Origin of the sequence: Nostoc sp. DedQUE07, from assembly GCF_034530975.2 — a bacterium.
GTDB lineage: Bacteria > Cyanobacteriota > Cyanobacteriia > Cyanobacteriales > Nostocaceae > Nostoc.
The window spans coordinates 173,014-230,684 of sequence record NZ_JAVRCC020000006.1; the positions used below are offsets into that span (position 1 = coordinate 173,014).

The 57,671-nt window shown below is 42.0% G+C and carries 53 protein-coding genes and 1 pseudogene (1 of these 54 running past the window's edge); 27 read left to right on the top strand and 27 right to left on the bottom strand.

From position 1 onward, the window contains the following. Positions 1-229 precede the first annotated feature (229 nt). Both RMZ95_RS07260 and RMZ95_RS07265 read left to right on the top strand, forming a co-directional pair. A complete protein-coding gene (locus RMZ95_RS07260; RefSeq protein ID WP_322684415.1) occupies positions 230-1,576 on the top strand; it encodes a P-loop NTPase fold protein in 1,347 nt (448 codons plus the stop codon). After that, positions 1,533-3,110: a tetratricopeptide repeat protein gene (locus RMZ95_RS07265; protein WP_409882180.1), complete on the top strand. Its 1,578-nt coding sequence runs from the start codon at positions 1,533-1,535 to the stop codon at positions 3,108-3,110. The genes RMZ95_RS07260 and RMZ95_RS07265 overlap by 44 nt, the downstream gene beginning before the upstream one ends. Before the next feature lie 193 nt (positions 3,111-3,303). Here the strand turns inward: RMZ95_RS07265 and RMZ95_RS07270 are convergent, their stop codons facing one another. From RMZ95_RS07270 to RMZ95_RS07295, 6 genes are all read right to left on the bottom strand, one after another. Next, positions 3,304-5,184 (bottom strand): ABC transporter ATP-binding protein, encoded by a 1,881-nt coding sequence (locus RMZ95_RS07270; protein ID WP_322684417.1) that lies wholly within the window; start codon positions 5,182-5,184, stop codon positions 3,304-3,306. A gap of 150 nt (positions 5,185-5,334) precedes the next feature. Further along, on the bottom strand, positions 5,335-6,333 hold the full coding sequence (locus RMZ95_RS07275; protein ID WP_322684418.1) for an aldo/keto reductase: 999 nt from the start codon (positions 6,331-6,333) through the stop codon (positions 5,335-5,337). Between the two features lie 109 nt (positions 6,334-6,442). After that, a complete protein-coding gene (locus RMZ95_RS07280) occupies positions 6,443-7,063 on the bottom strand; it encodes a GDSL-type esterase/lipase family protein (protein WP_322684419.1) in 621 nt (206 codons plus the stop codon). A gap of 329 nt (positions 7,064-7,392) precedes the next feature. Continuing rightward, positions 7,393-8,061 carry a dienelactone hydrolase family protein gene (locus RMZ95_RS07285; protein ID WP_322684420.1) on the bottom strand — a complete coding sequence of 223 codons (669 nt, stop codon included), beginning with the start codon at positions 8,059-8,061 and terminating at the stop codon, positions 7,393-7,395. Positions 8,062-8,178: 117 nt separating this feature from the next. Continuing rightward, positions 8,179-9,717, bottom strand: coding sequence for an amidohydrolase family protein (locus RMZ95_RS07290; RefSeq protein ID WP_322684421.1), 1,539 nt, complete (start codon positions 9,715-9,717; stop codon positions 8,179-8,181). A gap of 248 nt (positions 9,718-9,965) precedes the next feature. Next, positions 9,966-11,330 (bottom strand): LLM class flavin-dependent oxidoreductase, encoded by a 1,365-nt coding sequence (locus RMZ95_RS07295; RefSeq protein WP_322684422.1) that lies wholly within the window; start codon positions 11,328-11,330, stop codon positions 9,966-9,968. Between the two features lie 145 nt (positions 11,331-11,475). Here RMZ95_RS07295 and RMZ95_RS07300 point away from each other — a divergent pair, with 145 nt between their 5' ends. Both RMZ95_RS07300 and RMZ95_RS07305 read left to right on the top strand, forming a co-directional pair. Continuing rightward, positions 11,476-11,652 (top strand): hypothetical protein, encoded by a 177-nt coding sequence (locus RMZ95_RS07300; protein ID WP_322684423.1) that lies wholly within the window; start codon positions 11,476-11,478, stop codon positions 11,650-11,652. Between the two features lie 323 nt (positions 11,653-11,975). Beyond that, positions 11,976-12,254, top strand: a pseudogene (locus tag RMZ95_RS07305) (heavy metal translocating P-type ATPase); the annotation flags it as partial. 191 nt (positions 12,255-12,445) lie between these two features. On the opposite strand, the gene RMZ95_RS07310 reads toward RMZ95_RS07305, so the two are convergent. Then, entirely contained in the window at positions 12,446-13,429 is a 984-nt protein-coding gene (locus RMZ95_RS07310) for a CHAD domain-containing protein (protein ID WP_322684424.1), read from the bottom strand. Between the two features lie 401 nt (positions 13,430-13,830). On the opposite strand from RMZ95_RS07310, the gene RMZ95_RS07315 reads away from it, so the two are divergent. Further along, on the top strand, positions 13,831-14,901 hold the full coding sequence (locus RMZ95_RS07315; RefSeq protein ID WP_322674456.1) for a DUF3616 domain-containing protein: 1,071 nt from the start codon (positions 13,831-13,833) through the stop codon (positions 14,899-14,901). Positions 14,902-14,931: 30 nt separating this feature from the next. Here RMZ95_RS07315 and RMZ95_RS07320 read toward each other — a convergent pair whose 3' ends face one another. Then, positions 14,932-15,336, bottom strand: a complete 405-nt coding sequence (locus RMZ95_RS07320) for an NIL domain-containing protein (protein ID WP_094347724.1) — start codon at positions 15,334-15,336, stop codon at positions 14,932-14,934. Between the two features lie 382 nt (positions 15,337-15,718). Between RMZ95_RS07320 and RMZ95_RS07325 the strand changes: the two genes are divergently transcribed. The 3 genes from RMZ95_RS07325 (at position 15,719) to RMZ95_RS07335 (ending at position 20,460) form a co-directional block, all read left to right on the top strand. Further along, on the top strand, positions 15,719-18,913 hold the full coding sequence (locus RMZ95_RS07325; RefSeq protein WP_322684425.1) for a response regulator: 3,195 nt from the start codon (positions 15,719-15,721) through the stop codon (positions 18,911-18,913). Continuing rightward, positions 18,885-19,271 carry a response regulator gene (locus RMZ95_RS07330; protein ID WP_322674459.1) on the top strand — a complete coding sequence of 129 codons (387 nt, stop codon included), beginning with the start codon at positions 18,885-18,887 and terminating at the stop codon, positions 19,269-19,271. Before RMZ95_RS07325 ends, RMZ95_RS07330 begins: the two co-directional genes overlap by 29 nt. A gap of 430 nt (positions 19,272-19,701) precedes the next feature. After that, the gene (locus RMZ95_RS07335) at positions 19,702-20,460 is read left to right on the top strand and encodes a sterol desaturase family protein (protein ID WP_322674460.1); all 759 of its coding nucleotides are present in this window, start codon (positions 19,702-19,704) and stop codon (positions 20,458-20,460) included. 98 nt (positions 20,461-20,558) lie between these two features. Here RMZ95_RS07335 and RMZ95_RS07340 read toward each other — a convergent pair whose 3' ends face one another. Further along, entirely contained in the window at positions 20,559-20,861 is a 303-nt protein-coding gene (locus tag RMZ95_RS07340) for a hypothetical protein (protein WP_322684426.1), read from the bottom strand. Between the two features lie 401 nt (positions 20,862-21,262). Continuing rightward, positions 21,263-22,132: a 3-deoxy-7-phosphoheptulonate synthase gene (gene aroF, locus RMZ95_RS07345; protein ID WP_322684427.1), complete on the bottom strand. Its 870-nt coding sequence runs from the start codon at positions 22,130-22,132 to the stop codon at positions 21,263-21,265. 1,082 nt (positions 22,133-23,214) lie between these two features. Between aroF and RMZ95_RS07350 the strand changes: the two genes are divergently transcribed. From RMZ95_RS07350 to RMZ95_RS07365, 4 genes are all read left to right on the top strand, one after another. Further along, a complete protein-coding gene (locus tag RMZ95_RS07350; RefSeq protein WP_322674463.1) occupies positions 23,215-23,709 on the top strand; it encodes a hypothetical protein in 495 nt (164 codons plus the stop codon). Between the two features lie 173 nt (positions 23,710-23,882). Beyond that, positions 23,883-24,554, top strand: a complete 672-nt coding sequence (locus RMZ95_RS07355) for a pentapeptide repeat-containing protein (RefSeq protein WP_322663773.1) — start codon at positions 23,883-23,885, stop codon at positions 24,552-24,554. Between the two features lie 180 nt (positions 24,555-24,734). After that, positions 24,735-25,589 carry a DUF72 domain-containing protein gene (locus RMZ95_RS07360; RefSeq protein ID WP_322684428.1) on the top strand — a complete coding sequence of 285 codons (855 nt, stop codon included), beginning with the start codon at positions 24,735-24,737 and terminating at the stop codon, positions 25,587-25,589. A gap of 83 nt (positions 25,590-25,672) precedes the next feature. Continuing rightward, positions 25,673-26,113 (top strand): hypothetical protein, encoded by a 441-nt coding sequence (locus RMZ95_RS07365; protein ID WP_322684429.1) that lies wholly within the window; start codon positions 25,673-25,675, stop codon positions 26,111-26,113. A 174-nt stretch (positions 26,114-26,287) separates the two neighbouring features. Here RMZ95_RS07365 and RMZ95_RS07370 read toward each other — a convergent pair whose 3' ends face one another. The 4 genes from RMZ95_RS07370 to RMZ95_RS07385 all read right to left on the bottom strand — a co-directional run bounded on the left by RMZ95_RS07370 (position 26,288) and on the right by RMZ95_RS07385 (position 28,207). After that, on the bottom strand, positions 26,288-26,695 hold the full coding sequence (locus RMZ95_RS07370) for a VOC family protein (protein WP_322684430.1): 408 nt from the start codon (positions 26,693-26,695) through the stop codon (positions 26,288-26,290). A 240-nt stretch (positions 26,696-26,935) separates the two neighbouring features. Further along, entirely contained in the window at positions 26,936-27,346 is a 411-nt protein-coding gene (locus RMZ95_RS07375) for a VOC family protein (RefSeq protein ID WP_322684431.1), read from the bottom strand. Between the two features lie 22 nt (positions 27,347-27,368). Beyond that, on the bottom strand, positions 27,369-27,812 hold the full coding sequence (locus RMZ95_RS07380) for a YybH family protein (protein WP_322674470.1): 444 nt from the start codon (positions 27,810-27,812) through the stop codon (positions 27,369-27,371). A 35-nt stretch (positions 27,813-27,847) separates the two neighbouring features. Next, the gene (locus tag RMZ95_RS07385; RefSeq protein ID WP_322674471.1) at positions 27,848-28,207 is read right to left on the bottom strand and encodes a YciI family protein; all 360 of its coding nucleotides are present in this window, start codon (positions 28,205-28,207) and stop codon (positions 27,848-27,850) included. 268 nt (positions 28,208-28,475) lie between these two features. Between RMZ95_RS07385 and RMZ95_RS07390 the strand changes: the two genes are divergently transcribed. From RMZ95_RS07390 to chrA, 3 genes are all read left to right on the top strand, one after another. Next, positions 28,476-29,729, top strand: coding sequence for an RNA polymerase sigma factor (locus tag RMZ95_RS07390; protein ID WP_322684475.1), 1,254 nt, complete (start codon positions 28,476-28,478; stop codon positions 29,727-29,729). Positions 29,730-30,245: 516 nt separating this feature from the next. After that, the gene (locus tag RMZ95_RS07395; RefSeq protein WP_322684432.1) at positions 30,246-30,686 is read left to right on the top strand and encodes a beta-lactamase hydrolase domain-containing protein; all 441 of its coding nucleotides are present in this window, start codon (positions 30,246-30,248) and stop codon (positions 30,684-30,686) included. Then, entirely contained in the window at positions 30,683-31,903 is a 1,221-nt protein-coding gene (chrA, locus tag RMZ95_RS07400) for a chromate efflux transporter (protein WP_322684433.1), read from the top strand. Before RMZ95_RS07395 ends, chrA begins: the two co-directional genes overlap by 4 nt. A gap of 243 nt (positions 31,904-32,146) precedes the next feature. On the opposite strand, the gene RMZ95_RS07405 is transcribed toward chrA, so the two are convergent. The 5 genes from RMZ95_RS07405 to RMZ95_RS07425 form a co-directional block, all read right to left on the bottom strand. Further along, positions 32,147-33,454, bottom strand: coding sequence for a CO2 hydration protein (locus RMZ95_RS07405; RefSeq protein ID WP_322684434.1), 1,308 nt, complete (start codon positions 33,452-33,454; stop codon positions 32,147-32,149). 98 nt (positions 33,455-33,552) lie between these two features. Continuing rightward, positions 33,553-35,049: an NADH-quinone oxidoreductase subunit M gene (locus RMZ95_RS07410; protein ID WP_322674476.1), complete on the bottom strand. Its 1,497-nt coding sequence runs from the start codon at positions 35,047-35,049 to the stop codon at positions 33,553-33,555. Positions 35,050-35,501: 452 nt separating this feature from the next. Next, positions 35,502-36,215 carry a carbonic anhydrase gene (locus tag RMZ95_RS07415; protein WP_322684435.1) on the bottom strand — a complete coding sequence of 238 codons (714 nt, stop codon included), beginning with the start codon at positions 36,213-36,215 and terminating at the stop codon, positions 35,502-35,504. Positions 36,216-36,266: 51 nt separating this feature from the next. Further along, positions 36,267-38,144, bottom strand: coding sequence for an NAD(P)H-quinone oxidoreductase subunit F (locus RMZ95_RS07420; RefSeq protein ID WP_322684436.1), 1,878 nt, complete (start codon positions 38,142-38,144; stop codon positions 36,267-36,269). A 369-nt stretch (positions 38,145-38,513) separates the two neighbouring features. Continuing rightward, positions 38,514-38,699 carry a hypothetical protein gene (locus RMZ95_RS07425; protein ID WP_322674485.1) on the bottom strand — a complete coding sequence of 62 codons (186 nt, stop codon included), beginning with the start codon at positions 38,697-38,699 and terminating at the stop codon, positions 38,514-38,516. A gap of 137 nt (positions 38,700-38,836) precedes the next feature. Between RMZ95_RS07425 and RMZ95_RS07430 the strand changes: the two genes are divergently transcribed. The 6 genes from RMZ95_RS07430 (at position 38,837) to RMZ95_RS07455 (ending at position 43,569) form a co-directional block, all read left to right on the top strand. Then, the gene (locus RMZ95_RS07430) at positions 38,837-39,052 is read left to right on the top strand and encodes a hypothetical protein (protein ID WP_322684437.1); all 216 of its coding nucleotides are present in this window, start codon (positions 38,837-38,839) and stop codon (positions 39,050-39,052) included. A gap of 247 nt (positions 39,053-39,299) precedes the next feature. After that, on the top strand, positions 39,300-39,539 hold the full coding sequence (locus RMZ95_RS07435) for a hypothetical protein (RefSeq protein ID WP_094347747.1): 240 nt from the start codon (positions 39,300-39,302) through the stop codon (positions 39,537-39,539). Beyond that, entirely contained in the window at positions 39,536-39,994 is a 459-nt protein-coding gene (locus RMZ95_RS07440; RefSeq protein ID WP_322684438.1) for an HNH endonuclease, read from the top strand. The genes RMZ95_RS07435 and RMZ95_RS07440 overlap by 4 nt, the downstream gene beginning before the upstream one ends. 409 nt (positions 39,995-40,403) lie before the next feature. After that, positions 40,404-42,530, top strand: coding sequence for a pentapeptide repeat-containing protein (locus tag RMZ95_RS07445; RefSeq protein ID WP_322684439.1), 2,127 nt, complete (start codon positions 40,404-40,406; stop codon positions 42,528-42,530). Positions 42,531-42,864: 334 nt separating this feature from the next. Then, entirely contained in the window at positions 42,865-42,996 is a 132-nt protein-coding gene (locus tag RMZ95_RS07450) for a hypothetical protein (RefSeq protein ID WP_322684440.1), read from the top strand. A gap of 138 nt (positions 42,997-43,134) precedes the next feature. Then, entirely contained in the window at positions 43,135-43,569 is a 435-nt protein-coding gene (locus RMZ95_RS07455) for a hypothetical protein (protein ID WP_322684441.1), read from the top strand. A gap of 601 nt (positions 43,570-44,170) precedes the next feature. On the opposite strand, the gene RMZ95_RS07460 is transcribed toward RMZ95_RS07455, so the two are convergent. Further along, a complete protein-coding gene (locus RMZ95_RS07460) occupies positions 44,171-44,578 on the bottom strand; it encodes a type II toxin-antitoxin system tRNA(fMet)-specific endonuclease VapC (RefSeq protein ID WP_322684442.1) in 408 nt (135 codons plus the stop codon). After that, positions 44,575-44,808 carry a hypothetical protein gene (locus tag RMZ95_RS07465; protein ID WP_322684443.1) on the bottom strand — a complete coding sequence of 78 codons (234 nt, stop codon included), beginning with the start codon at positions 44,806-44,808 and terminating at the stop codon, positions 44,575-44,577. The genes RMZ95_RS07460 and RMZ95_RS07465 overlap by 4 nt, the downstream gene beginning before the upstream one ends. Before the next feature lie 89 nt (positions 44,809-44,897). Here RMZ95_RS07465 and RMZ95_RS07470 point away from each other — a divergent pair, with 89 nt between their 5' ends. The 3 genes from RMZ95_RS07470 to RMZ95_RS07480 are packed head-to-tail and all read left to right on the top strand — an operon-like array spanning position 44,898 to position 47,923. After that, positions 44,898-46,445: an FAD-binding oxidoreductase gene (locus RMZ95_RS07470; protein WP_322684444.1), complete on the top strand. Its 1,548-nt coding sequence runs from the start codon at positions 44,898-44,900 to the stop codon at positions 46,443-46,445. Between the two features lie 23 nt (positions 46,446-46,468). Then, on the top strand, positions 46,469-47,173 hold the full coding sequence (locus RMZ95_RS07475; RefSeq protein WP_322684445.1) for an actin-binding WH2 domain-containing protein: 705 nt from the start codon (positions 46,469-46,471) through the stop codon (positions 47,171-47,173). Between the two features lie 42 nt (positions 47,174-47,215). Beyond that, on the top strand, positions 47,216-47,923 hold the full coding sequence (locus RMZ95_RS07480; RefSeq protein ID WP_322675336.1) for an actin-binding WH2 domain-containing protein: 708 nt from the start codon (positions 47,216-47,218) through the stop codon (positions 47,921-47,923). 184 nt (positions 47,924-48,107) lie between these two features. On the opposite strand, the gene RMZ95_RS07485 is transcribed toward RMZ95_RS07480, so the two are convergent. Then, complete coding sequence (locus RMZ95_RS07485) at positions 48,108-48,530, bottom strand: lysozyme inhibitor LprI family protein (RefSeq protein ID WP_322675337.1); 423 nt, start codon at positions 48,528-48,530, stop codon at positions 48,108-48,110. A 763-nt stretch (positions 48,531-49,293) separates the two neighbouring features. Here RMZ95_RS07485 and crtR point away from each other — a divergent pair. Continuing rightward, entirely contained in the window at positions 49,294-50,355 is a 1,062-nt protein-coding gene (gene crtR, locus RMZ95_RS07490) for a beta-carotene hydroxylase (RefSeq protein WP_322684446.1), read from the top strand. 304 nt (positions 50,356-50,659) lie between these two features. On the opposite strand, the gene RMZ95_RS07495 is transcribed toward crtR, so the two are convergent. Beyond that, positions 50,660-51,586 carry a phosphodiester glycosidase family protein gene (locus tag RMZ95_RS07495; RefSeq protein ID WP_322684447.1) on the bottom strand — a complete coding sequence of 309 codons (927 nt, stop codon included), beginning with the start codon at positions 51,584-51,586 and terminating at the stop codon, positions 50,660-50,662. Between the two features lie 85 nt (positions 51,587-51,671). Then, positions 51,672-52,925, bottom strand: coding sequence for a DUF4912 domain-containing protein (locus RMZ95_RS07500; RefSeq protein WP_322684448.1), 1,254 nt, complete (start codon positions 52,923-52,925; stop codon positions 51,672-51,674). A gap of 651 nt (positions 52,926-53,576) precedes the next feature. On the opposite strand from RMZ95_RS07500, the gene RMZ95_RS07505 reads away from it, so the two are divergent. Continuing rightward, positions 53,577-53,777, top strand: a complete 201-nt coding sequence (locus tag RMZ95_RS07505; protein ID WP_322675341.1) for a hypothetical protein — start codon at positions 53,577-53,579, stop codon at positions 53,775-53,777. 213 nt (positions 53,778-53,990) lie between these two features. On the opposite strand, the gene RMZ95_RS07510 is transcribed toward RMZ95_RS07505, so the two are convergent. Genes RMZ95_RS07510 through RMZ95_RS07520 form a run of 3 tightly spaced genes read right to left on the bottom strand, consistent with a single transcriptional unit; the run spans position 53,991 to position 56,293 of the window. After that, positions 53,991-54,752, bottom strand: coding sequence for a hypothetical protein (locus RMZ95_RS07510; RefSeq protein WP_322684449.1), 762 nt, complete (start codon positions 54,750-54,752; stop codon positions 53,991-53,993). A 7-nt stretch (positions 54,753-54,759) separates the two neighbouring features. Next, positions 54,760-55,125, bottom strand: a complete 366-nt coding sequence (locus RMZ95_RS07515; RefSeq protein WP_322684450.1) for a hypothetical protein — start codon at positions 55,123-55,125, stop codon at positions 54,760-54,762. Positions 55,126-55,135: 10 nt separating this feature from the next. Next, positions 55,136-56,293: a hypothetical protein gene (locus tag RMZ95_RS07520; RefSeq protein WP_322684451.1), complete on the bottom strand. Its 1,158-nt coding sequence runs from the start codon at positions 56,291-56,293 to the stop codon at positions 55,136-55,138. Positions 56,294-57,163: 870 nt separating this feature from the next. Between RMZ95_RS07520 and RMZ95_RS07525 the strand changes: the two genes are divergently transcribed. Continuing rightward, a protein-coding gene (locus tag RMZ95_RS07525; protein WP_322684452.1) for a translocation/assembly module TamB domain-containing protein crosses the window boundary here: on the top strand, positions 57,164-57,671 show its 5' portion. Its footprint extends 4,901 nt past the window's final position; only the first 508 of its 5,409 coding nucleotides appear in the window; it begins with the start codon at positions 57,164-57,166; its stop codon lies off the right edge, out of view.

Sequence of the window (57,671 nt, forward strand, 5' to 3'; positions counted from 1 at the left end):
CTTCAATTTTGGCAACTAGTGTTCAAGGTTAAGCGAGTTACGAGTGTTGATACCAAGGAAAGGAGAGACAAAGCATAGCTTTGGCTGTTTGGGGTGCAATGATTGTAGGAATCATAACTAATTTCCGAACTTCCGCGCGGAGTTTTATGAGTCCTATAGCTGTATTTGCTAAATTTGATGGGCGATCGCTTAAAATTTAAAAGTTGGTAATTGTTATCTGCTCAGAAGAATGCCTCACTCAAGTTTTCAGCGTGCAAATACTCTTAAAGCGGCTTTTTTGGCTTGTAACGTTGAGCCGCTTGAACCAGCAGAAATGGAACGGTATTATGTCGATCTGTCGCTGGTGCGGAAAACTTCGGCTATTGATAATGTCAGTACAATTTTGGATTTTCAAGAAGCAGGTGATTTTACAACAATTTTATTTACCGGGCATCGCGGTTGTGGAAAAAGTACGGAGTTAAAAAAAATTCAGAGTCTTTGGGAAAACAATTATCGAGTTATTTATTTGGAAGCAAACGAAGAGACAGATATTAATGATACCCGATATACAGATTTATATTTGATTGTAATTAAACAAGTTGAATTTGAATTACGAAAATTAGGTTTAACTTTTAATCAAGATATATTAAAAAGTTTTGAATTATGGTTTAAAGACATTACTCAAGAAAACGAGCAAAGTGTCGAAAAATCAGTCAACGTCGAGGCAGAAGCAACTCTCAGCCCTACAGCGCCATTTCTCGCTAAACTAATGGTTAAGTTGCTGGCACAAATTAAAGGCTCGGACAAGCAAAAGACAACTATTCGGCAAACTCTAGAAAAAGATTTATCTCGCCTCAAATCTGATACTAATCTGTTATTAATCGACGCTTACACAAAATTGCGACAAAAATTTCCTGAGTGTAAAGGTTTATTAATTATCTTCGATAATTTGGATCGGGTTCCTCCTGCTGTAGCAGAACATTTATTCTTTGATTATGCGGCTCAGATGCAAGAATTAAATTGTACAATCATATATACAGTACCAATTTCAATTCTTTGTTCGCCAAAAAATCCCCTAAATCAATTTGATGGTAATCCTCATATTGTGCCGATGATTAATATCTATGAGTTTGAGCGGCATAAATGCGATTTAGATTATAATCAGACGGGCTTAGATGCGATGGCAAGTGTAATTGAAAAGCGGGTTGATGTTGATGAAATTTTCGAGAGCCGTAATCAATTATTAGAACTAGCAAAAGCAAGTGGTGGCCACGTGCGTCAGTTAATGCAAATGATGCGCTCTGCATGTCAAACAGCGAGTACCCGAAAACATGCAAAAATTATCTCCGAAGATATAGAGTATGCAGTTAAACAGCAACAATTTAGTTTTGAGCGGTTTATTCCTGAAGAACATTACCCTCATTTAGCTCAGGTTTGTTTAACTAAAAATGTCAGTAAAGATGAAATTGGACAATTAATGTTATTTAATACTTCCGTGTTGGAATATAACGGTGATAAACGGTGGAATTATCCAAATCCGGTGGTGAAGCGAAATGAGTTCTTCCAACAAGCTCTCCAATCAGCACAACAACAGTGAATTGAAAGCTGAAATAGGTAAATTTTTTGCCTATAATCAAGATGAATTTGCTGAATTGGTGACATTTGTCGATTTTGCAGAAAAATTTACATTAGGTTTTATTGAAATTAACTTTTCGCCCGATATAGATTTATTAATTGCTGGATTGGAACAGAATACTCAATGTGAAGAAATTCAATTTGTAGTTTTAGATTTTCCTGAGAATAATTTGCGATTTTTGCGGGATGAATTGGTGCAGCAATTAGCCAAAATTACTAAAGAAACAAATAAAAAACTTGTTTTATTAATTCGTAATTTAGAAAAATCCATTGGTGTTTTTGGAGATTATCCACCAGTTTTACAGGATTTAAACTTCGTCCGCGATTCTTATCGTCAAACCGTACCCCATCCGCTTTTATTTATCTTGCCAGATTATGCGATTTCGCGGTTAGCAAAATTTGCACCTGATTTTTGGGCTTGGAAATCAGGTTTATTTCGCTTTAAAACCACAGAATCGACTAGAGATAGAGCAATTGCCAATACTCTGAATGCAGACACCAATATAGAACGCTTACCAACACCAGAACAACAAGAACGTATCGATTTATTACATAGCTTGTTGATGGAATATAACCCAACTGGAGAAATACCCAGCCCAGAACATCTCCGCAATTGCTGTAATATTTTAAATGAATTGGGCAAAGCATATCTAAGTCAGCGCAAACCAATCCAAGCCAGAGAATATTTAGAAAAAGCTTGCGAAATTACCAAGAAATTTCCTGATTATTCTTTACAAATCGAAGTCATCAATCAATTAGGTGAAAGCTATCAGCAGCAACGACAGTTTAAAAGTGCAAACAGCTATCATCAACAAGCTTTAGATATTGCCAAAAAGCAGAAAAATCGTCGTGGTATCACCAATTCCTTGCATTATTTAGGTAATGTCTCTCTGAATATGCGACAGTTCCACCAGGCACGGGATTATTATCAACAAGCCCTGGAAATATATATCGAATTTGGCGATCGCTATGCGAGTGCTAGCACTTACCACTACTTGGGAATGGTTGCCCAAGAGTTGCGCCAATACGACCAGGCACGGAATTATTATCAACAAGCCCTGGAAATATATATCGAATTTGGCGATCGCTATGCGAGTGCTAGGACTTACAACAATTTAGGAATGGTTGCCCAAGATTTGCACCAATACGACCAGGCACGGGATTATTATCAACAAGCCCTGGAAATAAAAATCGAATTTGGCGATCGCTATTCGAGTGCTAGCACTTACCACCAGTTGGGAAGGGTTGCCCAAGAGTTGCGCCAATACGACCAGGCACGGGATTATTATCAACAAGCCCTGGAAATATATATCGAATTTGGCGATCGCTATTCGAGTGCTAGAACTTACGCAGTATTAGGATTGCTTGCACAAGCGCAGGAGAATTACGTGGAAGCTAGGGCTAATTTGCAGACAGCGTTGGAGATATATGTTGAGTATCAGGATGAATATATGGCTACGGTGACGCGAGAGAATTTAGAGGGTTTACCGGAGTAGAGGGATCTAGGCGATGTGCGATGTCTAACGACAAGCCGCGTTATCTCTACGCATTTGGGTTTTGTGGGTAAGGGCGTTAGCGAAGCTGTCCGCAGGAATCGCGTTTGCTTGATTGGTTTGGGAGAGCGATCCTTCTCCAGTTATCCTTAAAAGTTACAATGAGTATGGTGTCAGCAAGTCCAGCTTCAACCTGTCAAGCAATCATTCCCTTTTCGACGTTATCCGCATCAGTGCGAACCTCGCGTATGCGTTCCTCGTCGAGATTTTCCGGTAGAAATCCACCCGCTTGCATTTTCCATAATTTATAGTAAGCGCCGCCGAGTGCCAGCAGTTTGTCGTGGGAACCATCTTCGATAATTCGACCTTTGTCGAACACCAGAATTCTATCTAGATGCACGATGGTAGATAATCGATGAGCTACTACGATGACCGTTTTCCCATTCATTGCTAAGTCGAGGGTATCTTGGATCGCTTTTTCGGTAATTGAATCGAGGCTAGAGGTGGCTTCATCTAAAATCAGAATCGGCGCATCTTTGAGGATTACCCGCGCAATCACAATGCGCTGTCTTTGCCCCCCAGACAACTTAACGCCACGTTCGCCCACCAGAGAATTGTAACCATCCTTACTTTGGACGATGAAATCGTGAGCATGAGCTTTTCGCGAAGCTTCCATCACTTCCTCATCGGTTGCATCCAAGCGTCCGTAACGAATATTTTCTAGCAAAGTGCGATGGAACAGAGACGGATCTTGGGGAATCAAACTGATCTGAGCGTGTAGTGCATCCTGAGTCATATCTCGAATATCGACCCCATCAATGATAATCTGTCCAGATTGTGGGTCGAATAAACGCAGAATCAGATTGACAAAGGTGGATTTTCCAGAGCCGGACAAGCCCACCAATCCGACACGCTGTCCCGCTTGAATGGTGACAGAAAGGTTGTTGAAAACTTTCTTCTCTTCTGTGTAGTTGAAATTCACCCGCCGAAACTCAATCTTACCTTGAGTGATTGAGTGGGCGATCGCTTTCTCGCGATCGACTAACTCGTGCGGTTGAACGATGGTGAAAACACCATTGGCGACATTTCCAACGTGTTCAAAAAATTCCAGAAAGCGGCGGCTCAAATTACGCGCTTCACTGATGATCAACAGTGATAAGCTAGTTGCTACAACAAAGTCAGCAGTAGCGATCTTTCCTTGACTCCAGAGAGAAAGCGAGTAATACAGGGTGCTGATTTTCAGAATGGCTGCTGAGATGAACTGAAACCAGCGAATGCGCTCCGAGTACCAGTTGGACTCTCTCACGTGTTTGAGTTCGTGCCTTAATTGCTCGTTCAAATAACGTCGTTCAAAACCGAAGCGAGCAAACAGTCGGCTACTAGTGAGATTTGTGACTGTATCTACAATGATGCCAGTTGTCTCACTTCTGGCGGCTGCGGCTTTCCGGGAGTAAAATCGGCAGCGAGTTGCCAGCCAAAACGAAATACTGATGAAAAGAACTGCCCATATTCCCACGAGTGCAGCCAGTGGAGGATAGGCGCGATACAGTATCGTCGTGGCGACGGAATACACAACAATTACTGGCATAAATTCAGTAATCATCATTTGCATCGTCTGGGTAACACCCAGAGAAGTTTCGCTAATTCGATGTGCCAATGCCCCAGAAAAACTACTGCTTAAGTAGCGATGCGAATGGTGCTGTAAATAGGCATATAGCGATCGCACAATGTGCTGTCGGTGGATGGGATGGAGAATCGTTTGCAAGAGTCCAGCCGAGCGCCCAAATACCACTTCACCTACACTCAAGCCGATGAATAACATTAACGGTTGCTTCATGGCATCAAAAATGGGCTTGCTGTCGCCGGTCGATCGCGTCACGCCCCGAATGATCTCGCCAATAGCATAAGGCAACATAATGCCACAAGTTGCGTGTATTACCTCCAGGATTACCATTAACACATACCACCAGCGAAACTGGTTAACAAAATAGCAAATGAACTTAAATGGAGTTGATGGCAAATCTGGTGCATCAGGGGCACGTTGAAAGGATTTGGATTGTCTAGCTTTTTTCGTCATGAAAGTCGATCTCTTAGCATCATTTTCACTTTTCTACCAGATAAAAATGGACGACTAGATAAGCCGCCCGATGGCATTAGAGACTTTTAGAAGTACTCCACTTTGAGTCATTTGTCATTTGTCATTTGTTATTCGCTGCGTCTCTAGTTTCTAACGAAGAGAATCTCCTCTTCGGTATTCGGCGGTTATGTCATCTAACTTTTGTTTTAAATTGTCGTCAAGTTTTAGTTCTAGTGCCTTGAGGTTGTCAGCAAGTTGTTCTGGACGGCTAGCGCCAATGATGGGGGCAGTGATAATCGGATTAGATAAAACCCAAGCCACTGCTAGGGTGGTGAGAGAAAATCCGGCGAGATCCGCTACCGTGCGTAAATCTTCAACAGTATTAAATTCGCGATCGCGCCAGTAGCGTTCTTGATAACGTTCTGCGGCAGCACCTAACGTAAAACGCGTACCTGACGTGGGGCCTTGAGTAAAATTGTGTTTGCCAGTAAGTAGACCACCCGCCAAAGGATTGTAAGAAATTACACCCAATCCTTCTTCTTTCGCTAGGGGCAATAGTTCTCGCTCAATTTCGCGGAATAACAGGTTGTAGCGGGGCTGAATTGAGACGAACTTGGTTAGATTGCGCGTTTCAGCACGACCCAAGGCGCGGGCGAGTCGGTAGGCTAAGAAGTTAGAAACCCCAATGTAGCGCACCTTGCCAGCACGAACCACTGCATCCAGCGCTTCCAGAGTTTCATCAAGGGGAGTTGAAGCATCATCGGAGTGCAACTGATACAGGTCGATATAATCAGTTCCCAAGCGTCGCAGAGAAGCATCGATCGCATCCAAAATATGTTTCCGCGAAGCCCCTTGATCCCAAGGTGCAGGACCAACTCGACCAACGCACTTGGTAGCTAAAATAAAATGTTCGCGTTTGCCTTTGAGCCAGCGCCCAACGATTTCTTCAGTGCGTCCCGCAGTCGCAAGTCCGCCGCCGAGGGGATAAACGTCGGCTGTATCTAAAAAATTGATTCCGCCATCGGCGGCGGTGTCGAGGATTTGCCTAGAAGTTTCTTCGTCGGTCTGCAAACCAAAGGTCATAGTGCCGAGACAAAGGCGCGAAACGGTCAATCCAGTTTTACCGAGATTGGTAGTTGGTAAGGTCATAAAGATGTTGTTAATTGAGAAAGTGTGGAAATTTTAAATAGAATGCGACGTGCGTTCCGCTTCGCTAACGCAAAACTAAAACCCTGACACATCGACCAAGCCATGATTTTTAAGGTGTGAACCAATTTAACCAACCTTCCCAGTTTTGGACGATCGCAGCAAATTCTGCATAACCATCAGCTTTTGGGTGAGCGCCGTCATTGGCTTTTGCTTCTGCTAGCCAGATTGGTGACTTCACCAAACTAGAAAACACATCAAGATACGGAACATCTAGTTGATCGCAAACCAACGCGAATTCCTTTGACAGATTTGCAAGAATTTGATTTCTTTTTTCTTGATCGACATCACCACAGGGTGGCGGACTAACCATCAAAATCGGATAGAGTTGCTTTGCTTGGCTTAAGATACTGCGAGCATTTGCGATCGACTCTGGAAGTTCGATTCCTTGCTGTTTACCCGCCCATCCTGAATCGTTTGCCCCAAAAGAAAACACTACTCGACCATCGGATTCTTTGGGGAGACGATAGGAGACTTCCGAGTACCAACGTTGTTTGAGATACCGACTTGTCTCTGCCCGCACCCCCAAGTTGTAATGGGTGATAGCGTATCCTCTTGACTCAGCACTGCGGCACACTCTACCTGTCCAACCCAAAAACTCTGGATCGCCTGTGCCATTGACAAAGGATTCACCAATAAAACAAATTCTGATTTCTTTGCGAGAATCTGACATAAGTCAACTAAATTTTGCCGAAAAAGTTCGGCTTTGACTTGAGAAGCATTATGTTCATGATTCTAGAAGAGATATTAATATAGCGGTTCTCGGTTGAGTAGGTACTGAACCCCACCCCCAACCCCCTCCCCGCAGGCGAGGAGGGGGCTATGATGTACCTCATATAATTAGGAAACGCTATATATTGTTATGTTAGGCAGGACTTCGGCGTGAGCGCTTGGACGCAAGCCACAAGTACAAGCAAGAGTCTGGTGTCTTTCTTCCCCCTTGCTCCCTGCTCCTTGGTCACTGAGCGTAGCCGAAGTGCTGCTCCCCTGCTTCTTTTCACCTCAAGCGACTACAGAAATTTCACGCCGATTCTGGGAAATTAGCCACTGTTGTAACTTCGGATCGCCGTATACCTCATCTGCAATAAAATGATCGCCTTCCGGTAGCACTGTCAAATCGACTTTCCCCCCGACTTTGCGTAAACGCTCAACAAAATTCTCTGTATCCTCAATCGGCAGATTTTTGTCCTGTCCACCTTGAAATATCTGAACGGGAATGTTTTTGAGTGCAGCTAGTTCGCTTTCTGCTAATGTTTTGGGTACGCGTCCAGACACAGGTACCAAACCTGCGAAGCGATCGCTCTGCAAAGCAGCGATATGCCAGATACCCGCCGAGCCTAAGCTGAACCCAGCCAATATCACCCGCGCTGGATCGACGGGTTGAGAAACGATTAATTCATCAAGCAAAGCAAGCACATCATCTGTTCGATCTGCCCAAGTTTGTTCAGCCAGAATTTGGGGTGCAGCGAAGACATAAGGCAATGAGTCGGATAAATCCACGAAACGAGGTAAACCCCATTTCAGTAGTACATTCAAATCCGTCCCGCGATCGCGTCCTCCATGCAGAAAAAGTACTAAGGGTGCAGGTTGCTTGGCATTGTCAGAAACAGGCGAGAAAAGATAAGGCAAGGAACCATTGTTAGTGTCATGAGAGCGTTGTTCAACAGGCATTGTTATGACTCCTAATTTGATTTGGGCATTGGGCATCCCTTCGGCTTCGCTCAGGGCAAGTGGGCATGGGGCATTGATTATTTTTCCTCATCTAGCCCCACGCCCTCATCTCGGCTTTTATGCCACTACTAGGCTCTTGTCTACTTGTTTAAATTCGCTGTTACCTACCTTAGATTCGATCGCTGTACCCTTGAAGAAATCGGGGTTAGCTTGGGTGTAAAACTTGTAGGGATTAGCGAATACATAGGATTTGAAGTCGGCTTCGGTCAGGACACCTTCTTGAACCAAATCCCAGCTTTCAGCCAAGGGAGAAGTTAAGTCTGGTACATCCCAGTGACCAACATCGGAGGAATAGATGGCGTTGATTTTAACTCCCAAGGGATTGGCTTTGTCGTTAAATGCCGTAGCGATGGTGCGATCGTCGGACTCGGAACCAAAGAAGAAACTGTTCACCCAGCGATCGCGGATGTCTTCAATTGTTTCAATACCTGCGGCTGCAAAATCGTCCAATTCGCTACCAATCGGCGCACGGCTATGACGGCTGAATGAAGCTCCTAGTACAGTCTTGGTCAATTCGTCCTTATCGAGGGAATGCCCTTGAGTAACTTCTGCACCGTAGCGCTCAAATATTTCAAACAACTCATCAGAATTCGTCAACGCTGGATTGTAGTTTTCCAGTGCCTTGATATTGCGCTTGGAAAAACGATCTACCAAATGAATGTAGACACGCGCACCCCAATCTGCCCCACCTTCCAGCATCGCTACGCGCAACTGCGGAAAACGCTTGGTAACACCGCCGAAGAACAGCGCCTTCGCAAATGCTTCCGAACCATCGGCGAAGTGACCGATATGGTTGTTCATGTAGTTACTGATGGAGGAGCGGCCAGTCCAACCCTGACTGCCGTAATGGGTGGTGACAGGTACGCCAAGTTCCACGACCTTTGCCCAGAAAGGATCGTAGTCGTATTCACTATCTAGTCCGTAAAAGTCGATATAAGAAGCATACTTGGCGATTTCGGGGAATTTATCAGCTGGATATTTATCAGCGATCGCTTTGATTGGCCGTTTCACACCGCCAGTGATATTAATCACTTTTAAGCCCAGTGTTTTCACTGCAAACTCTAGCTCCTCAATGCCTTCTTGGGGAGTAGTTAATGGGATACCAGCTACCGGTGTCAAGCGATCGCTATATTTCCGGTAAATATCAGCATGATAGTGATTGACCGCGCGTTGCAGCGCTTGACGGTTCTCTGCACTCGCTCCAGCCGGTGCTAAAACATTGTTGGGAAACAGCACCGAATAGTCCGATCCTTGCTCCGCCTGACGCTCATAGAGCAGTCCGGGAAGGGTGTAAGTAGCGAGATCCAATGTGTTTTTAGTAACTCTAGCCCACCAAGGCGATCGGATTGTGCGGTTGTATTGACGTTCTTCAGGAGTTTGTTGATACCAATCTTTACCGTTGCTCTTAGAGTTGAGGCGCGAGGCTTCCGTCTTACGTAACTCATCTACAAGTTTCACACCACCGTACTTAGCGATGTAATCCTCAAAAGCTGGCGTGAAATCATTGGTATGAACATCGGTGTCGATTACCGGATAATCAAGGGTTGCTCTGATTGCAGCAGAGCGTGAAGTCTTCAATCGGCTATATTCAGTCATATTTTTTCCTTGCCTACGGCACAAAAAATTACAGGTTTTTCCTAGCATCCAATGCTGCTATTGACAAATACATTTCCTGTAGAGACGGCGATTTATCGCGTCTCTCCTCTCCACAATCGCGTCTCCCTACGATTTTCTGTAAGGCGGCGATCTACAGAAGGTACGCTTTAAAAGGTATGGCATAAGCATCCGTGAAAAATTCATTTACACTACAGCACTATAAACACAGTGCAGATATGAAAAATCATTTACGCCAACACCAATCTTTCATCTAGTTGTTTAGCAGCAAAACGATTAGCCGGACGACGCAATCCCAGGTTTTCGCGCAAAGTACTGCCTTCGTATTCAGTACGGAACAGTCCGCGTTTTTGCAGGACGGGAACGACTAGGTTAACGAATTCATCCAATCCTGTGGGAAGGATTGGCGGCATGATATTAAAGCCATCTGCTGCACCATTGTTGAACCATTCTTCTAGTTGGTCAGCAATGGTTTCGGGAGTACCGAGTATGGTGCGATGACCTCGTGCGGTAGCAAGAGAGAGATACAACTGGCGCAGCGTGAGAGTCCCACGAGTAGCCAAATCTCTAACTAGTTTGAGACGACTTTTGTTAGTGTTGGTGTCGCTGGGTAGTTCGGGAGCCACATCATCTAAAGAATATTTCGACAAATCCACGCCCTTGTAATAGTTCTTTAAAATCCCCCAAGCGACATCGGGATGGATTAACGATTGCAAGAATTCGTATTTTTCTTGAGCTTCTGATTCAGTACGGCCAATGATTGGGAAAGCACCAGGCATAATTTTGAGATCGTCTGGCGATCGCCCATATTGTGCTAGCCTACCTTTGACATCAGCATAAAACTCTTGGGCATCGGCTAGGGTTTGATTGGCGGTGAAAATCACCTCAGCAGTACGTGCAGCTAAGTCCCGTCCCGATTCCGAGGCTCCAGCCTGAACAATCACCGGATAACCTTGGGGCGGACGACCAACGTTTAAAGGGCCTTTTACAGAGAAATATTTGCCCTTGTGGTTCAATGTATGCAGTTTATCAGGATCGAAATAGACACCAGACTCTTTGTCACGGATGAAAGCATCGTCTTCCCAACTATCCCATAGACCTTTCACCACTTCCACAAACTCTTCAGCTCGTTCATAACGCTGGCTGTGTTCTGGGTGATGCTCAAGTCCAAAATTACGTGCAGCATTCTCATTGCCTGTAGTGACTACATTCCATCCGGCCCGGCCTTTACTCAAGTAGTCTAGGGAAGCAAACTTACGTGCCAAGGTGTAGGGTTCTTCATAAGTGGTCGAAGCGGTGGAAATGAAGCCGATTTTTTGAGTTACAGAGGATAAGGCCGAGAAGAGGGTAACAGGCTCAAAATGGGCAATTTTACCATTGCGATGCTGAGTTTCTGGAGCGCCGCCCCAGACTCCTGGACTATCTGCCAAGAAAACTGCATCGAATAAGCCGCGTTCGGCGGTTTGGGTAATTTCTTTGTAATGCTCAAAATTCAGTCCCGCATCTGCTTGTGAATCGGGGTGTCGCCAAGCAGAGACATGGTGTCCGGTGGCTTGAATGAATGCACCTAAACGAATTTTGCGTGTTGTACTCATATATTTTTCTTTGCTTATAGTGCGTTAGCGGAGCGTCTCGTGGAGAAAGCTTAGGCTCGGTATGGCTGATTTGCGCTACGCCAGTTATGATTACTACTGCTACAAAAGGTAGGCATTCACCTCTTGCTAGACACTGAATGTCGTCATGCAAAGCTTTTCTAGTAACTTGCCGTTCAGTTACCTACTAATTGCTCAAAAATCAAATAACCGAACTGTAAGTCAGGTTAATACCACACCAGAATTAGGAATTCTGCTGCTTGGCGCTCTAATCACCATAAATTTATCTAGTAATTTTACTTACCAGATAGAGCCTACACAATAAATACAAAAAAAGATGTGCTGGAAATCACAATAACACGAAAAACTAATAATTAGTTTTTCAAACATTAAGTATTGCAAATTAATTATTTACTGAGTATATAGTTATTTATGGTATTGAAAGCTTATTGCACAATTCTCTAGGTTCCTTTGACCGAATGACACTAAGTTAAGATATAGCCCTAGCCCTGACTGGTTCCCAGGCTGGGAATCCATTCTGGGAGGCTCTGCTGAAAGTGGCTATGATTGGATAATGAATCAATGCATTCACGTGGCTAAGTGTCGGGGTAGCATGGCGATCGTCGGGGTTTGATAGTGGTGCTTCCCATCGCCATTGCTACACTACCCGTTATCCAACAAGCATGGGAGGGTATTAGTGTAGAACAAAAATTGAATATTGACTTTTTGGATTTGATGGCGATCGCGATTACTAACTTCTAAGAGCAATTTCTCACACCATCGCTGATGCTCGGTTCAATTGAAGTCGGTGAAAATATCCGCGATCGCACGGCTCGTTCTTCTGCTCAACAAACTCTAGATTTACTTAGTTCTCTAGGGCAATTCGTCTGCGTGGAACGCAATGGCGACAAGCAAAAATTCCCATTGCATTAATTTTCAGGTTTTGGCTACAAAGTTTAGTTACTATTAGAAAATAGAGGCTCAAAGGTTGACTCAATCAAAGTTTCAGAATCTTGCTTCAATTATTTTCCAAGAGTGACAAAACAGGGCTAAACCAGTAGTGATAACACATTAGGAGAACTTCTATATCCACTAGCTGTAACAACAAAGAGTAACTTTTAACTGATTACTCCTGAAAGTGGGTGCAGTATTGTTAAATGAAAACTATGTCTGGTTTCAGTTTTAAGATACCGTTCTTGCAAAGGTTGCCACTGCTGCCACGACTGATAACGATTTTCAGTTAATAAATTAGCAAGGGTGGGCAACTTAGTGTGAATTTCTGATTTATATACATCTCCAAGCCAGTCAGTTAAAACGGCACTATCTTGCATCGTACCCAAAATTTCTTGGATATTTTTCACTTCTGTAATATAAGCTTCGTAAGACTCGCCATATAAGTCAGTAAATAACTCCATTTGATAGCGTATACGTTTAGCTTCTTTTCGCAAACTATGAATATTTTCACCTTCTGTTGTCAATTGTTTTTCTATCTTTTTTGGTTTCCAGTTTTTCTGGATCTTCACTTCTGATTCTACAATTTCAGTACCAACTAGCCAACCTGGATGCAATAAGAAGTTACTCACTTCTGGTAAAAGTAAGTCTGGTAGTACTTGCTGAATGGCAATAGATGCCAAAGGTTGATAAGTAGGTTTTTCTAACCACTTATCCAATGCATCTTTTAAAGACTTGTAAGATTCATCGTTTAATGTTTTCTGTACGCTCGATTCTACATCTTCACGTTGTTTCGCCAAAGCTGTAAAAGCTGTTTGCAGAGATTCCTGTTCTTTGCGGGGTAAGTTTGGTTTATAATTGTTTTCCAAACTTTCTTTAAGTACGTCTAAATCTCGCAGATTACCAAGACGACGAGCTATTTTACCAATATTTTTATCGCTGACTGGTTTCGACAGATCCACTGCTAGCCCAAACCGAGTTACCGCTGTCCGTAGGCGGCGCATTCCCACTCGCATTTGGTGCAGCGCTTCTGGATCTTCATCTTTCTTTACTGATTTTTCCCACTTCAAGGTTTTCTTAAAGTGTTTTTCAATCGCTTGGTAGGCATAGTCACCGAGAGTTTTTACTGTAGTTTGTGTAGCTAATTTCATAATTTATCTCAATTATTACCTCACGAAGTTATTGCATAATAACAACATTATTTAAAAAAATGCATCTACTTTTGATATTTTTTTAGCTATGAGGATTGCCAGGTATGCTTATAACTATTGATAGTTGCATCTTATCTTATAAATATGCAATATCTATCAAAGGATTACAATCATCTCATCCCCCTTAAGTTGAGATGAGATATATAGGACTCATATTTGATTGCGTGAAAAAAACTCAGTACAGCTTTATTCCTTCTTCCCAGTCCCCAGTCCCTAGTCCCTACGATTAATTCAGAAATCAAATCAGATTGCTATAGTTTGGATAACAAAATTTTACGATAATCAAACCATATATTATAATAGCATGGCTAGTATTTTTGTAAATATCAATATAATTTAAAATGTCAAACTTACATCATTTGCTAAATCAAGTTTTATTGACTTTTGTAGATTCTTTTAAAGAGCATAGAGAAGATTTATCAGCACTGCTACTAACACATCAGAAGTATTTATGGTTAGGGTCAGATGAAACTTCAACTATTGAGCGTCTTTCTTTGATTGATACTGAGAAATTTACAGATCATCAACAATTTCGTGTAGCAGAATTTATCGATTTACCTGCACCAGAAGAGGAAGAAATTGATATAGAGGGACTAGCTTACACGGATAATTACTTATGGTTTGTTGGTTCTCACAGCTACAAACGTAAAAAATCCAAACCCGAAAATACAGATGCCAAGAACTTTAAAAGGCTAGCAAAAATTGAATCAGAACCTAACCGTTACATTTTAGGTCGAATTCCTCTGATAGACGGTAAGCTATTCTCATCTTGCCCACATCCCGAAAAGCCAGATGTGCAATTGACTGCCAGTAAATTAGAGGTGACGAATCAGGGTAATTTGCTGATGACAGCTTTGGCAGATGATGCCCATTTAGGCTTGTTTATTAAGGCAGGAATTCCCGGAAAGGATAATGGCTTTGATATTGAAGGAATAGGCATTTATCAAAACCGCGTCTTTCTGGGTTTGCGCGGGCCTGTATTGCGAGGTTGGGCTGTGGTGCTGGAAATAGAGTTAGAAGATTCTACCCCTGGACTGATGAAACTAAAGCAAATTGGAGAATTGCAGGAGTTATATAAAAAGCATTTTATCTGGTTGAATGGTTTGGGAATTCGAGATTTGTATGTAGATGATAAAGATTTGTTGATTTTAGCTGGGCCAACGATGGATTTAGATGGCCCCGTGCAAGTTTATCGCTGGGTAAATGGTGTGAATATGCGAGAAAATGTCTTCAGCAATCCCGATTTTGTGCAAGATATTCCTTATGGAAATCGGGAAGAACACGCTGAAGGAATGACGCTGTTTCAGGATGTAACTGGCATACCTTCGCTATTGGTAGTTTATGATTCTCCAGCAAAAAGTAGGCTGGTGGGTGATGATAGTGTAATGGCGGATGTGTTTAAGTTGGGCTAACTTTAATCTTGATTTTGGGATTTTAGATTGTTAAATGTTAGTAGAAATTGCTTGTACGGGACAGGTGGGGATACACTGTTCGCAGACGATACAGCGCGATCGCGTGAATGTCAACTTGTATGTCTCTGGCTGGAGGGTGAGGGCTTCGGTAGGACAAACCCCAGTACACAAGCCACAGTGAACACACACATCCTCGTCGATCGCAATTTCGCCTAACGTCGAAGAAACATTAACATTACGCGATCGCATCCACTCGATCGCCGCATCTAATTGATCGATGTCTCCCGATAATTCCACTACCAATTTGCCAATTTGATTTGGGGCAACTTGAGCGCGGATAATATTAGCGGCGACGTTGAACTCTTTAGCCAGTACGTAAGTGACTGGCATTTGCACGGCGCGTTTCGGGAAGGTGAGTGTTACTCGTTTTTTCACAGGTTTAGCAGAGGGTTTTTTCTGTTGTAACGTATTGAGAGTTTTATCGAAACAATCGGGTCTAAAACCTCGCCTTTTAAGGCAAAAGTTTGGCAAGCGGGGTATAAATCCCCGTTACAAAAACGGCCTCCTACCTCCTGCCTTCGTTAACAGTCCTTTCCTACAGTAAGTTGCACGAACGAGCAAGGCATCTGCTCCTGGGCAGGTAGCTAGAAAATCCAATTAAAATTAATCAATATTGATATTTGTTAATATTGGAAACCGCAAATATAGACCTTTTGGAAGATGCTTTAAAAATCAGTATTGATACTATATTAAACTTGCCATTTAAATTTATTACTTGTTATCTGTTATATCCATTTTAACTTGGAAAGCTTTTAACATGAAAATTTTAGTTGTCGAAGATGACGAGTTAAGTGCATATTCACTCACCTGCGTTTTAACTAACCAAAACTACGCGGTTGAAGTTGCCACTGATGGTGATACTGCTTGGAATTTTATTCAAACTTACGATTATGATTTAATCCTTCTAGATGTAATGTTGCCCAAACTGGATGGCATTAGTCTTTGTCGTCAAATTCGGTCTAGTGGTCTGCAAATGCCAATATTATTATTGACAGGGTGCGATAGTAGTCATGAGAAAGCGATCGGACTAGATGCAGGCGCAGATGACTACGTAGTTAAACCCTTTGACGCAGAAGAGTTAATTGCTCGTGTTCGGGCACTGTTGCGTCGCAGAGGTGTAACCTCACAACCTGTACTGGAGTATGGTGGATTGCGGCTAGACCCTAGTAGCTGTGAAGTGATGTATGCTGAAAAGCTGTTGGCACTTACTCCCAAAGAGTATGCTCTTTTAGAACTATTCTTGCGAAATACTCGTCGGGTGTTTAGCTGCGGCATGATTTTAGAACATCTGTGGTGTTATGAAGACACTCCACAAGAAGAAGCTGTTCGCACCCATATCAAAGGGTTACGACACAAACTCAAAGCTGTAGGAGCGCCCAGTGATTTGGTTGAAACAGTTTACGGTATTGGCTATCGGCTGAAATCACTGGCAGAGGAGAAGGGGGGCACTTCGGCTACGCTCAGTGACCGGGGGGCAGCACTTCGGCTACGCTCAGTGACCGAGGGGCAGAGGGGCAGCACTTCTCTACGAGAGGCTGCGCCAACGGCTACGCTCAGTGACCGAGGGGCAGAGGGGCAGGGGGGCAGAGGGGCAGAGGAGCAGAGGAGCAGAGGGGAATTAGATTGTGAAAAATCCTTGGTTCCTAATCTCAAATCACAACAGCAAACATTAATGGCAGTTGCGGAAATTTGGCAACGATTTCAAAAGCGGGTAGACGAGCAGGTGAGGGTGCTGGAGGAAGCGATCGCAACTTTAAACCAAAATAGTTTAAATCCCGATTTGCGATCACTTGCAGCCAAAGAGGCGCATACTTTGGCGGGATCTTTAGGCACTTTTGGCTTGCCTCTTGGCTCTAAATTAGCACGCAATATCGAACTGTTACTGAGTTCTGGTCAAACCCTGAGTCAATCTGAAATTAGCAACCTCAAAAGTTGGGTAAAGTTATTGCGTCGGGAAATTGACGGAAACGAAGTAGCAGCAATATCTGCATCACCAACGCCACAGGTTTTAGAAACAGTCACACAACCACTGGAAAATGACCTTCATGCAGAAACTAAAATATTGGTTGTGGATGACGATCCGCAAATTCAGGCATTTTTACAAACCTTACTTAGTCCTTGGGGACTAAAAGCGATCGCTCTTGAAGATCCGCGTCAGTTCTGGGAAATCTTAGAAATAATTACGCCAGATATGCTGATTCTGGATGTGGAATTACCTTATACAAATGGTATAGAACTTTGCCAATTAGTACGCAACGATTCGCGCTGGTGTGAGTTACCGATTCTATTCCTGACTGTGCATAGCGATGCCGAAATGGTAAATCAAGTGTTTAGCGTTGGTGCTGATGACTTTGTAAGTAAGCCCATTGTTGGGCCAGAACTAGTAACCCGGATCGTCAATCGCTTAGAACGGATGAAATTGCGGCAGCGCGTCGTGCAGGGAGGCAGGGAGGCAGGGAGGCAGGGGGGCAAGGGGGCAGGGGAAGCAGGGGGAGCAGGGGGAGCAGGGGAAGATAGAGTAGTGAATTCTTCTTTGCCTCGCTCATCTCTCAATTTACAAGCCATCAACGAACTGGAATTGCGAGTAGCAGAGCGCACTGCTGAGTTAATTCGGGTGAATCAACAGTTGCAGTCACAACTTGATGAACGTCAACGGACACAAGGAGAATTACGGTTCTCTCAAGCTCGATTTGCACGAATTTTAGATATTGCTGATGATGCAATTATTTCCATTAACGGGTTCCAAAGCATCACTTTGTTTAATCAAGGAGCAGAGAAGATTTTTGGCTACTCGGCTCAGGAAGTGATTGGACAAGGACTTGATTTACTCTTACCGCAGCGTTTTTTTCAAGCGCATCGTCAACATGTGGTTGACTTTGGTCAATCTCCCAATGTTGCCCGTCGGATGGGAGAACGGCGTGAAATCTACGGACGCCGCAAGGATGGTACTGAATTTCCAGCCGAGGCTTCTATCTCCAAAATAGAGATGGCTGAGGAAATATTTTATACGGTTATTTTACGAGATATCACAGAGCGCAAACTAATTGAACGCATGAAAGATGAATTTGTCTCTGTTGTTAGTCATGAACTCCGCACACCTTTAACTTCGATTCACGGCTCTCTAGGAATGCTAGCCAGTGGTTTGCTAGCAACAAACTCAGAGCAGGGAAAACGCCTATTGCAAATTGCCACTGATAGCAGCGAACGCCTAGTACGTTTAATCAACGACATCCTAGACATTGAGCGCATCGAGTCGGGTAAGGCGAAGATGGAACCAGAAATCTGCAATATTGTTGACTTGATCGTTCAAGCAGTAAATGTCATGCAGCCTCTGGCTGACAAAGCAGGAGTGAAAGTATCCGTTTCTGCCGAATCTGGGCAAGTATTGGCAGATTGCGATCGCATTGTCCAAACATTGACCAATCTATTGAGTAACGCCATTAAATTCTCGTCTGCTGGATCTACGGTTTGGTTGGGGGCGCAACCACAAGAGAATGAAGTTTTGTTGACAGTCAAAGATATCGGACGCGGTATCCCAACAGACAAACTTGAGAGTATCTTTGAGCGCTTTCAACAAGTTGACTCTTCAGATTCACGTAACCATGACGGAACTGGTTTAGGTTTGGCAATTTGCAAGAGCATTATGCAACAACACAGCGGACGCATCTGGGCTGAAAGTGTATTAGGTGAAGGTAGCACTTTTTACGTCACTCTGCCATTATTTCGGGCTTTCCAAAATCCTGATTTAGAAGACTCTTCCAACATTCTCTTAGTTCATAGTAGTTACGAGCCAACTACAAATAGCCAACAAAGTCCAGATGCAGAATTTTTGAGCAACGGGCGTGTGACTACTAAGGAATTTGAACAACGGGTGATGAAATTACTTCAGAGCATTACCCCGAAGCAACAAGAGGATAGCAGCGATGACAACAAAGCAAATTCTAGTGGTTGATAACGAGCAGTATATTCAAGAAGTTGCCAAGATTTGCTTGGAAACAGTCGCAGGCTGGAAAGTAGTGACTGCGAGTTCTGGTCAAGAAGGCATAATTAAAGCTGAGACTTACCAACCAGATGCAATTTTATTAGATGTGATGATGCCAGAGATGGATGGCATCACAACCTTTGAAAAGTTACAAGCCAATCCATTAACCAAAGCGATTCCAGTAATTTTGTTAACTGCTAAAATCCAGGCTTCCGATCGCCGTCGCTATAATCAGATGGGAATGATTACCGCGATCGCAAAACCATTCAATCCTCTAGAATTAGCTGCTGAAGTAGCCGTAGCCTTGGGCTGGAGCCTAGAAAAGTAGAACAAAATCTATAGCAAATTAATTTATAAAAAATAGACTAGGGAAAAGTAATTTAAACGTTTTTTAGGTGTTAAAAAACACAATGGGTAAAATAAATTTAATTGTTGTTGAAATACCTCATAGAAACGAACGACTTAAATAAATTGTAACTTAGTTACAAGATTAGCTATTTACTACAATTTCAGTCAAACAAGAACCTTTTTTTAGGAATAGTAATAACTTATGTTTATATATGCAATAAAATTAGTTCAATTTTTATTATAAAAATTAATATATATTATCTGAACTACTTGATGCTGTAAAATAAGCAGTGGATTTTGTCGATTAACAAATTAAATCTTAATTTGGTTATTTTTGGTAATGAAGACCAAAAAAATCAGACATAATCAGTATTTTCATTTCACCAAATTAATCTTACGGATGGGTCTAATTGACGAACCACTCATTTTGGTATTATTGCTTTTTCTTCTTCGGCATCACTCTTGCCCGATACTTTCTGATTGCCGGCGGAGCATACTTGCTCTTTTATTTAGTTTTAGGAACGTCTCTTACCAACAAGAGTTTGCGTTTGAAACCGTTGATGAATTGTGCCATTAAAAAGGATATTGAATTATCAGTAATCTCCACAGTAGTTTTTGCTATTTCTGGAGCATTTATGATCTCAGAGTATAATTTGGGAGCAACCCTGCTATACGCTGACATCTGGAAATACGGACTGTGGTATTTAATAGTTAGCTTTATTGCAGTACTAATTCTTCAAGATACCTACTTTTATTTTATCCATCGGATGTTTCACCATCCTCGAATTTTTAGATGGATGCATTTTGGACACCACCGTTCAGGAGAGCCAACACCCTGGAGTTCTTCTGCCTTCGACTTACCAGAAGCAATTGTACAAGCACTTTTTTTTGTAGGTGTAAGCTTCATAGTTCCCCTGCATTTCGTCACTTTAGTTGCCGCACTTATAACTATGACAGTATGGGCAGTGTTTACTCATCTCGGATTTGAGCTATTTCCTTCCTCATCTAAAAGTGACTGGATTGGAAAGTGGCTTATTGGTTCTATGCATCATTCCATACATCATCGTAAGTATAAAGTACACTACGGTTTGTATTTTACGTTTTGGGATAAACTGCTTGGGACTGAAGATCCTAATTATGAAAACGAAATCCACATAAGAGAGTTTTAACTACAGCAGTCCTAAATCATTTTTTTCTGTTGGCTGTTATTAGTCATTTGTCCTTTGTAATCACAAATGACAAAGGACAAAGGACAAATGACTACTGACTATTTAATTTTTGTCGAATTCTCAAGCTTGTTTGGATTCACCCAACGATTGACAAATTCGTTGTTAGGTTTGTACACCTTGATTTGCACTTGCTTGGAACTTAACTTGACTATTTCGGCAGGAATTCTTTGGACATCGCTAGAATCAGTGCGGGGCTTGTAAAGCCAAATGACTTTTTGCCCAACTTGAAAGTTGTTAAGATGATTAGTTAAAGAAGGCGTACTGTCTGCCCAAGATGGGAAAGCAATTACTAAGTTGATTAAAAGTACTAAGACCACTAAAGTGATTTGAAAAAGCTTCATAATCATTGCACTTGTCTTAGGCTTGATGGGGCAATCAATCTGGTGCTCTAGCATTTAGTTATTATCCTTGTTTAGATTCTCAGAGTTGAAAGATCGGTATACTAAAATTTCTTTGGGCAATTTAGTAAAAGTTAAAATATCTACTGATTTCAGGATAAAACGACTTAGAGAATAAAATCAAATAGTCTTATTTGTTAAAACGATAACTTATATTTATATATAGGAATCCGGTTTGATTCCTATAAGAGTTATATATAGAAGATTGTGTTGTAAAAATACGTTTGAGAACAAATGGAATAGCTGGAGTAACAAGTTTATTTTACGAAAGCGATCGCTGTTTGCCGTCAACCCAAAATAAATCTTTTGGCTGAGATATTGAAGCGATCGCTTGAAGCTGAAATTTAAGCCGCCCAAAAAATCGGGGCAGGTGACAAACCCGCCCCAACATCTGATATACTCCGTCCAACGGCTGTAGCTACAGGCTTTAAACTATTAACTAAATGCACCATATCTTCTAAAGAAAGTGCTTGACGGGCATCAGAAACAGATTTTTCTGGTTCTGGGTGACATTCAATAATTAATCCATCTGCACCGCAAGCGATCGCAGCCCTAGCTACAGGTGCGACCAACTCCCGTTTGCCGACAGCATGGGAAGGATCTACAATTACAGGCAAGTGAGTTATTTGCTTGAGTGCTGCCACTGCTCCTAAATCTAGGACGTTACGGGTGTAATCGTCGAAACTGCGGATACCTCTTTCGCACAACACCACATCAGGATTCCCGTGACTAAGGATATATTCAGCAGCCATGACGAATTCTTCAATAGTCGCTGCTAAACCACGTTTGAGCAGTATTGGTTTACCAGCTTGTCCCAAAGCTTTGAGCAAATCAAAGTTTTGCATATTGCGGCTACCAACTTGCAGCATATCAGCGTGGGCGGCGACTACTTCAATTTGGGAAATTGACATCACCTCCGTGACAACTGGCATATTGTAATGCGATCGCACCTTGGCTAAAATCTCTAATCCTGACTCTCCCATACCTTGGAAAGCGTAGGGAGATGTGCGGGGTTTGTAGACACCGCCACGCAACCCCTGTACTGATGCAGTAGATAGCCTTTGGGCGACTATCTCCATTTGTTCTAAGCTTTCAACAGTGCAGGGGCCGCCGATAATTACCAGTTCTTTACCGCCGAAAGCGACTTCTTTCGAGATTTTAACGATTGTCTGGTGGTTGAGATGGGCTTGTGCAGCAAGTTTGGCATTAATCATGATTACATTCTCCTGAAAAGTTAAGTATTGGGGATTGGGGATTGGGGATTGGGGATTGGGCATTGGGCATTGGGCATTGGGGATTGGGGATTGGGGATTGGGAATTGGTTATTAATTCTTCTCCCTCATTCCCTCATCTCTCCCTTGTCTCCGTTGTCCGTCTATTCCCAATGCCCCATTCCCATTCCCAAATAATAAAAAAGCCCGAAACCTTTAAAAGTTCCGGGCGCGTTCTGATTCATTGGCATGACGCTATTTACCCGGAATTTATTCTGGGCCAAAAGTAAAAGCCATAAAACCAACTAATGAAATAAGTCATGACAATGAAATTCTCCTTAAAAAAACAAAAACCGCAGAGTTTGCTCTGCGGTTCACCGGGCGGTTTCCATTAGGAAACTTAATTCACCCCCGGTGAACCACCCTAAACCAAAAATAAAAATAGGAATTTGTGTTAAGCATTTGCGGGCTTTTTACTAGAAAACTTAAGAAATATACCTATCTAATGTAAACGTAGCAGCAAGAGTGGGCTTTGTCAATACCTGCACAAACTATAAAAAAACGATAGACTCAGTACAACTCTGGGGATTAAGACTATAACGCTTTGCACAATTCAAAATCACATTCTGTTCTGATTGTACTAGTTGCTTATTTGCGTAGACGAAAAAAGCGGTGAGGGGGTCGCAGTCTTGGCGGTTCCGTCAATTGCGAACCTCCGAACCCGTTGGCGCAGCCTCTCGTAGAGAAGGGCTTGTCATTAAAGATCGCAATAGTTACAGCAGTTTGCAACTAAATAAGGTACATAACCAAGGATTCACAAATCAAATTATTCTTCTGCCTCCTGCCTTTTGCCTCCTGCCTCCTGCCTCCTGCCTCAAAACCAGTGGCTTTATACCTTATGCAAAAGAAAACTGCTGTATATAACCTCAGAAGAAAAATTCAGGATTGAGAAGTTAAAATATATAATTCTCCTGACTTCATCTTACGAAAGCTTATTGCAGGAAATTGACAACCGCCATACCGCCATACATTATTACCCAAGTTCTCATTGACCAGATCAATTTTTTAGGATCATCTGTCTCATTATGCCCAGTTCCAAAATCTTAACCCAATCTTTCGACTATTATGGAGCTTACCCCTGCCCAGTCTGTCGAATAGGTAAGATTTCTCACATGCCATTGATGGAAGCTATGGCTTGTGACTTTTGCCAAGAGATTTTTACAGTCAACTTAGAGCAACAGCAAATCAAGATGCCTTCTAGGCAACCACCTTTAACTTGGCGTTGGAATGGGTTTAATTGGACAGAAGGCCAGTTGGAAGGTATGGAATTAGGTTGGGGTTATGGATTAGCAGCAGCAGTTTTTATAATTCTTCCCACTACTCTAATTGGCATAGTAGCTTACTATTTTCCTGCTAATCTGAAAGAACCCATTACCTGGATGCCATATATTTGGACAATATTAACTTTCTTATCACATTTATCAATTATTGTTTGGATTTATATTGAAGTTTATCAGATTCCAATTGCAGCATATTTTCGAGCGATCGCTCGATGGAGAAATGGAGAGATGGGGAGATGAGAAATCAATTAAAAATTAAAAATTAAAAATTAAAAAACTTCTGCCCCCTGCCCCCTGCCCAATGCCCCATGCCCAATGCCCCATGCCCCATGCCCCATAATCCATAACAAATGATGCAGCGTATAAATGACTCCATCACTCATAATTAAGTTGATTGTCCACCAAAATATCGTATGAGCGATCTGGAGCGGTACTATAGAGTTTTGGAATTAGAGCCTGGAGCAACACTTGAAGAAGTGAACCAGGCTTACAAAGATTTAGTTTTTGTTTGGCATCCCGATCGCATTCCCAAAGACAATCTCCGTTTACAGCAGAAAGCACAAGACAAGCTGAAAGCTATAAATGAAGCTCGTGAAAAGTTGCGCTCTCTAAAAACCAAACATCAAACCACACATCAAACTACATATCAAACCACACATCACTCACCGTCACCTCAACAAGAAAAACCATCTCAACCAACTCAGAAACCACCAAAGCAAAACTCAGACTTGAGTGGCAAAGACTACAGTCGGGCAAATTTGAGCAATAAAGACTTATCTGGCAGAAATCTAAGTTATGCCAATTTGAGCGGTGCTAATCTCAGCGATACCTTTATGCACAAAGTCAACCTCAGAGGTGCAAATTTATCTGAAGCAAATTTATTTCGGGCAAATCTACTTTTAGCCGATCTCAGGGAGGCAAATTTACGCGCTGCTAATTTGATTGGAGCGGATCTTAGTGGAGCCGACTTGCGAGGAGCCGACTTGACGGGAGCGCGGATTCGCTCTGGTGAGCGCCTTCTGGTTAAATTAGTTGGTACTAACTTAGCAGGGGCAATTATGCCTGATGGCTCAATTTATCAATAACTGAGGTTGCGCCATAACACCAAAATCCTCATGTAGAGACGCGATTTATCGCGTCTTAAAAAACCAATTATCCAGACTAATAATACCAATTTGAAACAAGTCGGGAATCTGACCTAGCTTTATCCATCCCTACAACCTGCGTGTAAAATTGGATATGATACATCAAGGCTTTTAGGCATTGTGAACTTTTTTATCGGTTGTGCTGTTTGGGCATATAAAGGTTGGGTAGGCGAACTCTATCCCCAAGGTACTCGCACTGCTGATTTTCTCCATCTCTACAGTCGTCGCTTCACCACTGTAGAAGGTAACACTACCTTTTATGCCGTGCCTAACCAAGAAACTGTAACTCGTTGGGCTGCCGAAACACCAACAGGTTTTGAATTTTGTCTAAAATTACCGCGAGATATTACCCATCAAGGGTTGCTAAAACCTTATATTCCAGCTGCTTTAAATTTTTTGGAGGGGATGCGCCCTTTAGGTAAGCATCTTGGCCCAATTTTTGCCCAGTTACCACCCAGCTATGCACCTGCATTACTTGACGATTTGTCCAACTTTCTGGAAGCTTGGCCGCGTACACAAGCACCCCTAGCAGTGGAAGTTCGGCATCCCGACTGGTTCAAAGAACCCCATGCTAGTAATTTGACAGCGCTTTTAGAAAAGTTAGGTGTCGGACGAGTACTGTTAGACTCGCGTCCCATTTACACTGGAGATGATGACCCCCAATTACAATCGGAACGGCGCAAACCTAAATTACCGTTGCAATTGAGTGTGACAGCACCTTTTACTCTGATTCGGTTTATTTCTCATCCGAATTTATCAGTGAATCAGCCATTTATGGAAGAGTGGGTAAGGCAGATTCAGCAATGGTTACAGATGGGAGTGCGAATTTATTTCTTTGTCCATTGTCCAATAGAAGCGCGATCGCCCAATACAGCCCGTCACTTCCAACAGCTATTGGAACAGAATGGCACACCAGTTCCACCCCTACCTTGGAATAATCTTGAGCATCCCCCCAATCAACTCAGTTTATGGTAATCCTATTTAGTAGATAATTGGGGTTGTAATACTTTTCTGTTAAAGAAAAAACTTTCAGAGCAGTTCTACCAAAGGAGGTTGAGATGAGTCGTCTTCTTTATGAAAATTCAGTTTCATATAAAGGATATCTCATAATTCCATTTGTTTTTGGCAAAGCGGATAATTACGAGATTTATTCGTATAAATTGTTATATGAAATTGGACACAAAAGCCAATTTCATAAAGCAGAAAATCCAGCAGGAATCTATGGAAGTGGCGTTAGTAACATTATTGATATTGCTAAAGAGCATATCGATCAAAATTCCGAGTTTGTTCATCGGGGGGATAGTTTTAAGTCTCGCTATGTTTATCGGAACAATTTGATTATCATCTTCCAAGAAGGAGACAAATATTTTTATGACCATTATCCACCAGAGTTATTAAATAATATTGCAGCTCCAAAGTTATTCAAATCTGAATATGAATGTCTGAATTGGATTAAGCAAGGGTTTGATGGGCGACATCTATGGCAAAGAGCTATTTGAAGAAGGTAGGAGTATTTGCATTTGTGTATTACAGCAGTTTTCATGTATTTGAACCACACTTGTGTAGAGGCGCAAGGCCTTGCACCCCTACCGCGTGGTCTATTTACTTGAAAATAGCTGTAATATAGCTGTAATTTGTAATTTTGCCTTGCAGTATTATTTAAATGTCTGCAATCAACCTTGATTTATTGCGCTTGGCTCCATGTAGATAATTTCCCAAATGTGGCCATCTAAGTCAGCAAATCCATGTCCATACATAAAACCGTGATCTTGCGGTTCATTGTAGGTTGTTCCACCAGCAGCGACAGCCTTGCGAATCATTTCATCAACTTGTTCTCGGCTATCAGAAGATAAACACACAAGCACTTCTGTGCTTTTTGTGGCATCACAAATTTCTTTGGGAGTAAACGTCTTAAACTTTTCATGAGTCAAGAGCATGACGAAAATGTTTTCGGACACAATCATACAAGTGGAAGTTTCGTCAGTGAATTGAGAATTAAACTCAAAGCCGAGTTGAGTAAAAAACTCGATCGATTGATTGAGGTTTTGAACTGGCAGATTAACAAAAATTTGAGTACTCATGAATTCTTCTTTTGAATTATTGCACAGTGAAAGATCGGCGAAAAAGCGCTGAGGTTTTACAGGGAAGATGCCCATAAGCACCTCCCCACAAGTCATATCATGTTCGCTTGATTACTTACTAAACCCCAAGAACCCCACCCCGCCAAAGCTATGCTTTGTCTCCCCTCCCCGCCGGCGGGGAGGGGCTGGGGGTGGGGTGCAATGACTATGGGAATCACAACTAATTACCCGGACATGATATCAAGCAGTTTTCTGGCAGTTGACCATCCAGGGAATGCCGAATTGATCGACCAACATACCAAAGCGGACAGACCAAAAGGTTTGATCGATCGGCATCTTCACTTTTCCGTTTTCTGCTAAGGTATGAAAGATGCGTTCTGCCTCCGCTGGCTCGTCAACGCTGATTTGCACGGAAAAGCCTTGGGGTGTTTCAAAATATCCAGGCGGACTGTCAGACCCCATCAAGAGGCGATCGCCCAGATCGAGGCAGACGTGCATGATTTTGTCATGCCATTCGGCAGGTATATGCTCGGCTGAGGGTGCATCCCCGTGGGTCATCATCATGACAATTTTGCCACCAAGACAGTGTTCGTAGAACTTGAACGCGGCTTCACAGTTGCCGTTGAACATGAGATAAGGATTGAGTTTCATGGTGTTGGCTCAGTAGATTCGGCTATGGGTTGAGCGTGAATACAGCTTGAGAAGTCTCTGGATCGAATGGAACCGAGAGATGTTCGTGTAATATCTGCCATTCGCCTTGATTTTTCTGGCAGACAGAGGTGACGCGCATCCAGGTCTGCATTGCTGGATGGTCTTGGCTTCCTGTGAAGCGAAATAGCCAATGTGCAACTGCTAAGTCTTCACTGGCGGTAATCTTCAGGTCTCGTGTTTCAATCTCAAAGGTGTCGGGGAAGTAAGGCAAACATTCTTTCCACACTTGACGCCAAGCATCTTTTCCTTGGGTTTGGAAAGGAGGTTTAACATCGAAGACGATAATCTCGTTGGCATAGTGGGACATGATTTGCTCAACATCCTTGGCGCAGATAGCGCGTTGTTGCTCGGCAATTAGTTGGCGAATCTGAACTTCATTAGTGGCGATCGCGTTTTTGGTTGTCATCGTCATCTCTCCTTTTGGGTTGAGGTTGAGTGCAGTTACGAATTCTCTGGCAAACCTGCAACTTCAATTACAGGTCGAATTTCAACAGTGCCGACGTGCGCGCCTGGAATCCGCGCGGCGATCGCGATCGCTTCGTCGAGATCCTGAGCATTAATCAGAAAAAAACCGCCTAATTGTTCGCGAGTTTCTGCAAACGGCCCGTCAGTTATTAATGGTTTGCCCTCGCGCACCCGAATGCTGGTTGCAGTTGCCACAGGGTGGAGTGGGGCGGTTGCGAGATACTGCCCCTTCGAGTTGAGTTGTTGTGCCAGTTGTGCGGATTCAACATAACAATGTTCCCGTTCAGTTTGGCTCAGGGCATTTTCCTCCAGGTAAATCAGTAGCAAATATTTCATCAGGTTGCCTCCTTTATTTCCCGTTGTTACTTCCCTTTGTCAGTAAGTCGAACGGTGCTGACTCAAATCGACACTCCACCAAAAATTTTTATCGTTTAGTACGATCTGGGTATACCTCCGTTGTTTCCCTTTGTTAGTAAGTCGAACGGTGCTATCTCAAATCGACACCTCGCCAAAAATTTTTATCGAAGAAAAGAGAAAAACTGCCCCCTGCCCCACTTCGACTACGCTCAGTGACCTCCTGCCCCCTGCCTCCTTCAATTCAGGTATGATCCCAAACGCAAAAACAGACGTAAACCAAGCGATCGCCTCCCTTTACCAGGCTGAATGGGGGCGGATCGTCGCCATCCTCATCCGCTTGGTGGGAGATTTCGATGTGGCTGAAGAAGCAGTACAGGAAGCCTTTATCGCTGCCGTGAATCAATGGCAGTCTAGCGGCGTGCCCGATCTCCCCCGTGCGTGGATCGTCAAAACAGCCCGATACAAAGCCATCGATCGCCTCCGACGGCGGACACGGTTGACGGAAAAATTGGAATGGTACGCCGCCTCCGGGTTAATCCCAACCCGCGAGGAGCCAACTTACGATACAGACGAAATTCCAGACGATCGGCTGCGGCTGATCTTTACTTGCTGCCACCCAGCACTAGCGATCGAGGCGCAGGTTGCTTTGACGCTGCGGCTGCTGGGTGGACTTGAAACAGATGAAATTGCGCGGGCGTTTCTCGTGCCCACGGCAACGATGGCGCAACGGTTGGTGCGTGCCAAACGCAAGATTCGGGATGCAGGTATTCCCTATAAAGTGCCGGACACAAACGATCTGTCTGTGCGAGTAGACGCAGTGCTGACGGCGATCTATCTGATTTTCAATGAGGGCTACGCGACGACTAGGGGCGAGACGATGGTGAGGGCTGACCTCTGCACAGAAGCGATTCGGCTGGGTCGTCTCGTGAGGACGTTGATGGCACCCCAACCGCCCTCAGAAGTGACTGCACTGCTGGCGCTGATGTTGTTGCACGACTCCCGACGCGATGCCCGTTTGGATGAGGCAGGCGATCTGGTGTTGCTCGAAGATCAGGATCGTAGTCGCTGGAATCAACAGCAGATTGCTGAGGCGCTACCGCTCGTTGAAGAGGCATTGCGGGGCGAAATTGGTTCGTTTGCAGTGCAAGCAGCGATCGCGGCACTACATTGTCAGGCAGCACAAGCAGAAGAAACGGACTGGTTACAAATTGTCCGCCTCTACGATTTACTCGAACGTTTGCAGCCCTCGCCGATTGTTTCGCTGAATCGGGCGGTGGCGATCTCAATGATAGAAAGTCCTCAGACGGCTCTCAGACTGATTGATGAGCTTGCCCCTCAACTTAATGACTATCATCTATTTCACGCCACCCGTGCCGAGATGCTGCGCCGCATCGGAGCCTCAGCATCAGCCGCAGAGAGCTACGCGATCGCGCTCATGCTGGTTACTAATGACAGCGAACGTCGCTTTCTGGAACGTCGGCTGCGCGAAGTTCAGCCTTAAAGATAAGGGAATTTTACCAAGAAGCGATCGCACAGTAGAGATATATACAAATCTAAAGACTTTATTAAATAGCTACCCAGGTAAAAAATGGGTAGTTCTCCGCTATCTTTGAGCAAGCGATTCAGGGATAATTATTTCTATAGAAAAGCGCCAGCAAAAATTTTAGGCTGGTATTTAATAAACCGTATATAAAGCAAAGCCCTGAACTTTTATCAGGGCTTTTTAAATCTAAGTAGAGCAATCGCAGCCTTTTAAATCTGATTATTTCGTTGAAGCGATCGATTATTTATATAGTAGTGCTAGTACTAAAACGACTGATGGCAAGACTGGGGAAATTGATGCTGCGGGAAAACCGTGATTTTCATGTCTTCTCAAAATAGAAGCTGCTTTGCGTGAGTATTCTTTCCTTGGTCAAGGCATTTGCATTTTAGCCTCAACCACTCTACAAAAATTGCTCTATAAATAATCTACATAATAAACTACGATAAAGCTATCGGAATAGTGCTTTTAAAGATTATGAGCAACACTAAAAAAGTTAGTGACGACTTGAGCGCTGCTCCCCAACTAACTTCTGAGGAGTTAAAACAGGCAGCCCAAGAGGGATTTAAATCAGTGCTAAACCTGCGTTCTCCCGATGAAGCAGGTTTTCTCAGTGACGAACAGCAGCAAGCTGAAGCGGCTGGACTGCAATATGCTAATGTGCCATTAAAGCCTTCAGAAGCAAATCAAGAGCAAACAGAGTTAGCAATTCAGGAAATTGAGAACTTACCCAAACCAATTTTAATTCACTGTGCTGCTGGAGCCAGGGCTGGTGGTATCGCCTTGATTGCCAATGCTATTAGTGAAGGTCTGACTTATGAGGAAATTAGTCAGAAAGCTCAAGAGCTTGGTTTAAATTTAGAACAACCCCACCTCAAGCAATTCCTACTTGAAAAGTATATTGCCAAGCAAAAATGACTAACTCAGCACCAAGTCGTTTGGGTGAACTCGCCAACCTGTTTTTTAAATTGGGCGTTATCGGCTTTGGGGGCCCGGTTGCCCATATTGCCATGATTGAAGATGAAGTAGTTAAGCGGCGTCAGTGGTTGACAAGGGAGCATTTTCTAGATTTGTTGGGTGCAACTAACCTAATTCCTGGGCCAAATTCCACAGAAATGGCTATCCACATAGGATACATCTATGCAGGATGGCTGGGGCTGATTGTGTCAGGCGTTTGTTTTGTCTTGCCTGCGGTTCTAATTACTGGTGGGTTTGCTTGGGTTTATGTTGCTTACGGTACTCTACCCCAAATTACTCCTTTGCTTTATGGGATTAAACCGGCCGTTTTAGCAATTATCATCAATGCTCTGTGGGGGTTGGCCAAAAAGGCTGTGAAAACTCGCCAATTACTAGTAATCGCTTTCGCTGTAGCATTGCTGACATTGTTATTCAAATTAAATGAAGTAATTGCCCTATTAATTGGGGGATTGCTGGGTATGGTTTGGTTACATTCTGGCGAAAAAAACGATAAACCAGGAGATAAAGCCAACTTTCTGATTGCTAGTCTCAGTACAGGTGCAACTTTGAAAGCATCGGCTGTACTTGCTACATCGGTAGCGGCTGCATCTACTGTAGCCAATGTTTCTTTATGGCAATTGGGTTGGTTTTTTCTGAAAGTCGGTAGTGTTTTGTTTGGTGGTGGCTACCTGTTGGTGGCTTTTCTGCAAGGGGGATTAGTTCAAGAATACGGCTGGCTGACACAACAGCAATTATTAGATGCGATCGCAATTGGTCAATTTACCCCTGGGCCAGTACTTTCCACTGCTACCTTTATCGGTTATGTGATTGCTGGCATACCTGGCGCAATTGTTGCCACAATCGGAATTTTTCTACCTTCTTTTGTTTTTGTTGCTGCCCTGAATCCTCTAATTCCACGCTTACGAGCTTCTTCTTGGACTAGAGCATTTTTGGATGCTGTGAATGTTAGTGCTGTAGCCTTAATGGTTGTGACTACTCTACAACTGGGGACAGCAACTTTAACATTACCACAAGCCCCATTTGTAGATTTTCTCGGTTTGGCGATCGCGATCGTCTGTGCCATTTTAGCCATTCACTTTCGCATCAATGCTGCATGGTTAGTCTTTGGTAGCGCCTTCATTGGATGGGGTGCTTCACTCTTGGGCTACACTCGATGAAATTGCAAGTATAGCAAGGGACTGGGGACTGGGGACTGGGTGAAAAGCCTTTTTGTGTCTAAGTTTTATCGTCTGTTGATGTCCTAACCACCTTGCCTGTTGCTATATTTGAGATTACTCATAGCTTTTAGCTTGACTTTATATTATTAGCGATCGCATTTCCAATCCATTAGACATCTAATATAAAAGAATGTAGAGACGTAGCAGTGATACGTCTCTACAAAGGTTTTAGATGGAGATATTTTATCGATAATCTTGACTTTGAATGCTCCCTAAACGAGCAGCATCACGAATATTGTAGTCAGCACGGGTAAAGCGATTTAGCTGCATTTCAAAAAAGTCTCGATTAGCTTGTAAATGCTTGGGGTTTTGGTCATCTAATGGATATAAAAGTGCAGTTCGCAAGGCTTGAATTACCGCAGAAGTGACACAGTACATTGAACGTTGAAAACTCACTCCCAACTGAATCAACATATCTTCTTCACCCCGGCAATGTTGGCTGTAGTAATCCACAAGATATGGTGGTAAAAAATGCAACATATCTTGCATTAATAATGTTGGGGGAATGCCAGCAGTACCCACTGGGAATACATCAGCGTAAAGAATGCCATAGTGAAAGTCTTTTTGGTTTTCTGGCACTTGACGCGCTTGAGCATTATAAGATTTTGTTCCTCTAAAGGGTGAAGTGCGGTAGAAAACTGCTTCTACATAAGGTAGTGCAGCTTCGTATAACCACATGAAACCCTTAGATTTGGGGATAATTTCGTAGCATTCACCACGAATATAAACGTGATGGTAAATGGGACGACCTGCGATCGCAAATATACCATTAACTATGAAGCTCATCGCCTCTGGGACGCTGGTAATGGTACCTTCGTCATAGCGATCGGACATTTCAAAGAATACTGGGGCCATGATTTCCCAGAATAAGCCCAGGTTGGCGTAGTATGACATCTGGCGGCACTGTTCCAAAAACATATCGGGGAACAGCGTGTAAAGCCCCAGCATGACGGGGTTGCCTTGGAAGTAAGCTTTAATTGCTCGGTCAGCGTTGGCTTTGTATTCTTCAGAATCTAGGTAAGGGTCAAATTGTCCACCCATGCCTCTGTGCCACAACATCGCCCGCATACAAGCTTCCGCAAATTCCATGTTAATGCGATCGTGCAACAAGTGATGCAACAACTTCGGCATTTTGAAAGTTTCACCCTTTTCGATAAATGCCAAAAGTTCTGGATGTGCAGTAGCTTCGCCGCGCCAAATTCGTAAATCGGCATCATCACCAGCATAATGATTATGCAGTTCTAAATACTCTTTGGGTAAGAAGTATTTAAAGAAGGGAAGCGGGTTTAAAAATTCGCGTTCGGCAATATAAAGTAGGTCACGCCAGTAGAAATCCATCGGTACAGCATAAGCTTTATATAAACCGATGATTTGCATCAAATTTTCTGGAGTATCGGGTAACATTGCACCGCCTGCTTCTAAGCGGTGAATTACTTCGGCAAATTCGTGTGTGGAAGGAGGTAATTTAATTGCTGTTTTAATTGCTGTCATGGTAATCGTAAATTGGTAGAGACGCGATTTACCGCGTCTGTGGGATGGATTTTGAGACGCGATAAATCGCCGTCTCTACAAGTGTTTTTATCTATTTACTATTTCAGCGCAACTTCGGAGACTACGGTTTTTTCTAAGGGGGGAATTGCAGCTACCATTGTTGTAGTTGTGGATTCACTCCAACGCACTAACCAAGTGGGTTGTACTCCTAAAAAGATGATGAAAGCTGCCAAAATTAAAGCGGGGATTTTTTCAGACCACAGAACTTTAGGATAGTAGGCGAAGTTATCGAGTCTGCCAAAACAAGTGCGATTGAGGAGGATGAGAAAATAAACTGCGGTTAATCCACTAGCCACTATACACAAAATTGTTGGAATGGGGAAGGCAGAGAAACTACCTTGAAAGACGATAAATTCCGCGATAAATCCTGTTAAACCGGGAATACCTGCGCTAGCCATTCCGCTTAAAACTAGTAAGGCGCTAATTAGGGGTAAACCGCGTATGGGACTCATTAAACCATTGAGTTTATCTAACTCGCGAGTGCCAACTTTGGCTTCCACTACTCCCACCAAGTGGAAGAGAATTGCCAAGATGAGTCCGTGGCTGAACATTTGGGCGACTGCACCAACGAGTGCTAAGGGAGTACTAGCAGCACCAGCTAACAAAATATAGCCCATGTGACCAACGGAACTGTATGCTACCATGCGCTTGATATCTGTTTGAGCGATCGCAATTACTGCCCCATAAATAGCGCCGATTGCTCCCCAAATCGCTAGAGTCGGTGCAATAATACTCCAAGCATGAGGAAACATACCCAACCCAAATCGCAGCAATCCATAAGTTCCCAGCTTTGCTAACACGCCACCGAGAAGAATGGCAATTGGTGCTGAAGCCTCAACATAAGCATCGGGTAGCCAAGTATGGAAGGGAATTAAGGGAATTTTAATCCCAAAACCTAATACTATTCCTGCTAGTAAAAGGATTTGCTTTGTGGTTGAGAGGTTTTCTGTAGAGACTGCATCAAAAGCAAAATTGGTAGAACCACTAAGCCATACCATACCCAAGAATGTCGCTAGAATTAAAGCTCCCGAAACAGCAGTATAAATCAGGAATTTCATCCCAGCATAACCCCGTTTTGCCCCTCCCCAAATGGAAATTAGCAAATAGAAGGGGATTAATTCTAGTTCGTAAAATAGGAAGAATAGCAGCAAATTCTCTGCTAAAAAAGCACCTGCAACTCCTCCACTAACTAATAAAATCATGGAGTAGAATAGCCGGGGACGTTCAGTTTCTTGACTACTGCTGTAAATAGCAATCCAGGTGAGCAGGCTATTTAACACCAACATCAAGATAGAAAGCCCATCAACACCTATTTGATAGCTCAAACCAAGGGTTTCATTCCAAGGTAAATACTCTTTAAATTGCATTCCTGGATTGCTGATATCAAATTTTAGCAGGATAAACAGGTTCCAGAACAGAACTATTCCCGAAAATATTAATGATATTAAACGAATGCGATGCTTAGGTATACTTCCAGGTAATATTGCTATGATAATAGCAACAAAAATTGGGAGCCAAATCAAGACACTTAACATGGGAATTTTGTCCTTTGTTCTTTGTCATTTGTCATTTGTCATTTGTCCTTTGTCCTTTGTCCTTTATGACTCAATACGCTTCAGTTAAGAGAATAATAGATTGGATTGAGCGTATGCGTTACCCAACTAAAGTCTCGATAATGTTGGTTTACTTTTCTCCTTTGGAGACGCTACGCGAATAGGAAGCAAGCTAAGGTGATTTCCGACAAAGAAAATACCTGGGTTGGCGAGTCTCGACTTCTCTGCGAGACGCTACGCGAACGCTCAACTCTCGATCTATCAGTTGGTTGAGCGAAGTCGAAACCAACGCTATCGGTATATTTATTCTTGTAAATCACCTAAGTTGTTCAACCCAACATATATCAGTATAACTTTCAGGCTTAACTGAACTGTATTGCTTTATGACTTACTCTTAGCCAATGACTAATGACAAAGGACAAAGGACAAAAAAGCTAACTTACTAGACTGATTTTTCCACTATCTAAATCGTAATAACCTCCGACTATTTTCAGTTTTTCTGCCTTGATTAACTCAGATAAAACTGTCGATGATTTCAATGTTTCAATTTGCGCCAAAATATTTGCTTTACAAGCATTTTCTAACTTATCTCCTGATTGATCTTTTGAGCTTTCTACACTTGGTTTAATTGCTTCAAGCAAACTTCCAATTCGCCCTGGCACTGAAGCACCTTTAATTGCCGCCTCTACCGCACCACATCTTTCATGTCCCACAACCATGATAACTTTAGTACCTAACACTAAGCTACCAAATTCTAAGCTACCAATTTGCTGTGTTGTGGCAATATTACCAGCTATCCGGCAGACAAATAAATCTCCAAGTCCTTGGTCAAAAACAATCTCTGAAGGAACCCGTGAATCTGCACAACCTAGAATAGAAGCAAAGGGCTTTTGACCTTTGGCAATTTCGACTAAACGTGATTTAGTTTGGTTAGGATTGCGCCGTCTTGCTTTAACAAACCGATCGTTTCCATCTAATAATTCTTGCAATACCTTGTCAGGTGTAAGATCATCTGGTGCTGATTTTGTTTCGACTGCAAGTAAGTTGGAACTAAGTCCGGCTGTCAATACACCTGTACCGATCGCACCTGCACCAAACTTCAATAAACCTCTTCTGGAAACATTGATTTGGGGAAGTTGTCTGCTCATGAAATTCTCCTCACGATATTAAATTGTTAACTTTTAGTAGGATAGTTACTGCTATCCAATTGTCGAGATTTGAAAAACCAAATTTAAAAACTGCATTCCCCAAAATTGCCAAGTTACCCACATTCCTAAAAGACTCACTCCTAGAAGAACAGTGAATGCATAAAATTGGGTTTGCCCAGAGGTGCTGTATTTCAGACCTTCGCTACCTAATAGCGAAAATAAACCAACGAAGTTAACAATGCCATCGACTACAAACCGATCAATCATATCGGCAAGTTGGGAAATTTTGGCAACTCCAAAAATAATGGTCATTTTATAGAGTTTAGGGGTGTAAAAGTCGTATGCAAACAAATCTTGCAAGCCTTTCCAAGGGAGGCGAATTGGTTTGGGAATATTGCTTAAATAAATCACGCCAGTGATGCTACAACCGAAAATACTCGACCAAATTAACAGCAGTGCAACATCTTTATTTAGGCTTACCCAATCTGGTAAAAGTGATAAGCTTTGCAACACCAAAGGAAGATGTAGACTGACACCAAGTAAAATCATGGTTGGCAAAATCATCGGCCAGTGAGCTTCAGGCGATCGCTGACTCATTTGTGTAGGTTTACCGCCGAAAATTAAAGCGAATTCTCTGGTTAAACTCACGGCTGTTAAAGCATTTACTGCAATAACTACTCCCACTAACCAAGGTTGGGTTTCCCATAACCCATCTGCTAGTTCCATCAGCGCCCAAAAGCTACCCAAGGGTGGAAAACCAATTAATCCCAATGTCCCGACGATAAAAGCGATCGCAGAAATCGGGCGGCGCTTCCACAATCCGCCTAATTGAGTAACATCTTGGGTAATGCTATTCCAAATAATTCCCCCGGTACTCATTACCAACAAAGCTGCGGATATGGCATGGGTGAGTACTAATAATAGCGCTGCCTCGTATTGTTGCGCTCCCACAGCGATGAATACTAAACCCATGTATGCGCTGACAGAATAGGATTGACAGCGTTTAAGATCGATTTGAGCGATCGCAATTAAAGAAGCACCCACAGCCGTCACCGCACCAATGGCAATCATCGCCGAGGAAGCTATGGGCGAGATGGTTAACACCGGTTGCAATTTAATCAGCACCCATGCACCACTAGCTACTACTACCGAGTTCCGCAAAATCGTACTGGGAACCGGGCCTTCCATCGCTTCATCTAGCCATAAATGCAGGGGAAATTGGGCACATTTACCCATAGGCCCAGCAATTAAAGCTAAACTTACCAGCGCCATAGTTGTGGGGTTGACGTTAGCAGTAGCCGCCCATTCGGCTAATTCTGTATAATTCCAAGTTCCAGCTAAAGGCCATAATGCCAACACGCCTATTAGCAAGAATAAGTCTCCCACCCGCTTGGTTAAGAAAGCGTCTCTGGCACCTGAAACTACCAAAGGCTGGCTAAACCATAAGCCTACTAGTAGATAGGTTCCCAGCGTCAATACTTCCAGAATTACATAGCTGAAGAACAAGTTATTACATAAAGCAAGGGCACATAATCCCGCTTCAAATAATCCCAATAATGAATAGAAGCGTCCCCAACCCCAATCCATTTCCATGTAGCCGATCGCATAAATTTGCGCCAGCAAGTTCAAGCCAGTAATCACCACCAAAGCGCTGATACTGATTGAGGATATATCCAAAGCAATAGTTAAATCTAAACCAGCCGTAGATAACCAAGGAATAAATACTTCTTGGGCTGGATAATTCCAAGTTGCTTGTAAGGCGATCGCACTATGTACCAACGCCAAAAATGTCATCACCAAGTTTACATAACCTGCCGGTCTTGGCCCTGTTTTCCGAATGATCCCTGGCGACCAAGGTACGGCTAACAAACCACCTATTAAGGCATAGCACGGAACTAGCCAAACAGTCTCTAGTAGAAACTGAGCCATCAACTCACCTCTAAGATTTGGATCAAAAATTATGGGTTTTTAGTCAACTGGCGTTGATCCCAGTTAATCTAGCGACGATCTACGACGGACGACGCCTACGCAGAACATACAAATTTATGTTTATTTAATTTTGTTAAAAACAGCTTACCGTTATATCTGTCAAAATGGAATTAGCTAATTAAATAAATTTAAGATAATAACTCTAATTATTTCTTATATAATCAACTATTTCAACAAGAAATAATAGGTATTTATTCTTATCTATACATCGAATCAGGGATCAATCAATAGTTATCATTAGTTTTATCAATTTATATAAATGACAAGAGACGCAATTGATTGCGTCTCTAAAAATCGAATAAATGTAAATTATATTTTGGTGATTTTGTCAACCTGCCAGTGAGAGATAGTAATGGCAGGTGGGGAGTCAACTTGGCTGATGGGGGCGGGTTTCATGTCTCGGTAGTCCAAGAGTTGGACTACGATGAGGTAGGCGATCGCTAAAATGACCGAAATCGCACCTGTAAGAATGGCAATTAATTTTGAACGTTCCATCAGTATTCCCTGTAATGCAAGTTGTTGTGCAGTGCTTATATCCACATAATAGACTTGGCTATAGTTACTGGGCGTGAGCGAACCGCAGTTTAGCAGATAAAATATTAACAACCTGAAAGCGACATTGAGCGATCGCCATGACAACGAAACAAGCTATCTTTGACGCTATTGAACAACTGCCAGAGCAACACCTAAAAGACGTGTTGCAGTATGTTCAACAACTTGCACGTATCCAAAAATCATCAGCATCCAACCCATCCACTCAAAGCAGCGATCCTCTTGCAGATTTCATCGGGGCAGTATCTCACGGTTCTCTAGCTGCCAATTTAGACGATGAACTCTATGGCAGATAAGCTTTTTAATTGATACATGGGGCTGGCTCACGCTCCATGACAGAAGTGAACGCTATCACCAAGAAGCCACAGAAGCTTACCAATATGCGTAGACGCATTCGCGCAGCATCTTGTAGAGAAGCGGCTTGTCGTCAGATATCGCTGAAAATGGGCAAATTTATACAACAGATTATGTTCTTGACGAAACGATTACTTTCTCGCTGTTAAAATACCACCAGTCCGCTAAATTAAACGAGACATACAGCTTATGATTACTCAAATGATGGTTCAACCCTCATTCTGGGTAGATTCTGGAATCAAACTCAGTAAAGTTAGGGACATATATTTGTTTAAATTTACTGAAGAATTACAGTCTCGACTCGAAGAATTGTCTGAGAAAAAGAAAGCTGGATTGCTAACAAGCGAGGAAGATGCTGAATTGGCAGGCATATTGGAACTTGATAGAATTTTTACCTTGCTGAATGCCAAAATCATTTCTCAATCATGACGGTTAATGATTCCACCAAAAAATTAGTCAGACAAAGAGCTAAATTTCTTTGTGAATACTGTCATTCTTCAGAAGAAGCAAGTGCTGCTCTATTTTCTATTGACCATATTACACCGCAGTCTCTTAAAGGTTCGGATGACCCTGATAACTTGGCATTAGCTTGTCAGCGTTGCAATGGATATCGCTACAATTTCACCACTGGAATTGATCCAGATACAGGACAGATGCTACCTCTATTTAATCCACGCCAGCAAAAGTGGTCTGACCACTTTATTTGGTCAGCAGATGGTCTAACAATTATTGGCATTACTTCTGTAGGACGAGCTACAAGTAATCGTTTAGACCTCAATGATGAACGTCATAATGAAGGCTCTATTGTCAAAGCTCGTCGTCTTTGGATTAAAGGTGGTTGGCATCCACCTGATGAAGACCCGCAACAAGAGACTTCCAATTAAAAAAATATTCCATCGCTTTGAGGGCAGGGGAGCAGGGAGCAGGGAGCAGGGGGAGAGAAAGTCGTTTTGATGAACGTGAAATGGGATAATTTATTTTCTGGAAGTCCCCAAGTAAAAAAGAGCTGACCTTCAAAGGTTAAATGTTGACCTTCTGAGGCTCGACGTTGACCTTCTGAGGCTCGACGTTGACCTTCTGAGGCTCGACGTTGACCTTCTGAGGCTCGACGATGACCTTCTGAGGCTCAACGTTGACCTTCTGAGGCTCGACGTTGACCTTCTGAGGCTCGAAGTTGCACCTTTTATCCTCGAAATTGCACGTTTGAAGCTCAACTAACAAATATATCTAACCATTCTTGAATTTACAGGGGTGAGGGTGTAGTAAAATTTGCTCACCTCTGTAAAGTGGAACATGGCTTTAGACTTCTCCGGTCAAAATCTCCGAGGACGCAACTTCAAAGGTAGACAAGACCTTGCGGGTGCAAACTTTAGCTATGCCGACATTCGAGGAGCAAACTTCACCAATGCTAATTTAACAGGTGCAAACTTCAGTTATGCCAAAGCTGGACTGCAACGACGTTGGGCAATTGGTTTAGTTATTATCTCATTCTTCTTGTCGGGACTGTCAGGATTTCTCTGGGCTGTCAATGGTTACTTGGTGTCGCAGATATTTAACTCATCTAGTGAGAACCAAATTGCGGGCTGGGTTACTTTAATCACATTGATTGCCTTTTTCTTCATTACAATTCGCCAAGGAATAATACCTGGTTTAGGAGCCTTAGCCGTCGCCGTCGCCTTCACCTTCGCCTTAGCCGTCGCCTTAGCCGTCGCCTTAGCCGTCGCCGTCGCCTTAGCCGAAGCCTTAGCCGTCGCCTTAGCCGGAGCCGTCGCCTTAGCCGGAGTTTTAGCCGGAGCCGTCGCCTTAGCCGGAGTTTTAGTCGCCGGAGCCGTCGCCTTAGCCGGAGCCGTCGCCTTAGCCGTCGCCGGAGCCGTCGCCTTAGCCGTCGCCTTAGCCGTCGCCTTAGCCGTCGCCGGAGCCGTCGCCTTAGCCGTCGCCTTAGCCAGAGCCTTAGCCGTCGCCTTAACCGTCGCCTTAGCCGTCGCCTTAGCCGTCGCCTTAGCCGTCGCCTTAGCCGGAACGTTATTTAGTATCTACATCAGCTGGCGAGCCATGAAAGGAGATCAAAAACACTCCTTAATTCGCAATATTGCCGTTGCCTTTGCTGCTACAGGAGGTACAAGTTTTCGTGGCGCTAATTTAACCAATGCTGATTTCACCCAAGCCACACTCAAAAGTACAGATTTCCGAAACACTATTCTTATCTGTAGCCGTTGGCATCAAGCCAAAATGCTCGATCGTGTTCGTCCTGGCTCGACTTATCTGCAAAACTCACAAGTACGTCAACTGCTAGTTACAGGACAGGGACAGGACAAAAACTTTGACCGTCAAAACCTGCGGGGTATCAACTTACAATCAGCAAACTTAGCAGATGCCAGCTTTATTAGTACCGATCTCAGTGAAGCCAACTTGCAAGATGCCGATTTGTCAAGAGCAAAACTAAAGCAAACACAACTAGATGGCACAGATTTAACAGGTGCAACACTCACCGGAGCCTACATTGAAGATTGGGGCATTACAAATACAACTAAATTGCATGGGGTGAGGTGTGAATATGTCTTCATGCGCTTACCCACCAAACAAGACCCCGACCCACTCCGCAAACCCGATAATAAACAAGAGGTATTTGCAGACGGAGATTTTGCCGACTTTATCAAGCCAATTTTTGATACCCTCGACCTTTACCACAATCAAGGCGTTGACCCCCGCGCCATTGCCATTGCCTTCAAAAACCTTGCCGAAAACCATCCCGAAGCCGAGTTAGAAATTGTGGCAATGGAGAAACGCGGCGATGATAAAATCTTGCTCAGAGCTAAAACCGCCGCAGGTAGTGATAAATCTCAACTGAGTGCAGAATATTTTGATGATTATAATCAACTCAAAGCTTTATCGCAGAGTCAGCAATTATTACTTGTAGAAAAAGATCAGCGCATTATTAGTTTAGAAAATATGGTAGATACTGCTCTCAAGCAGCCGAAATTTTATACACAAGGAGATACAAATATGTCAGATATCAGCGGCATCAGTATTCAAGGTAGCAGTAATGTAAGCGGTATCGCTGGCAATAACTCTATTGCTAATCTAGGAACCATTAGCGGTAACGTGAGTATTGCCCTCAATCAGTTACCTGATGCAACCGATGCCGAGAAACCAGGAATCAAAGAATTATTGTCGCAGTTGCAAGATGCGATTGTACAATCCACATATTTGTCAGAAGAAGACAAAACCGAAGCGCTAGAACAGGTGAAGACTTTGGCAGAAGCGGGTAAAAGTCCTCAAGAATCCACTAAGCAGAAGACGGCGAAAACTGCAATCACCATGTTGAAAGGGATATTTACCGGCTTACCTGCTGTTGCTTCGCTGGTTGAAGCGGGTAATAAATTATTGCCTGCGATTTCTAAACTATTCGGTTTGGGATAATTTAACGTGAGTTAGACAAACCTCTGGCAGCCTTAAATTAAAGCTCAATTCTTTCCCTCTCCGACTCGGCTACGGTGTATACACAAGTCAAATTACCCCCCTTAATCCCCCCTTGTAAAGGGGGGAAAAAAGAAATTTAGTTCCCTCCCCTTTACAAGGGGAGGGTTAGGGTGGGGTAAAAACCAGATTCGTAAAATACTTCAGACTTATCTGTACACCGTAGCCGACTTGGAGACGGACGTTTTTACGTAGTAAAACCAGGGAGAGGTCTTTTTATTCATCTACTTTCTTCATTCTCAGGTAGTTTTGGAATGTAGAGTCGAATTTTTCCAAAATGTCTTTAACTGAAGAAATTCTTTCCCAATTACCAGGCGATGTTTTAAAAGGATTGCGCCAAGGCGATCGCTTCTTAACATCTGTGCGCGAAAACTCCGCACCCACACCACAATTAGTTAAAGAAAATTAACAGTCTTTAGGCGTCCAAGAATAATTAATCAAAGATTGAAATTACCTATTGTGGTAAATTCAATACCATAATTAATTTGTATAGTGCATAAGTCTTATATCAATATTTATGCAAAGGTGTCTTGATTACATGAATCTAATGAACTTTAAAATCCAAGGCTTTTTTACAACGTTAATAATTGGTACTGTGTCAGCATTGACCATTTCAGACGCTATCTCTCAAAAGGTGAACGCCGAACCTGCGCCTTCTTGTAATAATGCAACCATAACAGGTAGCTATGGATTTAAAGCGACTGGGACGATCATAGGATCGCCTATAGCTAGCGTTGGTTTAGTTAAGGTTGATGGAAGGGGAAATTTTCAATCAATAGGTGGTGCTAGCGTTGACGGTACTGTACGTACAAACGAAACAGGCTCAGGAACCTATAGTGTTAAACAAGATTGTACGGTGCAGATAGTAACCTCAGATGGTAGTACTTATAGCGGTGTCATTGTTGATGGTGGCAAGGAAATCGTTTTTATCGCAACCGTTCCAGGTACAGTAGTTGTTGAGACTTGGAAAAAAGTGAACTGATTTACTCCATCTGTCCCAACACTTAGAAATGAATAGACATCTCCAGAAATTAAATATGTATTATCTAGAATCATTGTAGAGACGTAGCAATGCTACGTTTCTACATTTTTTTTCACTGCTATGTCTAATAAATTATTGCCTGCGATTTTTAAGTTATCGTGAGTTCGACGAACCTCTCCCTGCCTTGAACTAAAGTTGAAGTCTGTCTCTCTCAGAGGTTGTTTTAAAAGTGTTTTGTTGTGATTTTAGGCACGTTTAGATCCCCCCTAACCCCTCTTAAAAAGGGGGGAAATGGAATCAAAGTCCCCCTTAAAAAGGGAGATTTAGGGGGATCTAGAACTTTTCGATACCAACAAGAGGACTTTTAAAACATCCTCTCCGACTGCAAACAATAAATCTCCTGCATCACAATATTTCTCATTAGGTAGAACTAAATCTGAATAAAACCAATTATTGCCTCCATTGAGGTTTTGAATTCTAGTAATGGGTGTGCCAGCAGTCAATAGTTCATGTCTTAGGTAAGCTCTACCATTGATTAGCCTTACGCAGTGGTCTAGAGTTGTTTTTATCCATACCTTTAGTAAATTTCTTACAATGCTGGTCAACTCTTTTCCTCCCAATCTTGAATCTGCAACCCATTCACCCGACCAAATTCTTTTGTATTATGCGTAGCCACTATCAAATTATTCGCCATTGCAATAGCTGCAATCTGCACATCATAAGGGCCAATCGGCGTACCACTAGCTGCTAACTCAGCCCGAATTCTCCCTGCTATCCTTGCGGCTTCTGGGTCTAAAGGTAGAATAATAAACTGACTAAAAAAACGTTGCAATATTTCTAAATTTCTCTTTTGTTGGGCACTACGATAAGCACCATAGTACAGTTCTAATTGGGTTATGGTAGAAACTAAAATATCTTCTGGTTGTTGGGATGCCAGTTGAGTTGTTACCGCAGGACTACTATTATTTATTAAGCGGATACAGACATTAGAATCGAGCAGATAAATCAAAATAGCGGCTGCCTAGTTTCGTATTCTCCCTGTTCTGCCCGTTCTAGCGGTTTTCCTACCCAACCACCAATTACCTCTTCAAAAAACCCAGGCATCCAGCCCCGTTGTTCTGGTGTAACTCTTTGAATTGTTACCGTAACTTCAATTTCTGTATCTGGCATTTCTACTGGAATATCTAAATGTAAAATACCATCTTTACCCACATGTGACCGGATTTTTATACTATCCATCGTATTTTTATCCTAATAAAAGAAATAATATCGCATCTACTTTCTTCATTCTCAGGTAGTTTTGGAATGTAGAGTCAAATTTTTCCAAAATGTCTTTAACTGAAGAAATTCTTTCCCAATTACCCGGCGATGTTTTAAAAGGATTGCGCCAAGGCGATCGCATCCTCACATCTGTGCGCGAAAACTCCGCACCAGTACCAACGTTAGTTAAAGAAAGTCAACAGCCTTTAGGCGTTGTAGACTTCGATGTGCTAATCTGCGGTGGCACTTTAGGCATTTTAATTGGTTGCGCTTTGGCGGTGAAGGGGTTGCGGGTGGCGTTGCTGGAACGGGGTATTTTGCGGGGGAGGGAACAAGAATGGAATATTTCTCGCAAAGAATTAGATGTATTTGTGGAATTAAACTTGCTGACTGAGGATGAATTAGCAAGTGCGATCGCCACTCAATATAACCCAGCACGAGTTAGTTTTGCTGGCGGTACAGAAGTTTGGGTAGAGGATGTTTTGAATATCGGCGTAGATCCAGTTTATCTACTCGCTACCTTGAAAACCCGATTTCTCGCCGCCGGGGGAAAGTTGTTAGAAAACACACCCTTTACCGAAGCAGTGGTTCATCCCGACGGGGTGATGGTAAATAACCAATTCAAAACTCGCTTATTAATCGACGCGATGGGACATTTTTCACCCATCACCCAACAAGCACGCCAAGGCAAAAAACCAGATGCTTTATGCTTAGTTGTCGGAAGTTGCGCTCAAGGTTTTCCAGAAAATAACTCAGGCGATTTATTATTATCATTTACATCTTTGCAAAATCAATGCCAGTACTTCTGGGAAGCCTTCCCAGCCAGGGATGGCAGAACCACTTACTTATTTACCTACATGGATGCAGAACCTCAACGTTTGAGTTTAGAAGCTCTATTTGAGGAATATCTGCGTCTGTTACCAGAATATCAGGGAGTGGAGTTAAACAAACTGAAATTTCAACGGGCACTATTTGGTTTCTTTCCCACCTATCGCCAAAGTCCGCTAAAAACCCCTTGGAATCGCATTCTCCCAGCCGGAGATAGCAGTGGTAGTCAATCTCCCTTGAGTTTTGGTGGTTTTGGGGCAATGGTGCGTCACCTCAAGCGTTTAACTTATGGCATTGACGAAGCGCTAGAAACAGAACAATTATCTGCAAAAGCGTTAACACTGCTGCAACCTTATCAGCCAAGTTTGACTGTTACCTGGTTGTTTCAAAGGGCGATGAGTGTTGGTGTAAATCAAAAAATTGCCCCAGAGCAAATTAACCAATTACTCTCAGCAGTATTTCAAGAAATGCAACAGTTGGGTACGCCAGTGTTAAAACCATTTTTACAAGATATAGTGCAATTTTCGGCACTAACGCAAACACTGTTAAAAACTGGTTTATATCATCCTTTATTAGTTGTCAAGATAATTCCGCAAGTAGGTTTGGCAAGTTTGTTAGATTGGATGTTACATTACAGTAATTTAGGTGTATACACTGCCTTGCTTTCGCTAAGTCCAATGCTAGAAAGATGGATTAAGAATCAACCGAACGAACAACAATATTATTGGCATCGTTTGATTGATGCTTGGAAGTATGGTTCTGGCGGTGATTACTCAGATGAAACTTAGAATAATATCGGTGTGAGGATAACATGATAGAACGAAAATCATCAGGAATCAAATACTTTGCAGTGCTGATTGGATTCTTGCGCGATCGCCAAGGTTTTCTAGAGGAAATTCGTCAAGGTACGAGATTACCAAATAAAATCATTTCGCTGCTAGTTTGTAGTTCCTTATTTATCGCTGCTTATGGCGGAATCATTGGTGCATACCATAGCTGGATGCAAGCTTTATCTTCTGCCATTAAACTCCCAGCCCTTTATTTAATCACACTTTTGATTTGTATCCCGACGTTGTTCTTTGCCAACATTATTTTTGGTTCAAAACGGAGTTTTGCCCAGCATTTAGCATTAGTCTTAACTGCGGTTTCAGTCACCAGCGTACTTTTATTTAGCTTTGCTCCAATCACGCTGTTTTTCTTAATTACCACCAATAATTACCAATTTTTAATTTTGTTAAATGTCTTTATCTTTGCCATCACTGGATTTATTGGTATTTCGTCTTTATATCAAGCCACGAGTTTAGTTTTAGAACAAGATAATGAAGGCAGCAAGACACGCCAGAAAATTTTGCAATTTTGGCTATTTCTTTACGCTTTTGTAGGCAGTCAGTTAGGATGGACTCTCAGACCGTTTTTTGGCACACCTGGTTCTGTTTTTGAACTATTTCGCGAAAGAGAGGGTAATTTCTATTTAAGCGTGATTAAATCTCTTAGCTATCTCTTTGGATTCCGTTAATTAATCGTTAGCAATTCCCCAAAATATACAAAATAAAAAAATATGCTGAAAAAGCAAAATCGCGGAATTCAACAATTTGGAGTTTTAGTTAATTTACTGCGCGATCGCCAGTCATTCTTAGAAGAAATTCGTCAGGGAATCAGATTACAAAATAAAATCAGTTCTCTGTTCGTAACTAGTTCTATATTTTTTGCCCTTTATGGAGCAATTATCGGTGCATCCCACAGTTGGGGACAGGCATTATCGGGTGCTATTAAGCTTCCGGTATTCTATTTAATCACACTGATTATTTGTTTCCCAACTTTGTTCTTTTTTAATGTTTTGTTTGGTTCTCGGAGCAGTATTTTACAGCATTTCGTTGTATTACTCACATCTGTGTCAGTGATTAGCGTACTTTTATTTAGCTTGGCACCCGTTACGCTATTTTTTCTTATAACGACACCCGATTCTTATCAATTTTTTAAACTGCTGAATGTGTTCATTTTTGGTATTACAGGTATATTTGGCGTTAAATTCCTGTATGAAGGAATGCAGTTACTTTCTCAACAAGATGAAGTTGGTAAAAAAACCCGCACCACTATTTTAAGATCCTGGTTATTGCTTTACGCCTTTGTTGGTATGCAATTAGGATGGTTTCTCAGACCGTTTTTTGGTGCGCCTGACTCTAAATTTGAATTGTTTCGCGCAGTGAAAGGCAACTTTTATTTGGATATTGTAGCGGCGATTTCCGAAATTTTAGGTTTGCGTTAATCTCAGAAAAAGATAATTAGTCTAGTTTCCAGTGACAACTAATAGTTAATAAAAACCTAACTTGATCAAATTTTCCTCATTCCCAGGCAGCTGCCTGGGAATGCATTCATTGAGTCAGAGACTCAATAAACCTCTTGCACAAATGCAAATTTCAAAGTCCCTCTCCCAAGCTTGGGAGAGGGATTTAGGGTGAGGGCTTTAAATATTCTTGTAATTGTTGAGTACGCAGTTTTGTAGTATCTTCCAAACAACCAAAATAAATGGTAGAGGCAATACTTCCACCCTCATAACTGCTTCTTTCAAACTCACAATTGGTATCTCGAAACTTGATCCATGCTAGTTGTGCCGCAATCAATTTTTGTTTTCTAGGCCTTTCTAATGAAGATATCACTTGTTGATAAACCTGATTCAGTTTTTTATCTGCATTCTGATAAGACAACTTCGTACATTCATTAATTGCTGCTTGAGTTTGAGGATTATTGCAGTTGAGCTTTTGAACTAAGCGCATTTCAGATAAATCAGGCGTTGTGCCTGCTATTGTCATGGCGAGGGGATTTAAACTGCTGAAAGTTAGTATGCTGGACAAAACTAGTAATAATTGACGCATAGCAAAATCTTTGTTCTTAAATAATATAGAAATTTGAGCTTTTTGGTGGTCTCGAACTCAGAATCAGAGTAGAAAGTGGTATGCTCCACAAAGAAGTGTCATGGTTTGCACGAAGCTTTCCCTATTTTGCCTACCAGTAAACTCCAGCGATGGAGTTTTGGTTAAAAGAAGAAGACAGCAACTGCATGAAATCGAAAGAAGATAAGCGATCGCTAGTATATATACTTATTGCATCATCCAGAGCAAGGGATGAAATTTTTATTTAAGCAAATAAAATATATATTTTTGTTAGAAGTATGATCTTTGTGTCTAAAATATTTTTATTATACGCCAAATACCGATAAAACTCTTGCATCGATCGTTAAAATAACTGTATTCTTTATATTGTTGAAAATTGCTTTTCACAAAAGCAATAACAAAGCACAATTTCAGCACATCGCAAAAAACATTGACTGGGCAAATCGATAAATGTCGATATCAAACCAAAATCTATGTATGCTGTTGTTGCTGGCATTATTGAGTAACAGGAGCAACTCTCAAAATGAAAAATTAAATATTTTGTTTATGCGTGTAGTGTAGCAAGGAATTCAAAAATTCTTACTATTCCCTATCTCTTACAGTCCATACCTAATTTGAATAGAGAAGAGTATTGGCTAAATTTTCAATCTTTTCATCTCTTTAATCGGGGCAAGAAATCTATTCTGTGCTGGCTGAGTTTGGGATTTCAAACTTATTTTATCAACGAATCAAGACCAGGAAAATTATGACCTCTTTAGATCCTAATTTTTTTGACATCCCGGACAAAAGCCTAATCATCATCGACCCAGCCGTTGATGACTATAAAAAGCTAAATGGCAACAACTTGGAAGTCATCTTTAAAGACGTAGTAGATCCAGAAGTAATAACAGTAACTTCAAAAGCAGAAAAACTACTGAAAGCTCCACCAAAGGAATTGTTAGCGCCTCCTGGTGATTTCAATCCTACATTACTACTGTTTTTTGCATCTGTGACAGTACTGGTGTCATCTCATTGCGGTTACTGGCTTTGGCAATGGCCAGACTGGCTGTGTTTTGTTTCTAACACTATTGCTTTGCATTGTGCTGGAACAGTAATTCATGATGCTTGTCACCAATCTGCTCACCGCAATCGAGTCATTAATGCCATACTAGGTCATGGTAGCGCCCTGATGCTAGGGTTCGTTTTTCCAGTGTTTACACGAGTACATTTGCAGCATCACGCTCATGTTAACCATCCCAAAAATGACCCAGATCATTTTGTTTCTACGGGTGGCCCGCTGTGGATGATTGCATTTCGATTCTTGTCCCATGAGGTGTTTTTCTTTCGACGGCGACTGTGGCGCAAATATGAGCTATGGGAATGGTTAATTAGCCGCTTAATTGTTGTTGCAATTTTTTATATCTCAGTTCAATATCATTTTTTAATGTACGTTCTCAATTTTTGGGTTGTACCTTCTGGTATAGTGGGATTAATACTGGGCTTATTTTTTGATTATTTGCCTCATCGTCCCTTTGTTGAACGCGATCGCTGGAAAAATGCTCGTGTATACCCTAGCCCAATTCTTAACATCCTGATTTTAGGTCAGAACTACCATTTAATTCATCATTTATGGACTTGTATTCCCTGGTACAAGTATCAGTCTACATACTATCTGATGAAGCCTTTGTTAGATGAAAAAGGCTGTTATCAAACTTCGGGGTTGCTACAAAAGAAAGACTTTCTAGAGTTTATTTACGACATCTTTGTAGGAATTCGCTTTTCTCATCAAAAAACTAAAAATCAAGATGAATTACAAAGTCTTAAATAAGCATTAACTCGTGAATTAGTCATTAGTTATATCATGTCCGCCGAATTACCCATAATAAAATAACCCCACCCCCAACCCCTCCCCGCCTGCGGGGAGGGGAGACAAAGCACAGCTTTGGCGGGGTGGGGTTCTTCGGGTTTAATAAGCAATCAAGCGGACATGATATTATTGGTCAATAACCAATATCTCGTTCCCAGTCTCCGACTGGGAACGAGGAAAAAGGCTTTTCACCCAGTCCCCAGTCCCCAGTTCCCAGTCCCCAGTCCCCAGTCCCCAGTCCCCAGTCACTTGCTATATAACTATTTTATTTTTTGTAAATCAAAAAAACTGAACCAATTGGCCCAAGGTTTTCTACATAAGTTTTCTGGTTGTAATACAATCCTGGAGACATACCTCCATCAAATAAAATCCCTTCTTGAATCTTACCTAAACAGTTATTGCTAGCAATACCTTCTAAGACATTATCAAACATATCTGGCAGTAATTCTTGATTAAGTTGCGATAATTCAATCTGAGAATTAGCTTTCAAGTCATTAACTAATAAGATTACATAGCCTTGATTCGTGATCGCTGCCAAAGAGCGATTAGTTGCATTTTTACAAGCAAATTCTCCCAAATCTTGACAAATATCTTTAAATTTACCCTGACGATAGAATCTGCCATTACCGCCCACTAAATTGTAATTGAGAATATCGTTCGTTCTTCTGCCAGCTTGAATAGTAGCCTGTCGCTGCTGGGGTGTACCTCCTGATATTCCAAAGGAAGAACGTTTATTTTTAAATGCTCCTGAATACTCTACGCCACGAGAAATATTTAAGCCTTGGGGTTTATCATCAGTATCTATATAGTCGGCATTAATTGCGGCAATGGGTAGCTGTCCGTTTAACTTGGCATTTTCATCAGCGATAAGTTCACGAAACTGTTTTGCTACATATTCTTTACGCAGTTTACCTCTACTATCTTTGGCGTAAAGTTTATGAGATAGACCAACATTAACTTTGAAATCTAATTCTGCTGATTTGGGATTAAAAATAATTACATTGTTAATACCTTTAGGATTTTTTTTACCTTGATTATTGGTTTTAAAAAAATCAATACTGAACTTGGCATCTTTGCCAGGGCAACTTTTAGACGCTTTTGGGACTAAATTTGCTTCCATCTTTTGACAACCTGATAATAAGCTTGCACTGATTATCAAAATAAATAACAAAAATAATTTTTTTGTAAACATAATAATACAAAAAAAACCGCTACAGAATTACTATAGCGGGGAATAATTTAAAATTTCAGTCTGGAGTCAATCTCAGAACTAAAACTTAAGAGAACCATTCTAAGACAGCTTCTTCTTTGGTGTTGGTATTCCGAGATGGTGTCTCACGATTAAATTTCATCTGAATTGAGCGGGTTTGCTCGCCATCAGCAGCTACAGCCAAAATTGGGTAGTCAATTAAACCATCTTGGAAGGACATCTGGAAGCGGAATGTTCCATCTGGATTCAGCTTAATTGGACGGCCACCAATAGTTACAGTAGCATCGGGTTCGGTTGCACCGTAGACTATCAACTCAGCATCGGCAATTAACCAGAACTTGCGCGGACGCACTGGTACGGCGGAAGCCGAGAAGCCAACACCTGACATTCCTGCACCGGAAGCGGTTAAACCAGACACGGTAGGAGTTGCCCACAGACCCACACCTGATGGGAAAATGTAAGAGCTAATAGCTTGTTCGGGACGCGCTGCACCTTGCTGGGAGCCGAAGATAGAACCAGCAACCCGTTGTGCTTCGGCAGATTCCGCTAAACCAAATATTTCGTCGTAGATGGGGTTGCCGTTACCATTTACAACAACATTGCCATTGGCGGTAGCTGCAACTTTCTTGGCAGGAGGAACTAGTTCGTACTGAGTTTTGCCACGTAAATCTTCTTCAAAATTTACAGTCACGAAGACATCCTCAATCCAGTCAGAAGGATAGACAGGAGGAATGTGTACTTTACTAGAACGAGCTAGTACTAACCAGCGACCATCAGCAGCACGATAGCCGATATCGATCGTATAATCGCGATCGCTAACTGGAACTGGTAAATACCATTCTCTAGCTAGTTCATCAGCAGGATATTCTTGAATGCTATGTGGGCTTTGGTATTCGATATCGATGTCGGTGACATCATAAATCCGTAGTGCCAGTTGTTGTCCGCCTTGCCGACGCAGTTCCTCTTTGTGTTCATTGGGAACATCCCAGTAAGTGTAAGCCCATTGAGGATCGCGCGGTAAAAGTACAATCCGGCTTTCACCATAGCCAGAAGGCAAATCTGCCAGTCCTTCATCAACATCAGCTAAAGATCCACCAGTACGATCTTCCTGACCTAATTCAAACTTTGCAGCTTCCACGGTTTCTTGTGCCTCCAATGAACGAGATGGACTGAGTAAGTTTTTGCTACGCTGGACTTCTTGTATTGATGTCAGCAGTTGTGATTTACGCATTCGGCTATAGCGAGAGATGCTATATTCGCTAGCAACTTTGCGTAGTTGGCGTAAGGTCATCTCCTCTAGTGGCGGGCGTTCTTTTGCCATTTATTTGGCCTCCAGTAGTTTAAGCGGTAAATGATTTCCCCTGGTTAAAGAATGCTATGTAAAATCTCATCCATTCCAGATGAATTTCTTATTCCTGACTCCTGGTTTTGCCCAGTTTTTAAGTTTTTTAATCTGTTTTTAAATTGAGCCAACATCCTTTCAATTCCTTATGATGCCAAAATCAGCATTTCTTTGGGATCGGAGGATTTCTATTTGTTAAGTCTATATTAACCACTAAGCATATCTAGGGATCAAGGGGTCAGAAGTAGGTTTTTTGGCTGTTTCACGAATTTATCAGCCCTTCTGGGATCTTATTGTCATGAAAACATGACAATAATGGCACTTTACGTGTTTAGCAATAGATAAAATGTCAACTTTTCATGACATTGCTTTCTGGGTTAGCCAAAAATCCCAATTCTTGAAGAAGAATTCAGAAGTCAGAATTTAGGAGCAAAGCCAAAGACGCTGCCCTATCAACTCTTTCGTTCAAAATTCATTCTGATTTCTGGCGACTGACGCCTTTATTCAGTTTCGTTAAGCGATCGCCTTTTTCACCCACTCTTCATGTGAAATTAAGTCCCAAGATAGTGTGTAGCCCACCATAGAAGAACTTAAGCTTGGCATATAAGTTTAGGGTTTAAGGAAATAGTTATGAATAAGGAAACAGTTCCTAGTCAAGCTGAAAAGTCTAATCCAGAAGGCGATCCATCAGAATTAAGTCCAGAGGTACTAGACAAAATCAAACACCCTGCAAGAATAGATGATGTTATTCGAGAGCAATCACCACAAGAACGTAGAAGTAACCCAGCTTTAGTACCAGAAATGATTGACGATCCATCTGATAATGATTGATTGGGTTTGCAAAACAGTAATCGATAAGTTCAGATGCCCGACTTTTGAGAGAAGTCGGGAATCTTTTATTCATAAACCATTCATGCCTCAACCGCCTCAACTTGATTTAGGTATTTCAAAGGATCTCATTGAATCTCATCAACTGTGACTCTCTGCATTTGAATATTTCGGCGTAGTGGTATCAGGATAGTAAATTACCTGATTCCATATCTGCTAGCTAGCCGAATAATACAACATTTTCAAATGAGGAGGTAAATCTATCTCTTGAAATTGTTCAGCCGGAGAAGTAGGTAAACCACTTAGTTCAAATAAATCTCTTATTTTCCGAGATAGCATTTGAATTAGAGTACCATTTTTTGTCAACTCATATATATCATCCTTGTCTAGAACAACTATCATTTTATTTGTTTTGGCATGAAAAAGTATTTGGCGAAGTCTACAATCACTAACTTTTCTTGTCCTTGGATCACCTTTTTTAGGAAAACCTGTTGCTCCATTAAGTGTAATAAAAATACCAAGACCTGCACTTTTTAAATTTAAATCCATGATGCTGCACAGTCGAGCAAATTGCTTATCTGGCACAGATGCTTTTGTTGCTTTCGCCTCGATAACTATATCTCTCTGATTCCACTCAAGATATAAAGTTTTACAGACATTTTGCCAAAAAATATCATCACCAGTAACTAACAAATCATATTGAGGCCCTGCCGACTGAAAACTTTTAATGCTTTGAACCCCTTTTAGTCCTTTAAATACTAGAAGTACAATCTGTTCTAGCAGCTTACCAGCTTCTTGTGTTTCTTGGAGTGTGGGTTTTTTTAATTGAGTAAATATCTTAAGGTCATCCAAATATTCAGAAAGTTTAACATCTGTTTTATACAGATAAGAAGCTAACTTATTTAATGCTGGATTTCCTAATTCCAGCAAATCCATAGCATTAATTATAGATTCTACAAGTTCGTCTTGAGTTGGCATAATTTAATCAAACAAATTCAATTGATTGCTTAGATGTCGCCATCAGATCAAACGATAGCTCATTATAATTTTCTACAATACTTTCACAATGCGGACAAATCCAAGGTAAATCAGGAAACCCTATACCGTAAGGAATTGCACCCGCAGGAACATCTGGCTCACAATTATGATATATAAGAAGCTTCATTTCACAGACTCCTTCTGCTTCAAGGTCTGCTAAGAGTGCCAAAGCATTAGAGTATTCTATACCCAACCGTACAGCAAGTTGATGCGGCATTGCTGTTGTCGATGCCGTCAGAAAATGCTTGCTCAGTTCAGCCTTCTGTTTTTCAGATAAGAAGTCCAAATGACCCTTGTGGATGAAGCTAGTCATGACCTTAGCCTTAAAATCCAAGTTCTTTTAGCAGAAACTCAAGAACACGAGTACTACCACCATAATACCCTGAATAGCACTTGAGGTGTTGAAGAGAATCTTGAGTTTTAGAGTTAGGCTTGAGTCCAAAATAGCAATGTGCTTTGATAATCTGTTTTAATTTAACTTCTGTTAATATCTCTGTTTCTATTTCATTAGCTATTAATATTCCTGTTTTTATTTCATTCGGTATTAATTCCCTGTCTAATTCAAATTCATAAGATTTAGTACCCCAATCTTTGATTAAGGTAAATAAAATCGCATCTTCAGCATTACTTATTTTTTCTTGCTCACCGGACAAACCAAGTATATTTAGAACAGAATGAGCTAATTTTTGCGATAGAGCTTGTAATCCTCTAACATCAATTTCTTGAATTCCAGAACTATGAGCATTTATAAAAAGTCCAGAAGCTTCGGCTCGAATCCTCAAATGTTTCCATTTATAGCAAACACCATTTATTGATTTATTGAGGTATTTATCCCACATATCATGCAGAACAAGCTGATGGAGATTGGGATGTGTCCACTGAGCTTGGCAATGATTAGCTAATTCATCAAAAAATCCAGGAATATGATTCCAGAAAGGGAATTGAGTACGTTGTTCTATGTGTTCATCGGCTGTTGAACTATAGGTAAATCCATCCCAGGATAAAGCTAAGTAATCTTTGTCTACCTCAGCAATTACAGACCAGCGAATATACCGTTCATCTAATTGGCTAGCAGTTCCAGACCCTCGACGCACATAATCGACAATTCTATAAGTTCGGATATACCATTTTTTCTTGGGTTGATTCGGTTCGTAAATTGGCCCGTACCAACCATCCTGACCAAATTCTTGTAACAAAGATGCAGAAGAGTTTAAATTAGGTGTACGAACGCACATACCTAGTTTCAAGCTCAACCATCTTCTTGACTGTTTGACATAAGCAAGTAATATCTCATCTGAAGTAAGTTTACCTTTTTCAAGTCCATTCGCTATATCTACTGCTAATTCAGCTTTTTTAAGCCGACTTGTCTGTGATGAAATAATTCCAAGGGTTTCAACAGTAAATTCCGGGCTAGATAGAACTTTTACACAGAATTCCTGACCTGGAGGAAAGCCATGATCAACAAAAGCGTTAACACTCATAAACTATTGCTCAAAATTTTGATCGATTCATTTGAAAGGTTGTTAAAAAAAGAGCATAGCAAAAAGTATCTACGCTTAAGCAATTTCTAGTATGGACGGCAAAACGGCCGCCCTTCAAAAAATAGAACTAACCCAAGACTGACTTTAACTCACTTTGCACTTGTGCCAACGCCTCTGCCAATTTTCTCGCATCTCTACCGCCTGCTTGCGCCGAGTTCGGTCTTCCATCGCCACTGCAAGTTTTAGCGATCGCATCCCCAAGTTTACCGAGTGTATAACTGCAAAATTATACCTTTCAGGACTTTTAAAATATCCTCTAATAGCACAGCCTAAGTATCAAATTTAACTTGATTAATTAATGGATAAAATTATCTGATAACTTTGCATAAACCTAAGCTTTATTCATAGATATTTTGTAAGTGTGTTCGCATATACATTTGCCTCCTGAATAATGGAAGGCTAAATCATCATTGTCATCTATACTAAGTTAGATTCTGGAAAGTTAAAGTTTATAACCAGGGTCGTATATACAGGAGCGATTATAAAGTCATTTAATCAAATATTACTGACTGTGTTAAAGATAATATCTATACCAGCAAAGTTTCCAAATCTCAAAACGAACAAAACTAACGTCTGGTGAAAAATTATTAATCGAAATAAATTCAGGAATTAGACAAAATCATGAAATAACATAGACGCACTGCAAATGCGTCTTATTGGCGCAGCCTCCCCTCGAAAATACAAGCAGCTTGCCACAAAGTTCTTGCGTAAGTCCTGATATTGTGAAACCATAAATTGTAACTTGCTGATACAACTAACTAATTTGTCTCTAGCCTCACTCCAGAAAAATTACTGGTAGTACTAACAATCATGACGCGATCGCCAAATTCAGAAAACAATCAGGAACCATCTAACCGTCGTCTGTGGCTCCTGCTTTTAGGACGTACCAGTTTGGCTCTAGGTGGGGTTTTACTAATTGGAATTATAGTTGGTGCTTGGTGGGCTAGAAACTATGTATATAAAGATTTAGCACCGTTAGTACAGCAAAATCTTGAGCAATTACTGGGGCGTCCAGTAAAAGTTGGGAACGTTGAACGTTTTTCGCTTTCTAGTCTGAGATTTAGCTCTCTATCGATACCAGCCACTCCCACCGATGCAGATCGGGTGGTAGCAAAAGCTTTGGATGTGCAGTTCTCGCCATTGCAACTTCTTCTTAGCCGAAAATTAGCATTAAATGTCACCTTAGTTCAACCCAATGTCTACATTCAACAAGATAAAGATGGTCGTTGGGTGACAGCCCAAGTTAAGGCTGGAGAGGGACAAGGTTTTATTCAAACTGAGTTGCAGTCACTTCAAATTCAAGATGGCAATGTAGAGT

What these genes read in the sequence shown, in the direction of transcription:
- RMZ95_RS07440 (WP_322684438.1), top strand. Translation starts at nt 39,536, where the DNA reads ATGACGGTTAATGATTCCACCAAAAAATTAGTCAGACAAAGAGCTAAA.
- RMZ95_RS07340 (WP_322684426.1), bottom strand. Translation starts at nt 20,861, where the DNA reads ATGAAGCTTTTTCAAATCACTTTAGTGGTCTTAGTACTTTTAATCAAC.
- RMZ95_RS07270 (WP_322684417.1), bottom strand. Translation starts at nt 5,184, where the DNA reads ATGACGAAAAAAGCTAGACAATCCAAATCCTTTCAACGTGCCCCTGAT.
- RMZ95_RS07355 (WP_322663773.1), top strand. Translation starts at nt 23,883, where the DNA reads ATGAGCGATCTGGAGCGGTACTATAGAGTTTTGGAATTAGAGCCTGGA.
- RMZ95_RS07435 (WP_094347747.1), top strand. Translation starts at nt 39,300, where the DNA reads ATGATTACTCAAATGATGGTTCAACCCTCATTCTGGGTAGATTCTGGA.
- RMZ95_RS07295 (WP_322684422.1), bottom strand. Translation starts at nt 11,330, where the DNA reads ATGAGTACAACACGCAAAATTCGTTTAGGTGCATTCATTCAAGCCACC.
- RMZ95_RS07450 (WP_322684440.1), top strand. Translation starts at nt 42,865, where the DNA reads ATGTCTTTAACTGAAGAAATTCTTTCCCAATTACCAGGCGATGTTTTA.
- RMZ95_RS07500 (WP_322684448.1), bottom strand. Translation starts at nt 52,925, where the DNA reads ATGGCAAAAGAACGCCCGCCACTAGAGGAGATGACCTTACGCCAACTA.
- RMZ95_RS07465 (WP_322684443.1), bottom strand. Translation starts at nt 44,808, where the DNA reads ATGGATAGTATAAAAATCCGGTCACATGTGGGTAAAGATGGTATTTTA.
- RMZ95_RS07520 (WP_322684451.1), bottom strand. Translation starts at nt 56,293, where the DNA reads ATGAGTGTTAACGCTTTTGTTGATCATGGCTTTCCTCCAGGTCAGGAA.
- RMZ95_RS07265 (WP_409882180.1), top strand. Translation starts at nt 1,533, where the DNA reads ATGAGTTCTTCCAACAAGCTCTCCAATCAGCACAACAACAGTGAATTG.
- RMZ95_RS07260 (WP_322684415.1), top strand. Translation starts at nt 230, where the DNA reads ATGCCTCACTCAAGTTTTCAGCGTGCAAATACTCTTAAAGCGGCTTTT.
- RMZ95_RS07475 (WP_322684445.1), top strand. Translation starts at nt 46,469, where the DNA reads ATGATAGAACGAAAATCATCAGGAATCAAATACTTTGCAGTGCTGATT.
- RMZ95_RS07325 (WP_322684425.1), top strand. Translation starts at nt 15,719, where the DNA reads ATGAAAATTTTAGTTGTCGAAGATGACGAGTTAAGTGCATATTCACTC.
- RMZ95_RS07430 (WP_322684437.1), top strand. Translation starts at nt 38,837, where the DNA reads ATGACAACGAAACAAGCTATCTTTGACGCTATTGAACAACTGCCAGAG.
- RMZ95_RS07310 (WP_322684424.1), bottom strand. Translation starts at nt 13,429, where the DNA reads ATGAAATTAGCTACACAAACTACAGTAAAAACTCTCGGTGACTATGCC.
- RMZ95_RS07390 (WP_322684475.1), top strand. Translation starts at nt 28,476, where the DNA reads ATGATCCCAAACGCAAAAACAGACGTAAACCAAGCGATCGCCTCCCTT.
- RMZ95_RS07455 (WP_322684441.1), top strand. Translation starts at nt 43,135, where the DNA reads ATGAACTTTAAAATCCAAGGCTTTTTTACAACGTTAATAATTGGTACT.
- RMZ95_RS07385 (WP_322674471.1), bottom strand. Translation starts at nt 28,207, where the DNA reads ATGAAATATTTGCTACTGATTTACCTGGAGGAAAATGCCCTGAGCCAA.
- RMZ95_RS07420 (WP_322684436.1), bottom strand. Translation starts at nt 38,144, where the DNA reads ATGGCTCAGTTTCTACTAGAGACTGTTTGGCTAGTTCCGTGCTATGCC.
- RMZ95_RS07445 (WP_322684439.1), top strand. Translation starts at nt 40,404, where the DNA reads ATGGCTTTAGACTTCTCCGGTCAAAATCTCCGAGGACGCAACTTCAAA.
- RMZ95_RS07415 (WP_322684435.1), bottom strand. Translation starts at nt 36,215, where the DNA reads ATGAGCAGACAACTTCCCCAAATCAATGTTTCCAGAAGAGGTTTATTG.
- RMZ95_RS07425 (WP_322674485.1), bottom strand. Translation starts at nt 38,699, where the DNA reads ATGGAACGTTCAAAATTAATTGCCATTCTTACAGGTGCGATTTCGGTC.
- RMZ95_RS07380 (WP_322674470.1), bottom strand. Translation starts at nt 27,812, where the DNA reads ATGACAACCAAAAACGCGATCGCCACTAATGAAGTTCAGATTCGCCAA.
- RMZ95_RS07515 (WP_322684450.1), bottom strand. Translation starts at nt 55,125, where the DNA reads ATGACTAGCTTCATCCACAAGGGTCATTTGGACTTCTTATCTGAAAAA.
- RMZ95_RS07315 (WP_322674456.1), top strand. Translation starts at nt 13,831, where the DNA reads ATGTCAAACTTACATCATTTGCTAAATCAAGTTTTATTGACTTTTGTA.
- RMZ95_RS07505 (WP_322675341.1), top strand. Translation starts at nt 53,577, where the DNA reads ATGAATAAGGAAACAGTTCCTAGTCAAGCTGAAAAGTCTAATCCAGAA.
- RMZ95_RS07485 (WP_322675337.1), bottom strand. Translation starts at nt 48,530, where the DNA reads ATGCGTCAATTATTACTAGTTTTGTCCAGCATACTAACTTTCAGCAGT.
- RMZ95_RS07395 (WP_322684432.1), top strand. Translation starts at nt 30,246, where the DNA reads ATGAGCAACACTAAAAAAGTTAGTGACGACTTGAGCGCTGCTCCCCAA.
- RMZ95_RS07350 (WP_322674463.1), top strand. Translation starts at nt 23,215, where the DNA reads ATGCCCAGTTCCAAAATCTTAACCCAATCTTTCGACTATTATGGAGCT.
- RMZ95_RS07510 (WP_322684449.1), bottom strand. Translation starts at nt 54,752, where the DNA reads ATGCCAACTCAAGACGAACTTGTAGAATCTATAATTAATGCTATGGAT.
- RMZ95_RS07370 (WP_322684430.1), bottom strand. Translation starts at nt 26,695, where the DNA reads ATGAGTACTCAAATTTTTGTTAATCTGCCAGTTCAAAACCTCAATCAA.
- RMZ95_RS07275 (WP_322684418.1), bottom strand. Translation starts at nt 6,333, where the DNA reads ATGACCTTACCAACTACCAATCTCGGTAAAACTGGATTGACCGTTTCG.
- crtR (WP_322684446.1), top strand. Translation starts at nt 49,294, where the DNA reads ATGACCTCTTTAGATCCTAATTTTTTTGACATCCCGGACAAAAGCCTA.
- RMZ95_RS07330 (WP_322674459.1), top strand. Translation starts at nt 18,885, where the DNA reads ATGACAACAAAGCAAATTCTAGTGGTTGATAACGAGCAGTATATTCAA.
- chrA (WP_322684433.1), top strand. Translation starts at nt 30,683, where the DNA reads ATGACTAACTCAGCACCAAGTCGTTTGGGTGAACTCGCCAACCTGTTT.
- RMZ95_RS07365 (WP_322684429.1), top strand. Translation starts at nt 25,673, where the DNA reads ATGAGTCGTCTTCTTTATGAAAATTCAGTTTCATATAAAGGATATCTC.
- RMZ95_RS07480 (WP_322675336.1), top strand. Translation starts at nt 47,216, where the DNA reads ATGCTGAAAAAGCAAAATCGCGGAATTCAACAATTTGGAGTTTTAGTT.
- RMZ95_RS07410 (WP_322674476.1), bottom strand. Translation starts at nt 35,049, where the DNA reads ATGTTAAGTGTCTTGATTTGGCTCCCAATTTTTGTTGCTATTATCATA.
- RMZ95_RS07285 (WP_322684420.1), bottom strand. Translation starts at nt 8,061, where the DNA reads ATGCCTGTTGAACAACGCTCTCATGACACTAACAATGGTTCCTTGCCT.
- RMZ95_RS07300 (WP_322684423.1), top strand. Translation starts at nt 11,476, where the DNA reads ATGCAAAGCTTTTCTAGTAACTTGCCGTTCAGTTACCTACTAATTGCT.
- aroF (WP_322684427.1), bottom strand. Translation starts at nt 22,132, where the DNA reads ATGATTAATGCCAAACTTGCTGCACAAGCCCATCTCAACCACCAGACA.
- RMZ95_RS07495 (WP_322684447.1), bottom strand. Translation starts at nt 51,586, where the DNA reads ATGTTTACAAAAAAATTATTTTTGTTATTTATTTTGATAATCAGTGCA.
- RMZ95_RS07280 (WP_322684419.1), bottom strand. Translation starts at nt 7,063, where the DNA reads ATGTCAGATTCTCGCAAAGAAATCAGAATTTGTTTTATTGGTGAATCC.
- RMZ95_RS07290 (WP_322684421.1), bottom strand. Translation starts at nt 9,717, where the DNA reads ATGACTGAATATAGCCGATTGAAGACTTCACGCTCTGCTGCAATCAGA.
- RMZ95_RS07470 (WP_322684444.1), top strand. Translation starts at nt 44,898, where the DNA reads ATGTCTTTAACTGAAGAAATTCTTTCCCAATTACCCGGCGATGTTTTA.
- RMZ95_RS07375 (WP_322684431.1), bottom strand. Translation starts at nt 27,346, where the DNA reads ATGAAACTCAATCCTTATCTCATGTTCAACGGCAACTGTGAAGCCGCG.
- RMZ95_RS07405 (WP_322684434.1), bottom strand. Translation starts at nt 33,454, where the DNA reads ATGACAGCAATTAAAACAGCAATTAAATTACCTCCTTCCACACACGAA.